At 58.7% G+C, this 42,664-nt stretch carries 45 protein-coding genes and 1 pseudogene; 19 read left to right on the top strand and 27 right to left on the bottom strand.

The genetic code is table 11. From position 1 onward, the window contains the following. Positions 1-335: 335 nt before the first annotated feature. Genes T18_RS19130 through T18_RS19160 form a run of 7 tightly spaced genes read left to right on the top strand, consistent with a single transcriptional unit; the run spans position 336 to position 6,332 of the window. On the top strand, positions 336-770 hold the full coding sequence (locus tag T18_RS19130) for an acetyl-CoA carboxylase biotin carboxyl carrier protein (protein WP_038494488.1): 435 nt from the start codon (positions 336-338) through the stop codon (positions 768-770). Continuing rightward, positions 770-2,158, top strand: a complete 1,389-nt coding sequence (gene accC / locus T18_RS19135) for an acetyl-CoA carboxylase biotin carboxylase subunit (RefSeq protein WP_046205623.1) — start codon at positions 770-772, stop codon at positions 2,156-2,158. Before T18_RS19130 ends, accC begins: the two co-directional genes overlap by 1 nt. Continuing rightward, positions 2,155-2,583, top strand: a complete 429-nt coding sequence (locus T18_RS19140; RefSeq protein ID WP_038494491.1) for a hypothetical protein — start codon at positions 2,155-2,157, stop codon at positions 2,581-2,583. Before accC ends, T18_RS19140 begins: the two co-directional genes overlap by 4 nt. Continuing rightward, positions 2,580-3,287 (top strand): 5-oxoprolinase subunit PxpB, encoded by a 708-nt coding sequence (gene pxpB, locus T18_RS19145; protein ID WP_038494494.1) that lies wholly within the window; start codon positions 2,580-2,582, stop codon positions 3,285-3,287. Before T18_RS19140 ends, pxpB begins: the two co-directional genes overlap by 4 nt. Next, positions 3,284-4,279 carry a biotin-dependent carboxyltransferase family protein gene (locus T18_RS19150; protein WP_038494497.1) on the top strand — a complete coding sequence of 332 codons (996 nt, stop codon included), beginning with the start codon at positions 3,284-3,286 and terminating at the stop codon, positions 4,277-4,279. The genes pxpB and T18_RS19150 overlap by 4 nt, the downstream gene beginning before the upstream one ends. Before the next feature lie 30 nt (positions 4,280-4,309). Further along, positions 4,310-5,077: a 5-oxoprolinase subunit PxpA gene (locus T18_RS19155; protein WP_038494500.1), complete on the top strand. Its 768-nt coding sequence runs from the start codon at positions 4,310-4,312 to the stop codon at positions 5,075-5,077. 49 nt (positions 5,078-5,126) lie between these two features. Then, positions 5,127-6,332 carry a pyridoxal phosphate-dependent aminotransferase gene (locus tag T18_RS19160; protein WP_075807790.1) on the top strand — a complete coding sequence of 402 codons (1,206 nt, stop codon included), beginning with the start codon at positions 5,127-5,129 and terminating at the stop codon, positions 6,330-6,332. 45 nt (positions 6,333-6,377) lie between these two features. On the opposite strand, the gene nac is transcribed toward T18_RS19160, so the two are convergent. Further along, complete coding sequence (gene nac, locus T18_RS19165; RefSeq protein WP_003518016.1) at positions 6,378-7,283, bottom strand: nitrogen assimilation transcriptional regulator NAC; 906 nt, start codon at positions 7,281-7,283, stop codon at positions 6,378-6,380. Between the two features lie 210 nt (positions 7,284-7,493). On the opposite strand from nac, the gene T18_RS19170 reads away from it, so the two are divergent. From T18_RS19170 to T18_RS19195, 6 genes are all read left to right on the top strand, one after another. Then, the gene (locus T18_RS19170) at positions 7,494-8,273 is read left to right on the top strand and encodes an SDR family oxidoreductase (RefSeq protein WP_038495850.1); all 780 of its coding nucleotides are present in this window, start codon (positions 7,494-7,496) and stop codon (positions 8,271-8,273) included. Continuing rightward, positions 8,270-8,977 (top strand): amino acid ABC transporter permease, encoded by a 708-nt coding sequence (locus tag T18_RS19175; protein WP_003518018.1) that lies wholly within the window; start codon positions 8,270-8,272, stop codon positions 8,975-8,977. The genes T18_RS19170 and T18_RS19175 overlap by 4 nt, the downstream gene beginning before the upstream one ends. Then, positions 8,974-9,732, top strand: coding sequence for an amino acid ABC transporter permease (locus T18_RS19180; RefSeq protein ID WP_038494505.1), 759 nt, complete (start codon positions 8,974-8,976; stop codon positions 9,730-9,732). Before T18_RS19175 ends, T18_RS19180 begins: the two co-directional genes overlap by 4 nt. Beyond that, positions 9,729-10,490, top strand: coding sequence for an amino acid ABC transporter ATP-binding protein (locus tag T18_RS19185; RefSeq protein WP_003518020.1), 762 nt, complete (start codon positions 9,729-9,731; stop codon positions 10,488-10,490). Before T18_RS19180 ends, T18_RS19185 begins: the two co-directional genes overlap by 4 nt. A gap of 30 nt (positions 10,491-10,520) precedes the next feature. Further along, positions 10,521-11,357, top strand: a complete 837-nt coding sequence (locus tag T18_RS19190) for an ABC transporter substrate-binding protein (RefSeq protein ID WP_038494508.1) — start codon at positions 10,521-10,523, stop codon at positions 11,355-11,357. A 101-nt stretch (positions 11,358-11,458) separates the two neighbouring features. After that, entirely contained in the window at positions 11,459-12,133 is a 675-nt protein-coding gene (locus T18_RS19195; RefSeq protein ID WP_003518022.1) for a 4-carboxy-4-hydroxy-2-oxoadipate aldolase/oxaloacetate decarboxylase, read from the top strand. 211 nt (positions 12,134-12,344) lie between these two features. On the opposite strand, the gene speB is transcribed toward T18_RS19195, so the two are convergent. Genes speB through T18_RS19220 form a run of 5 tightly spaced genes read right to left on the bottom strand, consistent with a single transcriptional unit; the run spans position 12,345 to position 16,261 of the window. Further along, positions 12,345-13,298, bottom strand: a complete 954-nt coding sequence (gene speB, locus T18_RS19200) for an agmatinase (RefSeq protein WP_013761977.1) — start codon at positions 13,296-13,298, stop codon at positions 12,345-12,347. A 19-nt stretch (positions 13,299-13,317) separates the two neighbouring features. Then, a complete protein-coding gene (locus T18_RS19205) occupies positions 13,318-14,100 on the bottom strand; it encodes an amino acid ABC transporter ATP-binding protein (protein ID WP_003518027.1) in 783 nt (260 codons plus the stop codon). 1 nt (position 14,101) lies between these two features. Then, positions 14,102-14,752, bottom strand: coding sequence for an amino acid ABC transporter permease (locus tag T18_RS19210; protein WP_038494511.1), 651 nt, complete (start codon positions 14,750-14,752; stop codon positions 14,102-14,104). Beyond that, positions 14,749-15,399, bottom strand: a complete 651-nt coding sequence (locus tag T18_RS19215) for an amino acid ABC transporter permease (protein ID WP_003518032.1) — start codon at positions 15,397-15,399, stop codon at positions 14,749-14,751. Before T18_RS19215 ends, T18_RS19210 begins: the two co-directional genes overlap by 4 nt. A gap of 19 nt (positions 15,400-15,418) precedes the next feature. After that, positions 15,419-16,261 carry a transporter substrate-binding domain-containing protein gene (locus T18_RS19220; RefSeq protein ID WP_003518033.1) on the bottom strand — a complete coding sequence of 281 codons (843 nt, stop codon included), beginning with the start codon at positions 16,259-16,261 and terminating at the stop codon, positions 15,419-15,421. A gap of 112 nt (positions 16,262-16,373) precedes the next feature. Between T18_RS19220 and T18_RS19225 the strand changes: the two genes are divergently transcribed. The 3 genes from T18_RS19225 to arsK all read left to right on the top strand — a co-directional run bounded on the left by T18_RS19225 (position 16,374) and on the right by arsK (position 19,007). Next, the gene (locus tag T18_RS19225; RefSeq protein WP_003518035.1) at positions 16,374-17,297 is read left to right on the top strand and encodes a LysR family transcriptional regulator; all 924 of its coding nucleotides are present in this window, start codon (positions 16,374-16,376) and stop codon (positions 17,295-17,297) included. A 140-nt stretch (positions 17,298-17,437) separates the two neighbouring features. Continuing rightward, positions 17,438-17,809 carry an ArsR/SmtB family transcription factor gene (locus T18_RS19230; RefSeq protein WP_025595275.1) on the top strand — a complete coding sequence of 124 codons (372 nt, stop codon included), beginning with the start codon at positions 17,438-17,440 and terminating at the stop codon, positions 17,807-17,809. Next, positions 17,787-19,007, top strand: a complete 1,221-nt coding sequence (arsK, locus tag T18_RS19235; protein WP_112296637.1) for an arsenite efflux MFS transporter ArsK — start codon at positions 17,787-17,789, stop codon at positions 19,005-19,007. Before T18_RS19230 ends, arsK begins: the two co-directional genes overlap by 23 nt. A 4-nt stretch (positions 19,008-19,011) precedes the next feature. On the opposite strand, the gene arsH is transcribed toward arsK, so the two are convergent. The 14 genes from arsH to T18_RS19305 all read right to left on the bottom strand — a co-directional run bounded on the left by arsH (position 19,012) and on the right by T18_RS19305 (position 32,738). Next, positions 19,012-19,740: an arsenical resistance protein ArsH gene (gene arsH, locus T18_RS19240; RefSeq protein WP_025595273.1), complete on the bottom strand. Its 729-nt coding sequence runs from the start codon at positions 19,738-19,740 to the stop codon at positions 19,012-19,014. After that, the gene (arsC, locus tag T18_RS19245) at positions 19,715-20,140 is read right to left on the bottom strand and encodes an arsenate reductase (glutaredoxin) (RefSeq protein ID WP_075807784.1); all 426 of its coding nucleotides are present in this window, start codon (positions 20,138-20,140) and stop codon (positions 19,715-19,717) included. The genes arsH and arsC overlap by 26 nt, the downstream gene beginning before the upstream one ends. A 2-nt stretch (positions 20,141-20,142) precedes the next feature. After that, a complete protein-coding gene (arsB, locus tag T18_RS19250) occupies positions 20,143-21,201 on the bottom strand; it encodes an ACR3 family arsenite efflux transporter (protein ID WP_038494522.1) in 1,059 nt (352 codons plus the stop codon). Continuing rightward, positions 21,201-21,557, bottom strand: coding sequence for an ArsR/SmtB family transcription factor (locus tag T18_RS19255; RefSeq protein WP_038494525.1), 357 nt, complete (start codon positions 21,555-21,557; stop codon positions 21,201-21,203). Before T18_RS19255 ends, arsB begins: the two co-directional genes overlap by 1 nt. A gap of 261 nt (positions 21,558-21,818) precedes the next feature. Beyond that, positions 21,819-22,538: a ribonuclease activity regulator RraA gene (locus T18_RS19260; protein WP_038494528.1), complete on the bottom strand. Its 720-nt coding sequence runs from the start codon at positions 22,536-22,538 to the stop codon at positions 21,819-21,821. Positions 22,539-22,572: 34 nt separating this feature from the next. Next, positions 22,573-23,370: an NAD-dependent epimerase/dehydratase family protein gene (locus T18_RS19265; RefSeq protein WP_003518043.1), complete on the bottom strand. Its 798-nt coding sequence runs from the start codon at positions 23,368-23,370 to the stop codon at positions 22,573-22,575. A gap of 16 nt (positions 23,371-23,386) precedes the next feature. Then, entirely contained in the window at positions 23,387-25,111 is a 1,725-nt protein-coding gene (gene araD, locus T18_RS19270; protein WP_003518044.1) for an L-arabinonate dehydratase, read from the bottom strand. Positions 25,112-25,150: 39 nt separating this feature from the next. After that, on the bottom strand, positions 25,151-26,230 hold the full coding sequence (locus T18_RS19275) for an ABC transporter ATP-binding protein (RefSeq protein ID WP_038494532.1): 1,080 nt from the start codon (positions 26,228-26,230) through the stop codon (positions 25,151-25,153). 23 nt (positions 26,231-26,253) lie between these two features. Beyond that, positions 26,254-27,297 carry a carbohydrate ABC transporter permease gene (locus T18_RS19280; protein WP_003518047.1) on the bottom strand — a complete coding sequence of 348 codons (1,044 nt, stop codon included), beginning with the start codon at positions 27,295-27,297 and terminating at the stop codon, positions 26,254-26,256. Beyond that, positions 27,290-28,258, bottom strand: a complete 969-nt coding sequence (locus T18_RS19285; protein WP_038494535.1) for a carbohydrate ABC transporter permease — start codon at positions 28,256-28,258, stop codon at positions 27,290-27,292. Before T18_RS19285 ends, T18_RS19280 begins: the two co-directional genes overlap by 8 nt. Before the next feature lie 57 nt (positions 28,259-28,315). Beyond that, positions 28,316-29,584, bottom strand: a complete 1,269-nt coding sequence (locus T18_RS19290) for an ABC transporter substrate-binding protein (RefSeq protein ID WP_038494538.1) — start codon at positions 29,582-29,584, stop codon at positions 28,316-28,318. 22 nt (positions 29,585-29,606) lie between these two features. Next, positions 29,607-30,680: a Gfo/Idh/MocA family protein gene (locus T18_RS19295; RefSeq protein ID WP_038494541.1), complete on the bottom strand. Its 1,074-nt coding sequence runs from the start codon at positions 30,678-30,680 to the stop codon at positions 29,607-29,609. Further along, the gene (locus T18_RS19300) at positions 30,677-31,693 is read right to left on the bottom strand and encodes a Gfo/Idh/MocA family protein (protein ID WP_003518052.1); all 1,017 of its coding nucleotides are present in this window, start codon (positions 31,691-31,693) and stop codon (positions 30,677-30,679) included. The genes T18_RS19295 and T18_RS19300 overlap by 4 nt, the downstream gene beginning before the upstream one ends. Further along, positions 31,686-32,738, bottom strand: a complete 1,053-nt coding sequence (locus tag T18_RS19305; protein WP_038494544.1) for a Gfo/Idh/MocA family protein — start codon at positions 32,736-32,738, stop codon at positions 31,686-31,688. The genes T18_RS19300 and T18_RS19305 overlap by 8 nt, the downstream gene beginning before the upstream one ends. Positions 32,739-32,844: 106 nt before the next feature. On the opposite strand from T18_RS19305, the gene T18_RS19310 reads away from it, so the two are divergent. Next, positions 32,845-33,558: a GntR family transcriptional regulator gene (locus T18_RS19310; protein WP_038494548.1), complete on the top strand. Its 714-nt coding sequence runs from the start codon at positions 32,845-32,847 to the stop codon at positions 33,556-33,558. 35 nt (positions 33,559-33,593) lie between these two features. Next, complete coding sequence (locus T18_RS19315) at positions 33,594-34,517, top strand: SMP-30/gluconolactonase/LRE family protein (RefSeq protein ID WP_038494550.1); 924 nt, start codon at positions 33,594-33,596, stop codon at positions 34,515-34,517. Positions 34,518-34,666: 149 nt separating this feature from the next. On the opposite strand, the gene T18_RS19320 is transcribed toward T18_RS19315, so the two are convergent. From T18_RS19320 to T18_RS19340, 5 genes and pseudogenes are all read right to left on the bottom strand, one after another. Further along, positions 34,667-35,263 (bottom strand): NUDIX domain-containing protein, encoded by a 597-nt coding sequence (locus tag T18_RS19320; protein ID WP_038494553.1) that lies wholly within the window; start codon positions 35,261-35,263, stop codon positions 34,667-34,669. Between the two features lie 27 nt (positions 35,264-35,290). Next, complete coding sequence (locus T18_RS19325) at positions 35,291-36,136, bottom strand: PhzF family phenazine biosynthesis protein (protein WP_038494556.1); 846 nt, start codon at positions 36,134-36,136, stop codon at positions 35,291-35,293. 43 nt (positions 36,137-36,179) lie between these two features. Then, complete coding sequence (locus T18_RS19330; protein WP_038494558.1) at positions 36,180-36,962, bottom strand: pyrroline-5-carboxylate reductase; 783 nt, start codon at positions 36,960-36,962, stop codon at positions 36,180-36,182. A 145-nt stretch (positions 36,963-37,107) separates the two neighbouring features. Continuing rightward, positions 37,108-37,591, bottom strand: a pseudogene (locus T18_RS27200) (FAD-dependent oxidoreductase); the annotation flags it as partial. A 1-nt stretch (position 37,592) separates the two neighbouring features. After that, positions 37,593-38,450 (bottom strand): LysR family transcriptional regulator, encoded by an 858-nt coding sequence (locus tag T18_RS19340; protein WP_003518061.1) that lies wholly within the window; start codon positions 38,448-38,450, stop codon positions 37,593-37,595. A gap of 142 nt (positions 38,451-38,592) precedes the next feature. Here T18_RS19340 and T18_RS19345 point away from each other — a divergent pair, with 142 nt between their 5' ends. Next, a complete protein-coding gene (locus T18_RS19345) occupies positions 38,593-40,113 on the top strand; it encodes an MFS transporter (RefSeq protein ID WP_038494561.1) in 1,521 nt (506 codons plus the stop codon). A gap of 25 nt (positions 40,114-40,138) precedes the next feature. Here T18_RS19345 and T18_RS19350 read toward each other — a convergent pair whose 3' ends face one another. Together T18_RS19350 and T18_RS19355 are read right to left on the bottom strand one after the other, a co-directional pair. Next, complete coding sequence (locus T18_RS19350) at positions 40,139-41,320, bottom strand: acyl-CoA dehydrogenase family protein (RefSeq protein WP_003518063.1); 1,182 nt, start codon at positions 41,318-41,320, stop codon at positions 40,139-40,141. Positions 41,321-41,432: 112 nt separating this feature from the next. Continuing rightward, positions 41,433-42,536 (bottom strand): LLM class flavin-dependent oxidoreductase, encoded by a 1,104-nt coding sequence (locus T18_RS19355; RefSeq protein WP_003518064.1) that lies wholly within the window; start codon positions 42,534-42,536, stop codon positions 41,433-41,435. Positions 42,537-42,664: the final 128 nt, after the last annotated feature.

Genomic DNA, 42,664 nt, shown 5'->3' on the forward strand with positions numbered 1-42,664 from the left:
GGTTCAAATCCTGCCCCCGCAACCAATATCTTCAAGACTATCAACAACAAAGCCCTCCCATCCCGGAGGGCACCTTGCGTTTAGGGCCTTGGATACCGCAAATGAATTGCTGGCGGTATAGCCACGTGGGGCTCTGGTAGCGTGCAGCGGTCGATCCATTACGCACACTCGAGCTTCGCGAACTCAACGGGCTCACGGCCCCTATTCATTGAACACCTCCATCAAAAGTTCTTCTGACCCCATCAAACAGCCTATCGTGCTAGGTCTAAGGCAGCCGAAAGTGACCCCGATCGTGCGGGATTACCGGGTGGCTTTGGACAATGCCGAGTACGCTTATGGACCTGCCGAAGATAAAGACGCTGATTGATTTTGTCGGACGAACGAACGTCACCGAACTCATGGTGACAGAGAAAAGCGTAACTGTGCGGATATTCAAAACCGCACCTCGAACAGTGACTGGCAGCAATGTCCCGGTCAAAGCAGGGGATGACGCGCTGATCGATCGGTCGGAGTCGATCCTTCCCGCCACCACATCGGCCACCTCCATTCATGCCCCGATTTTTGGCGTTTTGCATCGCGCTTCCGCGCCTGGACAACCTTCATTTGTCGAGGCTGGAGATGTGGTCGAGGAGGGGCAGGCCCTCTTCATCATCGAAGCCATGAAAGTCTTCAATAAAATTGTTGCGCCACGCGCTGGCCGGATCACCTATCTGACGGAGGTTGATGGTGGCGAGGTTGAGGCCAATGATTTGCTGGCGGAGATCGCGTAGTGACGGAAGGTCTCAACACCACATCGGATTTGCCGGGTTTCGACACGGTCCTGATTGCCAACCGGGGTGAAATTGCTGCACGCATTCAGCGCGCCTGCCGCGAATTGGGCTTGAAGACCGTAGCCATCTGCTCTGAGGCGGACAGGCAGGCTCCATATGGCCAAACGGCTGACACCTTCCTTTGTGTTGGACCGGCGAATGCTGCCAAGAGCTATCTCAATCAGAATGCCATCTTAATCGCTGCCCGTCTGACGGGTGCGGGTGCGATCCATCCCGGTTATGGATTTCTGTCCGAAAATGCCGCCTTTTCTCAGGCTGCCGAAGATGCCGGTCTCGTATTCATCGGTCCGGACGCAAGGTCGATCTCCACGATGGGCGACAAGATCGCTGCCAAACGGGCAATGATTGCGGCCGGTGTGCCATGTGTACCGGGACCGGATACAGCGCTTCCCGAGGATGCCGCAACGGTTGAGCGTATCGCGAATGAGATCGGCTATCCAATCATCATCAAGGCTGCGGGCGGTGGTGGCGGGCGTGGCATGCGGGTGGTGCAGGAATCTGCCTTGCTTCACGAAGCCATTACCTTGACAAGGGAGGAGGCGAGGCAGGCTTTTGGCTCTGCTGTCCTCTACATGGAGAAGTTTCTCCAGCATCCCCGTCATATCGAGATACAGGTCTTGTGCGACACGCACGGCAATGCCGTCTGGCTTGGTCACCGCGACTGTTCGATGCAACGTCGTCATCAAAAAGTGGTCGAAGAAGCGCCAGCGCCTGGAATTTCGGTCGATGTGATCCAGCCGGTTGGTATGGCTTGCGTCGAGGCTTGCCGACAGATCGGCTATCGCGGGGTGGGAACTTTCGAATTCCTGTTTGAAGACGGCAAGTTCTATTTCATCGAGATGAATACGCGCTTGCAGGTCGAACATCCCGTCACGGAAATGACGAGCGGCATCGACATCGTTCAGGCCCAGATCAAGGCGGCGCAGGGTAAGCCTCTGGACTTGCGGCAGGCAGATGTTGTCTGCGACGGACATTCTTTCGAATGTCGTATCAATGCCGAAGATCCCGATAAGTTTCTCCCCTCGGCGGGTGTCGTGACCGATCTTGTGCTGCCGGAAGGAGAGGGGATTCGCGTCGATACCCATATCCATGTCGGCTACCGGGTGTCACCCTATTATGATTCCTTGATCGCCAAGTTGATCGTACATGCGCCGACCCGTGCTGAAGCCATGGTTAGGATGCGCCAAGCGCTTGCGGGTACACGGGTGGAGGGTATTTCGACCAATCTTCCGCTCCTGCGCGCCCTGTTTGGGGACGAGGCTTTTGCGCAGGGCGAAACAGACATTCACTATCTTGAACACTGGCTAAAAGAACGGAGCGCGGCATGAGCAGGCCCGACTTTAGCGACCCCGTCTTACTCACAGCTTTGACCGATATGCTGACGGATGCAGGCGTGGACGGCGTGGAAATCACGACGCCTGAGGGTCAGGTACGCATTATTGTTTCTGCCTCGGCAAGATCTGCAATTTCCGTCGCTGGCGCTGTTTGCTCACCAAAGGCCGCTGTTTCGAAAGTGGTGGTAAAAGCGCCGATTGCCGGTCTCTTCTGCTCTTCTAAGCCTGCTCTGCCTGCAAAAACGCAAAATCTTCCGCGTTTGGTTGCTGCAGATGACGTGATTGGATTTATCCGGATCGACCACATTCTCATCCCTGTTGTCGCGGGCCGTAACGGTTCGCTCGTCAATCAGCTTGCCGTGCAGGATGCTCTGGTTGGTTTTGGTGATCCGCTGTTCGAAATCGAGCTTCAATCATGATTGCGACATCGAACACTCTCGCAACTCGTCACGAAATCCAGCCCGTCATAAAAGGCCAGGCGCGCGTTTCGTTCATAGGCTCCCGGTCATTCTTGCTCGAAGCATCCGGCGAATTTGATCTGCCAGCACAACGCTGGATCTGGGCGCTTTCGCAAACGGTAAAAGTCTGGGCAGGTGTTGCGGAAGTCATTCCCGGCATGACGAACCTTCTGGCGATTTTTAAGGAAACGCCTGAAGATCCAGAGTTCGTCGTGTCCCAGTTGCTCGATGCCTGGGATAAAGCCGCCAGTCTGGATATTGTCGGGAAGACAGTTGAAATACCGGTACATTATGGGGGCGAATACGCTGCCGACCTTCCAGCCATCTGTGATTTTTCAGGGCTGAGCGACCGCGAAGTCGTGCGGATTCACCATGAGGCGACCTACCGCGTCTTCGCGGTTGGGAGCGCGCCGGGCTTTGGCTATCTGCATGGTCTCGATGCGCGCATCTATATGCCCCGAAAAACCGTGCCATCGATCAAGATGGAAAAGGGTTGCGTGACGATCGGTGGAATGCAGACGGGTGTGGCGATGTTGACCGGACCGAATGGGTGGAATTCCATCGGTTACGCCGATTTGCAGATGTTCGATCCCGCCTCTTCTGCGCCAGCTCTTTTGGCACCCGGAGATACGGTTCGTTTCATACCTACAGGGATCGAGCTATGATCGAGATTATCGAAACCGGCCCCTTCAACACCGTGCAAGACCTCGGTCGCCCCGGTTACCGTGACATCGGGGTTTCTGCTGGCGGTGCCATGGATCCTCTGTCGCTCAAGATCGGCAATATTCTGACTGGTAATGCCGCAGATGCTGCTGTCATCGAGGTCCAGACTTTTCCATTCAAATTGCGTTTTACGAAAACAGCAACATTTGCCGTTACCGGGACGGATGGGCGCCCGTTGCTTGACGGGAAAGAGCTGCTTTCCTGGTGCGCTCATATCGGCAAGGAAGGTCAGATACTGGAACTGAGGCAGCCGCCGAAACTCGCCCGCGCCTATGTCGCGGTTACGGGCGGGGTGGACGTTCCGGTTTTGATGGGATCTCGAAGCACGGCACTGCGCGGCAGTTTCGGCGGTCACGATGGGCGACCGCTTGCAAAAGGTGACAGGCTGGAAATAGGGGCTTCCGCCGATCTGTTACCACTGCCATCAAACGGGCTTGGTGTAGTTGAGCCTTCCGTGGCTTTAAGCGATATTTTCCCGCCTGTAGTAGACGGCGTTTTGCCGATACGTGCTATTCCGGCCGGTGAACAAAAGCTGTTTGGCAATGATGGCGAGGAATTCTGGAGCCAGATCTGGCGCATATCCTCCCGCAGCGACCGGACCGGTTACCGGCTGTCGGGTGATCCTATAAAACCGACCGAAACCATCGAAATGCGTTCCCACGGTGTGATGCCGGGCGTTGTACAGGTGCCGCCAGGTGGCGAGCCGATCATCCAGATGAGCGATGCAAATACGGCGGGCGGTTATCCAAAGATTGCCGGCGTGATCGACGCCGACCTGTGGCGGTTAGGACAGGCACGCCCGGGTGGGAAGATCAAATTCGTGAAGTCCAATCACGAGGAAGCGCGTGTGGCCGAGCGGGCAGTTGCGAAATACGTCGATGATGTTCGCCAGACCTCACAAATGGTCAAGCGAGCGCTGAATGCGATGGGTTGACGGACAACCAGGGAGCAAAGGGAGGAAACGATGAAGATCGATCTGAACTCCGACATGGGCGAAGGCTTCGGTCCTTATCGGCTCTGTGACGACGAAGCGATGATGAAGATCGTATCGTCGGCTAATATTGCCTGTGGTTTTCATGGCGGCGAGCCAGATACCATGGCGCGAATGGTTCGCCTTGCGAAAGAAAATGGCGTCGGCATCGGCGCACATCCGGGATTGCCTGATAGGGCAGGCTTCGGCCGACGCGAAATGCCCTTTCAGCCGGATGAGTTGAGACAGCAGATGCTCTATCAGCTCGGGGCCTTGATCGCGATTGCCAAAGGCGAAGGCGTCGAAGTCGGGCACTTCAGTTTTCATGCGGCCATGGGCAATATGGTCAATCGCGACCCGGCGCTTGCCGATATGATGATGAATGCCATTTCTGCCGTTGATCCGAAGCTTGTGGTGTTCGTAACGCCGGACAGCGAAATCGAGAGAGCGGCAAAACGCGCTGGATTGAAGACCCTGGCATTGTTTTTGGCCGATCGCGCCTATGACGCCAAGGGAAGCCTTGTCGCGCGGGGTCTTCCCGGCGCGCTGGTCAAGGATGAACCATCGGTGCGCGCCCGTGTCCGCCGGTTCCTGACCAATGGCACGGTCGAAGCCATCGATGGCACGATCATCACAATGCCGGCTCGCTCCATCCTCGTCCACAGCGATACGCCCGGTTCACTGGAGCTGGCGCGTATCGTGCGTAGTGAAATCAGCGCCTCCGGCGCAACGCTCGCGCCTGCCGCAGAACTCGCGTCTTAATGGGCCTCTGGTTGGCCTGTTCTCTAAATCTTACTGAAAGACCATGCAGATGCCCTCTACATCAGACCGCCTGAAAAACGTTTCCATCTCCGCTTCCGCCGCCATGACCCAACGCGCCAGAGAGCTGGCCGCGCAGGGTGTCAAGGTGGTCAGCCTCTCCTCAGGTGAACCGGACTTCCCGACGCCTGCTCACGCAATCGAGGCCGCGCACGAAGCAGCCCTTGGCGGGCAGACGAAATATCCACCGATGGATGGCACGCCTGCGCTGAAAGCCGCGATCGTCAGAAAGTTCAAGCGGGACAATAATCTGACCTACGATGCCAGCCAGATCATCGTTTCCGCAGGCGGCAAACAGGTAATTTTCAACGCCATGCTTGCAACCTGCAATCCGGGCGACGAGGTCGTTATTCCCACCCCGTCATGGGTCAGCTATGCGGATATCGTCAAATTCGCAGGGGGTGTTCCGGTCGCTGTGCCGTGCGTCGAACAAACCGGTTTCAAACTGCGTGCCGAAGATTTGGAAGCTGCGATTACGCCACGTACCAAGTGGCTCATTCTCAATTTTCCCAACAACCCCACCGGCGCCGCCTCCTCCCGTGCGGAGATGAAAGCAATCGCAGAGGTTATGCTGCGTCATCCCCATGTCTGGATCCTGACTGACGATATTTACGAGCATCTTGTCTATGATGGCTTCGAATTCGGCACAATTGCCGATGTGGAGCCGCGGCTTTATGACCGCGTTCTGACAATGAACGGCGTGTCGAAGGCTTACGCCATGACGGGATGGCGTCTGGGCTATTGCGCCAGCGGCTCGAAGGAACTTATCGCCGCAATAAGCAATGTAAACGGTCAGAACGGCGGCGGCATTGCCACTGTTTCGCAGGCGGCAGCGATTGCAGCGCTGGACGGTCCCCAGGATCTTCTTAAAGAACGCGCCGCTATCTATCGCGACCGTCGCGATTTTGTTCTGAGCAAACTCGGCGAGATTGACGGTTTGCGCTGCCATAAGCCGGAAGGCGCTTTTTACCTCTATCCCAATATATCTGGGCTTATCGGCAAGACCACCAAGGGCGGACGCAAAATCGAAGGCGATGTGGATTTTGTGATGGCGCTGGTGGATGAGCATCACGTGGCAACGGTACAGGGCGCCGCCTATGGTATGAGCCCATACTTCCGGATCTCCTATGCAACGAGCATGGAGATGCTGAGCGAAGGCTGCGCCCGCATTGCGCAGTTCTGCCAGGATATGCGTTGATCCTGAAAACGATCCTTTGGCTCGGCTGCCGGGCCAAAGGATACTCTAAAGTTTCAATTTTTCCGTCAGTTCCACCAGGATATCCTTGACGGCAAAAGCCGGCTCAGACAGCGAATTCTGGTCGGACATGCAGAGCGACAGTGTTTCTTCGATCCGTGGCGACAGCAGCCGGCAAATAAGTGGTTCGCTCGTTTCCGAGACGATCCGGTTGGCTATCGCTTTTGGCATGATGGTTGCGCCGAGACCACTGGCAACGGCGCGGGCAAGCGTCCTGACGATTTCCACTTCCGCGACGACCTTCAGATTGATCCGGCTGCGGGTAAATGCCGTGTCTACAGCGCGCCGGACAAAATTATACGCGGGTGGCATCAGCATGGGCATGCCATCAAGCGCGGCGATCGGCACCGGTTTTGAATCCGCTTCGATTGCGAAATCGCGATGTGCGACAAGATAAAATTCTTCGCTGAGCATGGGCTCGAATTTTACGCCCTTGATTGGTCCGACCCCATGGATCAAAGCCAGTTCCAGACGTCCATTCATGATCATCTGGCTATAGGTTTGTCCCACACTTTCCGTCAGGTGGATCAATATCCCCGGATGTCGCTTCCGCGTTTCCGCCAACAGCTCCACGGAAAGCGTTGCAGCGCTGCTGAATGGGACCAGACCGACCGAGACGCGTCCCGCAATTGAGTTACCCGCCGCCGATACGTCGACCTGCGCCTGTTCCATCTGGCGCAATATGATCTGTGCATGGCGGTAAACGGCATGTCCCGCATCCGTCATCGTCACGCCCTGCTGGCTGCGGATGAGCAATTTCTGGCCGAAATGATCTTCGAGCGCGGCTAGTTGCTGGCTGAGTGCCGGTTGCGCCAGATGCAGAATATCTGCGGCGCGCGTGATGCTGCCACTGTCTACGATGACGATGAATGATTTGAGACGTCTTATATCCATGCTTGGCGCAGCTTACAGGCTCGCACGCGTTTTGCAATCTGGGCGCCAGAGCGGAAAGCTCCTGCCTGGAACAAGAACATCCTGGAATCCCGTCTCTAATTGCCTGTTTGCGGGTCTCCATAAAACTTACTTATTACTCCAAAAATAATCGGTCTTAGGCAAGCAGGGAAAGCTTCGCTAGTGTTGATGGTAACAAAAAAGGGGATCAGAATGCCATTCTCCGATTACAAGACCGCTTTGGTCACCGGTGCTTCATCCGGTATCGGTGCCGCTGTCGTCGAGCGGTTTTGCCGCGAAAACATTGAAGTCCACGCGGTTGCCCGCAGCGCCGGCGCCCTGAATGAACTTGCCGAACGCACCGGCTGCATACCGCACGCGATCGACGTTACCGATCGCGCTGCAATTGCCGATCTTGCAGATAAGGTGCAGTTCGACATCCTCGTGAACAATGCCGGCGTCGACAGGCCGAAGAAGTTCCTTCAGGCTGATGCGGAGGATATCGACCTTTTGATCGATGTGAATCTCCGTGCCGTTCTCCACATCTGCCGGCTGATTGTTCCGGGCATGGTGGAGCGTGATCGCGGGCATGTCGTCAATATCTCGTCCATCGCCGGAAACTATAATTTCGGTGGCAACTCGACCTATCATGCCGTTAAAGCTGGTGTCGCCATGCTTTCGAACCAGTTGAGGCTGGATGCATTCGGCAGACGCGTCCGCGTAACGGAGATTTGCCCCGGCCGCGTGGCGACGGATATCTTCACTCACGTTCACGGCAACGATCCGAGCGTGCGCGAGCGCTTCATCGATGGTTTCGAGTTGCCGAAAGCGGAAGATATTGCCGACGCGATAGCCTTTGCCGTTGCCGCGCCAGTTTCCATGAATATCGGCCATATGGAAATTACCCCGACATTGCAGGTTATGGGCGGACTTCAGACGGCCAAACCGCAGACTGTGGCGCAAGCTGACGCAGCGAAGGAACAAAAGCCGTGAGCGGTTTCGACCTGTCGGCAATCCTGAGCGACCCGCAGTATATTGCAATGCTCTGGCACGGATTGCAGATGACCTTCGTCATCTTTATCGGGTCCTGGTCTCTCGCGATGACGCTTGCGCTGGTCCTGTTATGCGTGCGGTTTTCATCGTCGCGTTTTGCTGATCGCGCCGTGGCGGCCTATGTTTCCTACCACCGCAATGTGCCCACACTCGTGCAATTGATGCTGTGGTACTTCGGGATATTCACGCTCCTGCCTTCAGGTTTGACGGACTGGCTGATCGGTCACAATGCCGAAGCGATCTTTGCCGTGGTGGGTCTTGGTCTCTGTCAGGCAGCCTATTTCAGTGAGGATCTGCGTTCAGGCCTGCGCTCCGTCAGCCCGGGACAGATGGAAGCGGCCAAGGCATTGGGCCACGGTTATCTCTCCGCGATGCGCTTCATCATCATGCCGCAAGGCGTGCGCAATGCCCTGCCGCCGCTCATCAATCACAGTGTCTCCCTGTTCAAGAACAGCAGCCTCGCCCTCATTATCGGCGCTTCCGAATTGACCCATGCCATCAAGGAAATTGAAAATCTCAGCTTCCAGACCTTCGAGATCTATCTTGTCGGAACTGTTCTGTACCTCTTCTTCTCGCTGTTGATCATGGGTGCCGGTGCGTATCTTTCGATGCGCCTTGATCCGGCGTGGAGGGCACGCGGATGATCGGCGATATGATTACCATCGTTCATGACAACTGGTTGCTGCTGCTGATCGGGCAATATCCAAACGGCCCGCTTGGAGGGCTTGCGAACACGATCATCCTGTCTGCCCTTGCCATCGCACTAGCCTTTCCTGTCAGCATCCTTATGGCGATGGCGCGCCTGTCCAAGTGGCGGCTCCTGCGGTGGCCGGTAACGGGGCTGGTCTATGTCACGCGCGGCGTGCCTTTGCTCATGCTCATCCTTTGGAGTTATTTCCTCGTTCCGCTCTGGACCGGCGCAGACGTGCCGAGCTTCGTCATCATGTTGACGACGCTTGTCATCTATCAGGGCGCATTTCTCAGCGAAGTCGTAAGAGCGGGTATTGTCGCTCTTGGTGCGGGGCAGATGGATGCGGCGAGAGCGCTTGGCCACAGCTATCTCGGTGCAATGCGCTTCATCATCTTGCCGCAGGCGCTTTACAACATGATCCCCAGCATGATCTCGACATTCGTCGCCACGATCAAGGATACGACGCTCGGTTACGTCATCAACGTACCCGACCTCACCTTTGCGGCAAGTCAGGTCAATAATCAGCTTCTGACCCAACCATTCCAGGTCTTCCTCATCCTCGCGGTTGTCTACTACGCCATTTGCTGGAGCTTGACGTATCTCGCAAATGCCGTCGAGCGGCGTATCGCCAAACGCCGTGCCGGTGTGGTCGGTCGCCGGCAACACGCATTGCAGGCGCAGGCGAAAATCATAACGGAGCAGCCATGACAAACACGGCATCATCAACACAGCAGACCATTCGCATTTCCAATGTCTGCAAGAGTTATGGCGACTACGAGGTTTTGAAGAATGTCGACGCCGAAGTTGCGCGGGGCGAGGTTATCGTCATTTGCGGCCCTTCCGGCTCCGGCAAATCCACATTGATCCGTACCGTCAATCGTCTCGAAGAGATCAACAGCGGATCCATCACGCTCGATGGGCAGGATATTCACGCGGCAACCAAGACAAAGGAACTCAATCTTCTGCGCAGCAGAGTTGGTTTTGTGTTCCAGAATTTCAATCTCTTCCCGCACCTGTCCGTTGTCGAAAATGTCACGATTTCCCCGATCCGGGTGAAAGGCGTCGCACCTGATGTTGCCCGCCAGAAAGCTTTGAAGCTTCTGGATCGGGTAGGCCTATCCGACAAGGCCGGCGCCTATCCGGGGCAATTGTCCGGCGGTCAGCAGCAGCGCGTGGCAATTGCGCGTGCGCTGGCCATGGAGCCGCCCGTCATGTTGTTCGATGAACCGACAAGCGCTCTCGACCCGGAAATGGTTGGAGAGGTGCTGGCCGTCATGAAGGGGCTCGCGGCAGAGGGCATGACCATGCTTTGCGTGACCCACGAAATGGGCTTTGCCCGTGAAGTTGCCGACCGCATCTGGTTCATCGACGCCGGCGAAATTCTCGAAAAAGCGACGCCGGAAGAGTTTTTTACAGCACCACGCCATCCGCGCGCGCAGCGGTTCCTTTCCGATCTGCGCCACTGATACCAATCAATCATAAGAGGAGAACTGACCATGAACTGGAAATGCCTGACACTTACCGTTGCACTGGCTGGAACCGCTCTCGCGTCACCAGCGGCGGCTGATCAACTCGATACGATCATGGCGAACAAGGTGCTTCGTTGCGCAACCTTTGCTGATGTCGTGCCATTCGCGGCACCCGATCCGAAGACCCGTGAAATGGCCGGTTTTGACGTTGATCTTTGCAACGCGATCGCCAAGGAACTGGTCGTTAAGGCCGAAGTCAAACCGGTGTCGGTGGAAGCTCGTGTGCCGGAAGTCAAGCTTGGCCGCGTCGATATCACTGTCGCCAATCTCGCCTACACACAAAGCCGCGCCGAACAGATTCAGTTCAGCGATCCCTATTATCTCGCCAAGGAAATGCTGATCGTGCCGGTTGATGATGCCGGCAAGAAGAAGTCGGATTACGAAGGCCAGCGTGTCGCCTCCACCAAGGGCTCGACCTCTGAAATGTCTATCAAGCTCAACAAGTCCGAGCCGCTGACCTTCCAGGATACTGCCTCTGCCTATCTTGCCGTTCAGCAGGGCAAGGCGCGGGGTATGGTGGCCAACACCATGACCACCACCAAGTTCGTCAATGACTCGAAGACTAAGGGCAAACCGATGCGCATGATCGAGGAGCCGATGCTCTATCAGCCGATCGGTGTCGGCATGGCAAAGGACAATCCTGCCCTGACAGCGAAAATCAATGAAGTGCTGCGCACACTCGACGCCTCCGGCGAGATAAACAAAATCTGGGACAAGTGGCTTGGCCCGAATACCGAATACAAAATGACCCGTACGGACAAGGTCGTCCCGCTCTCCGAGCTGAAATTCGACCCGATCCCCTGATCCCGCCTGGCTTCAAGCCAAGGCAACGATTGACACATGACAATTAAACTCAATGCGAGTGGCGGGACGTTCCCGCCGCCAGCCTTACCGTGGGAGGTTTTATGATCCACATTAAAGATATAGCAGAACGGCCAAGCAAGGCAGACATCGAAGCCCTTTCGAAGTTTTCGCCGGCAACCATCCACGAGGCACAGGGTCGCAGGGGCGCACTTTCCTCCCGCATCAAGCCTGTCGACTACCGCATGAAACTGTGTGGTCCCGCCTTTACCGTCAAATGCGCGCCGCGTGACAACATCATGTTGCAGCTGGCCATTAATTACGCCAAGCCCGGCGACATCATCGTGGTTTCAGCTGGTGAGTACGAAGAGGCTGGTTCCTTTGGCGACGTGCTGGCAAATGCCTGCCTTGCAAAGGGGATCGGTGGTCTGGTGACGGATACTGGTGTGCGTGACACCTTGCAGCTTCGAGACCTTGGCTTCCCTGTGTTCTCGTTCAGCGTCTGCATCAAGGGTACCGTCAAGGAAACGATTGCCGCAGTAAACGATACGATCATCATTGGCGATGAGATCGTCAATCCCGGCGACATCATTGTTGGCGATGCGGACGGTTTGGTGGTTGTGCGTCGTGCTGACGCTCAGGAATCGGCACGTCTTTCGCAAATTCGCGAAGATGCTGAAGCGGGCTTCATTGAAGCTTACAAGCAGGGCAAATCCGTTATCGAGGTTAGCAATCTGGAGCCCGTCCTGAAGGCAAAGGGGCTTGTCGTCGATATCTGATTTTTGTGTGGTACAGCGAGGCGCGTTTGGCGTTTTTGGACTTTTAAAACCGTCGCAACCATAGCTACAATCAATGCAAACAAAAGCCCTCCCCCCGCGGAGGGCTTTTGGCTTCACGGCTGACGAGACCATCGAACTCCAGGAAGCCCCAAGGGCGGCCCTTCTTGCGCGCTGCGTGGCCAAGGATCCAGTATGGGCGGATCGCGGTTTTTTATGCGTTCCGAGCTATGAAGATACGTCCGATCGTGTTGAGCAGAATCTGCGCAGCCAGAATGGCGGTTGAGCCGGTGTGATCGTAATCAGGCGCGACCTCGACCAGATCAATGCCGACGATCTCGCCACGCTTTGCAAGACCTGCAATCAGTTCCAGTACCTCGTAATAGATGAAGCCGCCATGGCTCGGGGTCCCGGTTCCTGGCGCGATGGACGGGTCGAAGCCATCGATATCGATCGAAAGATAATAGCGCTTGCCCGCGGGGATGCGCTCCACTACGGCGTCCACGCCGAGTTTGCGGATCTGGCGCACGGAGAGAATATCCGAGCCCTGGGAGCGGGCATAGTCGTATCCTTCCTTTGCGGTGGAGGAGACGTTGCGGATACCGAGCTGGGTCATTCCGGTGACCCACGGTTTTTCCGAGGCGCGGCGCATGGGGCTGCCATGTCCGAAGCGGACGCCGTGACGCTCATCGACGAAATCCAGATGCGCGTCGATCTGCACCAGATGGATCGGCTCCTGATCGCTGAAGGCATTGATGCAGGGGATGTTGATGGAGTGGTCTCCGCCAAGCACCACAGGCAGTGCGCCGGCTTTAAGGATTTTGCGGACGCCGAACTCAATATTCGCGTGGCTGTTCACCGTATCGGTATGAACAATGTCGGCGTCGCCTATATCGACGATCTTCACGCCTTCCAGATATGTGACGTCGTCCTCGTGATCGTAGGCGCCCGCGTGGCCGAAGGAAAACAGGGTGGAGGCCTCACGGATGCTGCGCGGCCCGAAGCGGGCGCCGGGGCGCCATTGCGTCCCAAAATCGAACGGGGCACCGAGAACCGCAACATCCGCGTCGATCGCGTCCCAGTTTTCGACGTAGGGACTTTTGGCAAAGGTGGAAATACCGACGAATGGCAGGTTCAATCGTCCGCCGTCATAGCCGTGGGCAGTCATGGAGATGTCCTTTCAGATATCAAAGGGCGCGCTCGCGCCAGGTTTGCAGAAATTGGGAAAGGCGTTCGCTCTTCGGATTACTGAAAAGCGTCTGCGGCGCGCCTTCCTCAACGATCTTGCCATCATCCATGAAGACGACACGGTTGGCCGCATGCGCGGCAAAACCCATTTCGTGCGTGACGATGACCATGGTCATTCCTTCCGCCGCGAGCGTCTTCATGACGGAAAGCACTTCACCGACAAGTTCGGGATCGAGTGCGGAGGTCGGTTCGTCGAACAGCATGGCGCGGGGGTTCACCGCCAGTGCGCGGGCGATGGCGACGCGTTGCTTCTGCCCACCGGACAGGCCGTCGGGTCGGCGGTCAGCGAAAGCGGCAAGCCCGACTTTATCCAGCATGGCGCGGCCGCGCTTTATCGCTTCGGCTTGGGGAAGACCATGGACAAGCCTGAGCGCCAATGTCACGTTTTTGATGACGCTCATATGCGGCCACAGATGAAAGTGCTGAAAGACCATTCCAAGCGGGCGGCGCGTCTCTGCCAGTTCTTTCGGACCGGCGCGTTCGCGGCCAAGCGGGGTTTCACGCCAGCCGATCAGGCGGCCGAAGACATCGACATCACCCGCGTCATAGGGATCGAGAAATGCAAGCGAGCGCAGAAGCGTGCTCTTGCCCGATCCCGAAGGTCCGATGATGCACAGGACATCACCCATATGAATGTCGAGATCGATGCCTTTCAGAACGGTCTTGTCACCGAACCTTTTCTCCAGGCCGCGCGCGGAAATAACAACTGTTCGTTCGCTCATGTCAGGAGCCTTCGGTGGAAAGGCGGCGTTCGAGATAGAGGCCGAGCCGCGACAGGATTTCGACGATTGCCCAGTAGAGCAGGGCAATGGTGAGATAAGGGGTTACGACCGCGAAGGTGATCGAGCTGATCGTACCGGCGACCTTGGTCAGCTCGCTGAGCGTGATGACGGACAGAACGGCGGATTCCTTGACGAGATTAATGGCCTGGCCGACCGAAGCCGGCAGCGTCAGTGCCAGCGCCTGCGGCATCTGGATGTGGAGAAAGGTGTCGCCGGAGGTAATGCCCAGCATTCCCGCCGCTTCGATCTCGCCTCTTGGAACGGCATTGAAACCGGCGCGGAAAATCTCCGCAAAGGGGCCAGCGCCATAGAGGCCGAGACCGACGATGCCGGCGGCATAGGGGCTGAGGATCAACCCCAATTGCGGGCCGCCATAATAGAAAAGAAACAGGATCAGCGCGAGCGGCGCGCCGCGGGCAAACTCCACATAAAGCCTTACCGGCAGGAAGATGGCCATGTACCGCGACCGTAGCGCCGCAGCCAGCACGATACCGATGATGACGGCCAGTGCGATACCCGCAATGGAAACTGTCAGTGTTGTGAGCAAACCGGCCGCATAGAGAGGAATATCGTTCAGGAAGCCGGAAATCATCGCGTCGCTCCCTTTGTGAGGTGCCGTTCGACAAGGAGGCCTATTCCCGCAAGCAGCGCTCCAACAGCGACATAAAGCAGGAGAGCCGAGAGATAGGCGTCGAGTGGCCGGAAGGTGGTGGCCGCATATTGCTGGGCACGGCGCGTCAAGTCGGTGACGGCGATGACCGAAACGAGTGAGGAGTTCTTCACGAGAGCCTGTATCTCGCCGACAAGTGCCGGCAACATGGTTCTGAAGGCCTGAGGCACTTCAATGTGCAGGAATGTACGACCTGCGGAAAGGCCGAGCATGGCGGCGGCTTCCCGCTCTCCCTTTGGAATGGATTGCAGGCCTGCCCTGTATATCTCCGACTGGAAGGCGGCTGTGTTTAGCGCCAGCGCCAAAGTTGCGGCAGCAACCGGCGTCAGATCCAGCCCCAGAAGTGGCAGGACGTAGAAGACGATCAGCAGCTGGACTAGAATGGGCGTGCCTCGCCAGAAGGAGATGTAGAGACCGGATGCCAGGCGGGGCAGGCGGCCGCTGCGACCGCAGGCCGCGAGGAGAAGGGCCAGCGGCGCTCCTAGAAGAAGCGCCGAAAGGCTGACGGTCAGCGTGGTGAAGAGGCCGTCCAGAAGAACCGGCCAGATGGCAAAAGATATCTTGTCCATGACCGGTTCGACCTGCCGGTCACTCAGTCGCCGGCAGAGTGGCGGGCAGCTCCATCTGCGCGCCGAACCATTTCTTCTGGAATTCGGCCAGTTTGCCGGATGCATTGAGCTTTGCCAATTCACTGTCCATGAAGGCATTTAGCGTCGCACTGTCAGTATCGTTGCGGCCCGCCCATGAGAAATAGGTCTTCGGTCCGAAGGTCGGCAGAACGACTTCAAAAGCATCCGGCCGCTGGCGTGCAGCTTCCAGAAGGTTTGGAAGCGAGTTGACGACGGCGCGCAGGCGCCCCGCACCGAGGTCGGCATAAGCTTCTGAGAAATCCGTGTAGCTGGAGACCGTCGTGGCATCCTTGCCGGCCGCCTTCAGTTCGGCGGAAAACGTCTCAAGCGCCTTGAGCTGCGCGGAGCCCGCCTGCGAGCCGACGGGCTTACCCGCGATATCTTCCGGCTTGGAGATCTCGGCATCGCCCTTGCGTTTCAGGATTGCCATCGTCGCATCTGCAACGGGTGCTGAGAGCTTGTAGGCCTTCATGCGTTCCGGCGTCACGGTGACCGAGGTCACGACATAATCGAAGCGGCTGGCGGCAAGGCCTGGCAGGATGCCCTGCCAGGGCAGATCGAGACGCTTCAGCTCAACGCCCGGCAAGGCTTTCATGACTTCTTGCATGATGTCAGCGGAATAACCGACGATCTTGCCGTCCTCGACAAATTCGAACGGCGCAAACCGGGCCTCGGTTGCGACAGTGAAAACCTTATCGGCCTTGATCTTTTCCAGAAGATCGGCGGCATGGGCGGATGCGCCGAGGCTGACGGCGAAAGCTGCGCAGAGTGCGAGAGATTTCAGAGTGGGCAGGTTTTGCATGGTTTCGTTCCCTTATTGGTTTGTGATTGGGGAGGAGGAAACCATGGACATTATTCCAGAAAAATAGGAAACTGATGGAGTTTATATTTGTAAAATTGATGTAACGGTCCCCATGCAGCTCGCGCAATCCGACCTTCGTTCTCTCGCCGTCTTCCGCGCTGTCGTGGAGCACAAGAGTTTTCTCGGCGCGCAAATCACGCTCGGGCTGAGCCAGTCCGCTGTCAGTTTCCATATCAAGGCGCTGGAAGACAGGCTCGGTTTCAAGCTGTGTCGGCGAGGGCGATCCGGTTTTGAATTGACGGATCGCGGCGCGCTCGTGCATGAGCGTTCGAAAGTGCTGTTCCTGGCGCTGAATGCCTTCGAAAGCGATATCGGCACGCTCAAGAACCGTATTACCGGTACGTTGCGACTGGGACTTGTGGACAACACGATTACCGATCACGACCTGCCCATTCACCGCATCATCGCCCGCATCAGCGAAAAGGCGCCGGAAGCACGTATCGAGCTGGTGATCGACACGCCGGACGCCCTGTTGTCGGAAATTGCCAATGGCGGCCTGGACATCGCACTTTTACCGGAAACGCTGCCGTATCAGGGCCTGAAGCTTTCGCGCTTCAGGGAAGAGGCGCATTCACTGTATTGCGCGAAGGGACACCAGCTCTTTCATCTTCCCGATGCCGAACTTTCCGTCGAGCGCATCGAATCCTTCGATTTTGTCGTGCGGCCCTATGCCAATATGCGTGAGCTGCAATATTTTCCGCAGGCACGGGCGCGCGCTTCGGCCTCCAACATGGAGGCGCAGGCGATGTTCGTGATGTCCGGCCACTATGTTGGGTATCTGCCTGATCATTATGCGGATGATTGGGTCCAGAAAGGAATTTTCCGGCCGTTGATGGCAGCAAAGACCCGTATCCAGTCCACCTTCGTTATTGCCACGCGGTCCGCTGAAAAGCCTTCGACGGTGCTCGATTTCTTCATTCGCGAACTCGCCGGTTTCGCATCAGAGGCGTTTCACAAGAACGCGCGCAAGGCGTAGAGCATACGCCGCTCATAGCCCCGTCGCCGCGAACGCCGACGTATGTTCCAGAGGGGCAAGTGTGATCTCGGAAGAAATTGCCTTGCCGATGGCATCGCCGTTCGCTATCCATACTTCAATAATTCAAGGATTATTGAAGTATGGACCAGCATCAGGCTCTTTCGGCATTTGCTGCCCTCTCTCAGGAGACGCGCCTCGCGATCGTTCGAGCACTTGTCGTTGCCGGTCCTGACGGACTGGCCGCCGGTGCAATCGCCGAGCGCATGGGCGTCTCGGCGACGAACGTGTCGTTTCATCTCAAGGAACTGGAGCGGTCTGGCCTGGTCTCGCAACGACGAATATCGAGGTCTATCCTTTACAGCGCCAGCTACGACACTTTGGCCGAGCTTGTGAAATTCCTGGTAGAAGACTGTTGTGCCGAACATCCGGCGATTCTGGAGAATGTCGAGCGAAGCAATGGATGCGCCAGTCCGGCTGGCACTTCGTCCGATGGGGGCAATATCATTGCATAATTCGAAAGTACCTGCTGGCATCGTCTCAGCGCTTGGCCTCACGCAGATCATCGGTTACGGCACTCTCTATTACAGTTTCAGTATTCTTGCCCCCGGCATGGCGGAAGACCTCGGCCTGACATTGGCGGAGGTATTTGGCGTCTTCTCGGTGTCGCTATTCATCGGAGGTCTGTCGGCAACCTATATCGGCAGGCAGATGGATAGGATCGGAGCCGCCACGGTGATGACGGTCGGCTCAGGCCTTGCGGCCTTGATGCTGTCGCTCTGTGCCTGGTCACCGTCAGTCGCAATCTTCGCCGTTGCCATCATCCTGCTCGAGGTATCGTCCGGAATGGTGCAGTATCAGGCCGCATTCGCGACGCTCGTTGAAAGCGATCCCAGAACCGCATCCCGGAGCATCACCTACCTCACGCTGATCGGTGGGTTCTCATCGACGATCTTCTGGCCGATCTCGGCCGCGCTTTCCGAATGGATGTCATGGCGTGAAATCTATCTGGTCTTTGCAGCGCTGAATCTGTTCCTTTGCATGCCTCTACACGTCTGGATCATGCGCGTCGGCAAGACCGGACCGAATGCGGATGCGGCCGTCCCTCGCGAAGCCATAATCGGAGCAATCCCCCACGATGCGCGCCGCCGAAGCATGATCATGGTGTCGTTCGCCTTCGCGCTTCTCGGATTTACGCTTGCCGCGATCCTCGCGCACATGGTGCCGATGCTCGGTTCAATCGGGCTAGGTGGCGCGGCAGTAGTTATAGGATCTCTGTTCGGTCCAGCACAGGTCGCAAGCCGCCTGATCAACATGGTCTTCGGAAAGAACCTGTCGCCGCCAGCGCTCGCCGTCCTGTCGGCCGTGCTGATCGTGTTCGGCATCCTGATCTTGCTGGCAACGCGAGACTGGCTACCGGGGGCAGTCGCGTTCGCAATCTGCCTCGGGCTTGGGTCAGGCATCAACAGCATCGCGCAGGGCAGCCTGCCACTCTATCTGTTCGGATCGGAAGGGTATGGCGCGATCACGGGCAAGATGGCGGCAGCTCGACTGGCGCTCGGAGCCGGGGCACCCTTCGCGTTCGCGGCGTCCATGGAAAACTTTGGCCTGAGCCTGTCACTCATTGGAAACGCATGTCTCGGCGCGGTCAGCATCACGGCATTCGTTGCGGTGGCAGCATCCTGTCGGCGGCCAGCCACCGCAACAGCCTAGGTCGTCAGATCGATTTCAGGGAGACCCGCTTCTCCAACTCGACCGCTTCTTCCTTCCGCTCGCTGTAGCGGTCGGTCAAATAGGCCGAGGCATCGCGGGTCATGATGGTGAACTTAACCAGCTCCTCGCAGACATCCACCACCCGGTCGTAATAGGGAGACGGCTTCATCCGTCCGTTAGCATCGAACTCCTGATACGCCCTTGCGACCGACGACTGGTTGGGGATGGTGATCATCCGCATCCATCGCCCGAGGATACGCATCTGGTTCACAGCATTGAAGGACTGGCTGCCGCCGGAAACCTCCATGACGGCGAGCGTCTTGCCCTGTGTCGGGCGAACAGATCCGAGCGAGAGAGGAATCCAGTCGATCTGCGACTTCATGATGCCGGTCATCGCGCCGTGGCGCTCGGGACTTACCCAAACCTGCCCTTCCGACCATTGCGAGAGCTCACGCAATTCCTGCACCTTCGGGTGGCTCACGGGTGCTTCGTCGGGCAAAGGCAGGCCCTTCGGATCGAATATCCGAACTTCGCATCCAAGCCGTTCGAGCAGCCGCCCTGCTTCGAAGGCAAGCAAACGACTGTAGGATACCTCGCGTAGCGAACCGTAGAGGATCAGAATGCGGGGCTTATGTGTCGAAAAGGCCGGACGCAGAGCATCGAGATCAATCGCGTGCAGGTGCTGGCCCTCAAGTGCGGGGAATGTGTCAGGCAATGCGCTTTCCTTCATCATCGAGGACCTGTTCGCCGTCTTCTTTGGTAAACGGCCCCTTGAATGCGTCTGCCGGAAGTATATCCAGAACCACTTCCGAGGGGCGCGACAACCGCGTACCCATTGGGGTGATGACGAATGGCCGGTTGATCAGGATTGGCGTCTCGAGCATGGCATCGATCAACTGGTCATCGGTCAGTTCAGGATATCCAAGTCCAAGCACCGTATAGGGCGTGCCCTTCTCGCGGATCGCCTCGCGGACGGTCAGCCCGGCGTCGGCGATCATCTTGACGAGTCGCTCGCGGCTCGGCGGGGTTTTCAGATACTCAATCACAGTGGGTTGAATACCGGCGTGCTCAATGAGTGCGAGGGTGTTGCGCGAAGTGCCGCAATCCGGGTTGTGATAGATGGTGACGTCCATGCTCATTGCCTTTCGGTAATTGTGTTTCGGGAAACGGCTGGGGCCGCCTCGTACCAACCCTTCGAGCGGTTCACGATCCAGACGACCGAGAGCATGACTGGAACCTCGATGAGGACACCGACGACGGTTGCCAGTGCTGCGCCTGATTGAAAACCGAACAGGCTAATAGCGGCCGCAACCGCGAGTTCGAAGAAATTGCTTGCACCGATCAGTGCCGACGGACCGGCAATGCAGTGCCGTTCGCCGCTCATCCGGTTCAGAAGATAGGCGAGCCCGGAGTTCAGATAGACCTGGATAAGGATGGGGATTGCAAGCAAGCCAATAACGGCCGGTTGGGCGATGATCTGCTCGCCCTGGAAGGCGAAGAGAAGAACCAGTGTTGCAAGCAGCGCTACCAGCGAAATCGGCTGCAGCCTTGCGAGAATGCGATCGAGCATCCGTGACGTTCCGTCCGCCATGAGCCGGTGCCGGATGAACTGCGCGAGGAAGACGGGCACGACGATATAGAGGGCAACGGAGAGGACGAGCGTGTCCCATGGAACGGTGATTGCGGACAGGCCAAGCAAAAGGCCGACAATGGGAGCAAAGGCGATGACCATGATCGCATCGTTGAGTGCGACCTGCGAGAGCGTGAACAGTGGTTCGCCGCGTGTCAGGTTAGACCACACAAAGACCATGGCAGTGCAGGGCGCTGCGGCAAGAATGATCAGTCCCGCAATATAGGAGTCGATCTGGTCAGCGGGAAGATAGGGGCGGAACAGCCAGCCGATGAAGAGCCAGCCCAACAGCGCCATCGAGAACGGCTTGACGGCCCAGTTGATGAACAGCGTGACGCCGATACCCCGCCAGTAGGTGCCGACCTGCGTGAGAGAGCGGAAATCGATCTTCAGCAGCATCGGAATGATCATCAGCCAGATCAGGATTGCGACCGGGATATTCACCTTGGCAATCTCGGCCGCGCCAATGAGCTGGAAGACGCCGGGCAGCAAATGGCCGAGGGCGACACCGACGATGATGCACAGAAACACCCAGACGGTTAGGTAACGTTCAAATGTGGACATCAGGCGGACTTTCCCGCGTGTGGAGTGCAGCAGGGCGTCAACTCGGCTATCAGCGGAGCGCAAAGCTCTGCCGATCCACCACAACAATCTTTCAGGAGAAACAGCGTCATGTCGCGAAGCTGTTCTATCTGCGCGCGATACATGATGATTCTGCTGTGGCGTTGCGATGATACGAGGCCCGCGCGTGACAGAACATTCAGATGCGCGGACATGGTGTTTTGCGGCACCACCAGCGCGCGCGCGATGTCGCCCGCCGGCAAGCCTTCCGGTGCGTGCCGCACAAGCAGCCGAAAAGTTTCGAGACGGGTTGGCTGGGCAAGCGCCGCCAAAGCGAGAATAGCCTGTTCTTGTTCCATATATCCAGATTAATGGAAATATAGGCATAGTCAATGTGTTTTTGCGGGTGTTACCAAACACCACAAACTCCAGGGGATCATTTTACGAATATCGACAGAAACCCATTTCGGGCCGGTTTTTAGTGCGGGAAAATCGTCGGCCCAGTCGCTTCGGCGACTTGGTATTATTGTACATGCGAGTGCGCCTGCATGAGTGGGACGCCACCCATGCAGGCTTGCTTCAAGGCATTGCGGACGAAACCGGCAAGCGTTCTGTTCGGCTCACGCGCCCGAACGGTCTCTCTGTTCGCGCCATACGGCGAAAGCCTTCTGGTGTTCGTCCTTCGTGCAGGGATAAAGGCCGATGATGGTTGCGCCGCCCTTCACCTGTTCGACCACGAAATCCTCGTAAGCGGTCATTTCCACCGCTTCTGTCGCGATTTCGTCGGCAATTCCGGCGGGGATGACGATGACGCAATCCGCATCACCGACAATGATATCCCCGGGGAAAATCGGGGCATCGCCGCAGCCGATCGGGCCGTTAATTTCAATTGCTTCGTGTTTGGTGAGGTTGGTAGGGCTGGATGGTCGGGTGTGGTAGGCTGGAATATCCAGCTCCGCAATCGTCGCAGCATCGCGGAAACCGCCATCCGTAACGACGCCGGCAGCACCGCGCACCATCAGGCGGGTGATGAGAATATCACCAGCGGATGCGGCGCTCGGGTCTTTGCGGCTGTCCATGACCAGTACGTGGCCGGGCGGGCAGATCTCAATGGCGACGCGCTGGGGATGTGCGGGGTTGCGGAATTCCACCAGCTGGTTGCGGTCTTCGCGGGCGGGCATGTAACGCAGCGTGAATGCAGGCCCGACCATGTTCGCGCCCTTGTGGCCAAGCGGGTGGACGCCCTGAATGACCTGGTTGCGCAGGCCGCGCTTGTAGAGTGCGGTTGCGAGGGTGGCGACGGAAACCGTCATCAATTTTTCCCTGGTTTCTGTATTCATCTTATTCTCCTCGAATAGCGTGAGTGTCTGCACATCAGTTTTTGTGGATCGGTTCGTCTATGAAAACGCCGCCCTGGTATTTCGCGATTGCGGCATCCGGATCAGGGCGAGGGACATCCCGTTCGATATCGGCCCGGAAGCGTGCGGCATTATCCCGCCGCTGCCAGCCGAGAAAATCGACGTGGGAATTATCCCACCAGCTGTCGTCATTGGCAGAGACGCCCCAGATGACCGGGCAACCGAGTTTTGGCGCGTGAAATACGGCCTCTACCAGGGAGACCAGATCGTCATGGCTGAGCCAGGTGGATAACATGCGCCAGTTGGTGGGCTTCTCTTCGCAGGAGCCGATGCGGACGATGGCCGTTTCCTGTCCGAATTTGGAATGGTAGAGGCTCGCCATTGCCTCGCCGAAAATCTTCGAGACGCCGTAAAGGCCATCCGGCAAAAACGGCGTCTGCGGCGATAGCTGCTCACCCTGCGGATAATATCCGATGGTGTGGTTGCTGGAGGCAAACAGGATGCGTGGCATGCCAGCAAGCCTTGCTGCCTCGTAAAGATTATAGACGCCGCGCAGATTGGCGGCCTCGATGGGATCGTAAGCCTTTTCCACGGAGATGCCGCCGAGATGGACGATGCCGTCGCAATCCTTGACCAGCGCATGGACGGCGCCTCCGTCCTCCAGAGAGCAGCGGATGATCTCTTCATTCGCTGCCGCCGCACCCATATCAACCACATCCGAAAGGCGGATGATCTCCGCGAGATGGCCGAGCCTGCCGCGCAACATGCTGCCCAGCTTGCCGCCGGCGCCCGTAATCAGCAAACGTTTCATCATTTTGCGCGCTCCCGTCTCAGAATATGTCGGGTTCGCCAGCGGTGCGGCCGAAATCCGTCTGCAGGAAATCGAAATCGCATCCGGCATCCGCCTGGGTAACGTGTTTCGAGAAGATGTAGCCATAACCACGCTCGTAACGCGGCGGCGGCGCCTGCCATGCGGCCCGACGCTGGGCGATCTCCTCTTCGCTGACCAGCATGTCGAGACGGCGCTGGGGCAGATCGAGCCGCACGATATCGCCGGTCTTCAGCAGGGCAAGCGGCCCGCCGACGAAGCTTTCCGGCGCGACATGAAGAACGCAGGCGCCATAGGAGGTGCCGGACATGCGAGCATCGGAAATGCGCACCATATCGCGGTGACCCTTCTTGATCAGCGCCTTGGGGATGGGCAGCATGCCCCATTCGGGAAAGCCTGGGCCGCCAAGCGGGCCCGCATTACGCAGAACCAGAACGTGATCGGGCGTCACATCCAGATTTTCATCGTCGATTGCCGCCTTCATCTCAGGGTAGCTATCGAAGACCAGCGCCGGACCTTCATGGAAATGGAGTTTCGGATCGCACGCGGCGGGCTTGATCACAGCACCATCCGGGCAGAGATTGCCGCGTAGAACGGCAAGCGATCCTTCGGCGTAAACAGGGTTATCCAGCGAGCGGATGACGTCGTCATTATAGACCCGCGCGCCTTCGAGGTTTTCGCCCATGCTGCGGCCGGTGACGGTGAGCACGGAACAGTCCAGACGGCTTTCGATCTGCTTCATCAGGGCTCGCAGACCGCCCGCATAATAAAAATCCTCCATCAGGTAATCTTTGCCGGAGGGGCGGACATTGGCGATAAGCGGCGTCACGCGGCCGAGTTCGTCCAGCTCGTCCAGCGTCATCGGCACACCGGCGCGGCGCGCCATGGCAATCAGATGCACGACGGCATTGGTGGAACAACCGGTCGCCATGGCAACGATGGCCGCATTCCGAAACGCGGGCGCAGTAAGAATGCGATCCGGGGTCAGCTCCTCGGCCACCATTTCCACAATGCGACGGCCACAGCCTGCCGACATGCGCTGGTGTTCGGCGTCCACCGCCGGTATGGACGAAGCGCCGGGCAAAGTGAGACCGAGCGCATCGGTGATTGCCGTCATGGTCGATGCCGTACCCATGGTCATGCAGACGCCGGCGGAGCGGGCAATGCCGCCCTGCACGCCGCGCCATTCTTCATCGGTCACGTTACCGGCCCGGCGCTCGTCCCAGTATTTCCAGGCATCGGAGCCGGAGCCCAGCACCTTGCCGGCATAGTTGCCGCGCAGCATCGGCCCGGCCGGAAGATAGATCATCGGCACGCCGGCCGAGATCGCTCCCATGACGAGGCCGGGGGTGGTCTTGTCGCAACCACCCATCAGCACCACGCCATCCAGCGGATGCGAACGGATCATTTCCTCCGTCTCCATGGCGAGCATGTTGCGATAGAGCATGGAGGTCGGCTTGGTGAAACTCTCATCGACCGAAAGCGAGGGCATCTCGACCGGGAAGCCACCTGCCTGTAGAACGCCGCGCTTCACATCCTTCACACGTTCGGGAAAATGCGAGTGACAGGTATTCAGCTCCGACCAGGTGTTGAGAATGCCGATGACGGGCTTGCCGGCAAAATCCTCCTCCGAATAGCCAAGCTGCATCATGCGTGAGCGGTGGCCGAAACTGCGCAGATCGTCAGGCGCGAACCAGCGGGAGGAACGGAGTTTTTTGTCGGTCATGTCAAAGGTCCTGCTTTACGGGGGCGTGGCGACGGAGGCTTAGTCCTGCTTCAGCGTCAGCCCGCTTTTCGTATCGAAGAGGTGGATATGTTGGAGCGGCGCCGACATGCGGATGACTTCGCCAGCCGATGTCGATGTCTGCCCCGCAAGATGCAGGGTGACGTGGCTGCCGTCACCGAGGTTGCCATAGAGATAGGATTCCCCGCCGAGCTGCTCTGCCGTGCGCACGGACATGGTCACCGCACCGTCCGGTGTGGGCTGCACATGGTTGGGGCGAATGCCGAGCGTGACCTTCTGGCCGGGTGCGTAGGAAAAGCCGCTCTGCGGCAACGGGATCAATTCGCCGGTCGCGATTTTAAGGGACGGCTGACCTTCTGCTACTACTTCGCCGGCGAAGAAGTTCATCTTCGGCGAACCGATGAAGCCCGCTACGAAAAGGTTTGCGGGGCGATTATAAAGATCGAGGGGAACGCCGAACTGCTCGAGCTTTCCGGCGCGCAGCACGGCAATCTTGTCGGCCATCGTCATGGCCTCCACCTGATCGTGGGTCACATAGATCATGGTATTGCCAAGACGCCGATGCAGGCTGGAAATCTCGCCGCGCATATCCACGCGCAGTTCCGCATCGAGGTTCGACAGCGGCTCGTCAAACAGGAAAACCCGCGGTTCGCGCACGACAGCGCGACCGATCGCGACGCGCTGTCGCTGGCCGCCCGACAGATCCTTGGGCCGCCGCTCAAGCAGCTGGTCGATCTGCAGCATCTTGGACACCTGTGAGACCTTCTCGACGATGTCTTTTTTCGGCGTGCCGATATTTTCCAGGCCGAAGGACAGGTTTTCCCGAACCGTCATATGCGGGTAGAGCGCATAGGACTGGAACACCATGGCAAGCCCGCGATCGGCAGCCGGAACCGCGTTCACCACGTCGCCGCCGATGACGATATCGCCGCCGCTCAGCTCTTCAAGACCGGAGATCATGCGCAGCAGCGTCGATTTTCCGCAACCGGACGGGCCGACGAAAACACAGAACTCGCCGTGCTTGATATCGAGATCGATACCCTTGATGACGTCGAGGGCGCCATATGTTTTTTTGACCTGACGAAGCTCTATACTTGCCATTGTGTCATTCCCTCCCTTGAGGATCATTTTCCGCCGGTCGATGCGATGCCGGTGGCGATATATTTTTGCAGGAACATGAAGACCAGCGCGATTGGCGCCAATGTCAGCACCGTCATGGCCAGCAGATTGCTCCACTCTGTCGTCATTTCTCCCTGGAAGGAGTTGAGCGCCAGTTGCAGGGTGAAATTGTCGTTGCGCGTCAGCACGATAAGCGGCCACAGGAAGTCGTTCCAACGCCACATGATGGCGAGGATGGCGAGCACCGCGAGCGCCGGTGCAGACAGTGGCAGGATGATGCGCCAGTAGATTTTCCATTCGCTGGCCTTGTCCATGCGTGCCGCATCTAGGATTTCATCCGGGATGGTCAACATGTATTGGCGCAGCAGAAATACCCCGGTCGGTGTGGCCGCTCCTGGAATGATCACACCCCACAGGCTGTTGATCATGCCGAGCTGGCTGGTGATGAGAAAAAGCGGAACGAGCACGACGGTCTGCGGGATCATCAACGTTCCGACGACGAGTGCCAGAACCACGCCTCTGCCCTTGAAGCTGTATTTCGACAGTGCAAAGGCCGCCATGGAGTTCACGATCAGCATGATGACGGTCGACGTCACGGTGATGAAGGTCGAGTTCCAGAAATAAAGCGGAAAGTTGAAGCGCTGGAAAAGCTCGGTGTAGTTCTCCGTCGCCAGTGCAACCTTCTCGGCCGGGCGCAGCTCGTTGAACGGCATCTTCATGACTTCGCCGGGCTTTGCCGGATCCACCACCTGGGCGACGAGCCCGACGCGCCTGATCATGCCGAGCTTGCGGCCTTCCTTGTCGACAAAGGCCGGCAAAGGTGCGGCCTGACCGTCAATGACCACGGTTTCCTGCGCATAGGGAAGCAGGCGTGGCGGAAACCGCTGGAGGTCGGCTTCCGTCTTGAAGGAGGAGAGAACGAGCCAGAGAACGGGTCCGAACATCATCAGAACGGCAACGCCGAGATAGGCGTAGGACAGCCAGTCGGTCCAGTGCAATTTGCCGTTTCTGCCGCGTGTGCGGGTTAGAAATGCGCCAATCCTAGCCATCGACTTTGCTCCTGTTGGCCCGGAATTGCAGGGCAGTCAGCACCACGAGAACCACGGCAAGCAGCAGCGAAGCGGCCGCGGCCAGTCCGAAGTTGCGGGGTGTTCCGGCAAAACCAGTCTGATAGATGAATTGAATGATGAAGGTCGTTGCCGAACCCGGCCCGCCGCCGGTAAATGCGAAGACTTCATCGAAGGTCTGTACGCCCTTGATGAGGGACAATACGAGAACCACGAGCATGGTCGGGGCGAGAAGCGGCATTGTGATCCGGCGGAAAATCCGCCACGGGCTTGCCTTGTCCAGCTGTGCCGCCTCATAGGCGTCACGCGGAATGGCCTGAAGGCCGGCAAGCAGGATGAGCGTGTAGAAGCCCATATGCGCCCAGACGGACAGGAATACCGACCATCCAAAGGCAAGGTTGGCCTCCAGCAGCCAGTCCACCGAACCGATACCGAGGGAATCGAGCGCAGCGTTCAGGACGCCGAAACGCTGCAATATCCACTTCCATATCAGCGCCACGACCACCGGTGAAAGCAGCACGGGAAAGAAGAAGACGGCGCGGAAGAAACCGCGTGCCCTGATGTCACGGTTGAGCACGACCGCCGTAATCAGCGAGAAGCCCACCATGAACCCGACCTGCAGCACCACGAAGAAAATCGTGTTCCAGACGGAGCGCCAGAAAAGATCGCGCTGACAGGAATTGGGATCGAAATAGTTCTGGCACGAGAGAAGGACCGAGAAGTTTTCGCCGCCCACGGAGGGGCGTTCCGACAGCAGGATATGCTCGCTGCCGGTCACTGAATAAGCCATGTTGAGAACGATCGGCAAAAACGCGAAGACCGCAAACAACAGGAGATTGGGTGTCAGAAACACCCATGCGATGCGCCGATGCCCGAGCATTTTCTGCAAGAGGGCGAAAGGCAGCTCTATGATGCCCATGACGGGCGCAAGAAGTCTGTACATTGATGGTCCTCCTTCGATCCGGCGCGGCGCGGCAAGGCCGCGCCGGAAGGCGATGGATCACTTCGCCTGTTTCAACGCTTCCTCAAGATCGGCCTTCGCACGTGTCATGGCGTCGTCAACCGAGCTTTCGCCAACAATCGCCTGCGTGACGCGCTGGACGGAAATGTTGAACATCGCGCGGTTGTTCTTGTAGCCCTGATAGGCGTAGGCGACGGGGCTGATACCAGGGACCTGATCCAGCCACGCGTTCATGGCCTTCTGGGTCGCCGGGGTTGCGCCGGTGTAGTCGATAGGCTTTGCGCCGACGGCCTTGTGAGCCGGGACGTTGCGGGTACGGACGGTGAAATCGAGGTAATTTTCGTCCTGCGCAAGGAAGTTCAGAATATCCGCGACGATCTTGGGGTTCTTGGTCTGTTTGAAGCCCACGATACCCGTTCCGCCCGGCATGCCGGTGCATGCGGCCGGTCCGCATGGCTGCGACACGACTTCCCAGTCGAAAGCATCGCCGACCTGACTGTCGAAGCGCGCTGTCTGCCAGCTGCCGGAATAATAATAGACGAGCTGACCATTGATGAATTCCTGCGCCGCATCGCGGTAGGTGTTGCCACCCTGGCCGGCCCAAACGTCACGCGCCATGGTGCCGCCCTTGTTCCACTCGACGAATTTCTTCACGAAAGTGGTGAAGCCCTCGTCGACCAGGATCGGCTTGCCGTCGGCGTCGAAAAGTTTCGCACCGTAGGAAATAGCCGGACCGGCGATACGGTGACCGGAGCGGTCGATCGCCATGGGGTATGGCGAGCCGGTGGCCTTGGCCACTTCATTTGCGGCCTTCGCCCAGTCGTCAAAAGTCGCATCCTTGCCGGGAACGGCGACTTTCGCCTGATCGAACAAGGTGCGGTTGATGAAGGCGCCGGTAATGGTAAGCTGCGTCTGCATACCATAGATGCCCTTGTCGTCGGGGCCGCTACGATACCATTTCAGCACATCGCCGAAATTGTCCTGCCAGTACTTCGCATCCACGTAGGGCGTCAGGTCGAGATAATAGCGATTGAGGCCGCCAAGATCGGTGACGGTTGCGAAATCCGGGCCGCTCCCGCCGGCGAGCTGCACCGGCAGGCCTTCGAGAAGCGCCTTGTAGGGCACGATATCCGTAACGATCTTGACGTCAGGATGCTGTTTTTCGTAACGCGACAGGATGTCCTTCAGGACTTCGCAGCCGTTGCCGTCATAGGCGCAGGTGAAGCGAACTTCCTGTGCCTCAGCGGCACCGGCAAAAGATGCCGTCCCCAGGGCCAAGGCAAACGCCAGGCTGTATTTTCTGCTCATCTGGTTTCCTCCCTTTAGATGATTATGCCGTGGCGGACGCGCGCGGAGCCCAACCCTTGAGCCGCTCATTGTCAGCGGTCAGCGGCAGGCGAACGGCCGTGCCTTCCTGTACCGATGTGTAGATTGCGGTTACGAGTTCGATGGACTGCAAGCCGTCCGTAATCGTCACTTCCTTGCCCGCGCGACCCTCCATCGCATTGGCAATCGCCTCGACAAAACCGGTAAAGCCGTTTTCGCCATCTTCCACCGTTGCGAGGACGGCGTCGATCTGGTTCTGCGTGGTCGGCGCCCGCGCCGTAAAGTGCCATTTATCTTCCGCCGGACGATAGGGCAGCGTTCCGCTTTCGGCCGTGAAGCCTTCGAAGCAGAACCGCAGACGGGACGTGTCGTCGGCTGCACCAAGCGTGACCGAGCTGGTGGCGAGCGCGCCGCTCTTCATGCGGAAGCTGATGGCAGCGCAGTCTTCCGTCTCGATCCTGTTCACCCGGGTGTCGGCCATGGCGAAGACCTGTTCCACCGGACCTAGGACATGGCACAGAAGGTCGTGGGCATGGATGGCGTGACCGAGGATCGCGCCGCCGCATTCACCCTTCCAGGTGCCGCGCCAGGGAATGTCGTAGTAGCTCGCGCCACGGTTCCAGTGAACTTCCGAGCTTGCCACATAGGCTTTGCCAGCAAGTCCGGCGTCGATGAGGGCGCGCAGCTGCCGCAGGGCGGGACCAAAACGATACTGGAAAACCGGAAAGACGCGCCGTCCGGTCTTCTTGACAGATTCCATCAGCGCATTTGCTTCCTCCAGCGAACGCACCAGCGGCTTTTCGCAGACCACGTCCTTGCCGGCCGCGTGGGCCTTAAGCATTACGGGGAAATGCAGATGCGGCGGCAGGCAGACGTCTATGAGCGAAATGCTTTCATCGGCGAGGACTTCTTCGAGATCCGCCGTGATGCGGATGGAAGAACCTTCGCCAGCCACCGCCCGTGCCCGCTCCACATCAAGATCGCAGATCGCCTTGACGGTGAAACGTTCCGGCAGCGCCAGATAACCGCTCAGATGCTGTGCGCCAATACCGGCGCCGATAATGGCGACGCCGATCATGCTGCGGTTCCTTCAGCCTTGGCCTGCGCCTGAAGCGAGAGGTCACAAACCTTGAAGACGTGTTCCTGCGTCATGGCAGTTTCCGTGCGGTTGCGTATATCGTCGCATACACGGGCGAAGTAGGGCAGGCCGGCACCGGATGCGTCGATATATTCGCAACGGTCGCCATTGACGAGGATCAGACGGTCTGTGCCCTCGGTGTTGCCGACATCGACGTATTTGCGCAGTTCGATGTAACCTTCTGTACCGAGGATCGTCAGGCGGCCATCACCCCATGTCGGCAGTGCATCGGGTGTGTACCAGTCGACGCGGATATACCCATGGCCCTTGTCGCCGCGCAGCACGACTTCGCCGAAATCCTGCAGGCCCGGATCGCCCGGATTGGCGTAATTGGCAACGGTGGCAGATACGATCTCAACTTCGGTGGAGCCCGTAAAGAACATGAACTGGTCGATCTGGTGGCTGGCAATATCGGTGAGAATGCCGCCATAGGCCGCGCGTTCGAAGAACCATGTCGGGCGGATTTGTCGGTTCAGGCGGTGCGGACCAAGGCCAACCGTCTGGATGACGCGGCCGATGGCACCCTGTGCAACCAACTCGGCGGCTTTCGTGACGCTCGGGACTTCGAAGCGTTCGGAAAAATCGACGGTCCAGATTCTTTTGGTCTTGGCAACGGTCTGGCGCAGGCGCTCAAGCTGGTCGAAGGTGGTGCAGCCCGGCTTGTCGGACATGACGTCCTTGCCCGCTTCCATGGCAGCGATGGCAAGATCGGCACGCTTGGACGGAATGTCGGCAATGATGACGAGATCGATGGTTTGGTCAGCCAGCAAATCCTCCTTGGAGGCAGCACGCGGCACGTCCGGGAAGCGCTTTACGAAACCTTCGACCACGTCCGGCTCGCCTTGCGTCCACCAGCCCGCGAATTGCGCACCGGCATCCAGCATGTTCTGCGCCATGCCGAAAATGTGCCTGTGCTCTATGCCGAGAGCCACGAACTTGATTGGTTTACTCATCCTGCAGTTCCACTTCCTTGCCGGTTTCGGCTGAGTTGATGATCGCGTCGATCAGTCTGTGAGACAAAAGAGCTGCTTCACCGGTGACGACCGGCGGGCGCCCTGAAGAAATGGCGTCGACGAAATCGTCGAAAACGCCCTGATGCCATTCATGCGTGAAAGCCATGGGATCGGCGCCGCCACCGGTGCCGGAAGCGGCACCACCGAAGGTTTCCTGGCGGCCGTCGCGCCAGTCGACATGCAGCAGGCCGGATGCGAGCCGCAGGCTTGCCTTGTCGAAATGGAGGAGAATGGATTCAGGCGCACCGGGAAAGCTTGCGGTGCTCGCGACGAGCGAGCCGACGGCGCCGTTTTTGAAACGAAGGCCGGCCGATACGTAATCCTCGGTTTCCATCTTGTGAAAACGCGTCGTTGCCGCCATGGCCTGCACGCTGGCCACAGGGCCTGCAAGGCTCAGGGCCAGATCGATCGTGTGGATTGCCTGCGATATCAGAACGCCGCCGCCGTCACGCGCAAGCGTGCCGCGTCCCGGCTCATCATAATAGGCCTGGGTACGCCACCACGGCACCGAAATCTCGCAAAGGCCTAGTTCGCCAAGCGTGCCGGATGCGACCAGTTCGCGTGCCTTTTGCGATGCGGCGCGCATGCGGTGCTGGAAAATGATACCGAGCGTTACACCCGCATCGCGGCAGAGCGCTACCAGATCGGCCGCTTCCCGAGTGTTGCGGGCGACAGGCTTTTCGAGAAGAATGTGTTTGCCGGCTCTTGCAAGCGGACCGACGATATCGGCGCGGGCATTGGGCGGCGTTGCGATGATGGCGAAATCGACATCGCCGTCACGCGCGGCTTCCTCGATTGACGCGTATACGGCAACGTGGTGACCGGTGTGTTTTGCCGCTTCGGCAGCCAGCGCTTTCGCGCGGCCGGAGCCACCGTCGACTATCGCTTTCAGGCGGATTTTTTCAGGGCTTGCCGTACAGGCAAGCACATGCGTCTTCGCTACCATTCCGGCACCAACGATGACGCAGGTCTTGATATTTTGCATTCGGGAGCCTCCTTCCCATGGCCATTCAATTGCATACCGGTATGCCGGTTGTCAACACACCAGTGTTCCGGTATACCGGTTATAGAGAAAGACATTTGGAGAGCGTATGCCAAAGATCCCGATGACAGGCGGCACGGTGCCGATGATGGAACGACTGGATTTCAACCGACCGGTTGTGGACCAGATCTATTCGGCGCTGAAATCTGCCATCCTTTCGCGGGAGCTGTTTCCGGGCCAGGCCGTGTCGGAAAACGAGATTGGCCAGTCCTTCAACTCCAGCCGCACCCCGGTGCGCGAGGCGTTGAGCCGGCTGCGAGATGACGGTTTGATCGTCACCCTGCCGAGCCGCGGGACCTATGTCTCCAGACTGTCGGACAAAAATATCCGCAGCGCGCAGTTCATTCGTGAGGCGCTGGAGGTTGCCGCTGCCCGCAGGCTCTGCCAGACCGGCATTCCGGCCGAAGCGGACCAGGAAATCCTGCATGCGCTGGAAGGCCAGCGTGTGGCGATGGAGCTTGGCGACAAAAAGGCCTTCCGTATCCATGACGACCAGTTCCACAGCGCCCTTGCCGCCGCAACCGGCCTCGAAAGGCTGGAGACCCTGTTGATCCGGGAAAAGGCTGGGCTAGACCGCCTGCGAGCGCTGGCGATTACCGACGAAGCACACATGGCCAGACTGCTGACGGAGCATGAGGCCGTCTACAATGCAATAAAGGCGCGTGAGGAGGAGAGCGCGGTGGATTATCTGCGCCAGCATCTCCGCCGCGTCCTCGGCATTCTGTCGCAGATCTTCGAAGCACATCATGAATATTTCGAATAACGCCACGCTGCGCAATTCAACGGTTCAGACAGAAAATGACAACAGCAAATTTCGACAACGCGCCTGCGATCGATCAGGCCGGACTACTGTGCGACGAAATCAGCATTCTCGCGGAAAGCCCGGTGTGGGACGAAAGACGCCAGGTCCTGTTCTGGTGCGACATTCTTGGCAAGAAGCTACGTTCAGCTGGGCTGGGCGGCGTCCAGTATCGTGAATGGACGTTCCCGGAAACCGTCTCCAGTCTCGGGCTCTGTCAGAGCGGTGATCTGATTGTCGCTTGCGGGATGGACATACTCATCCTCAATCCGGAAAGCGGCGCGCGGCGCACCCTTCATTCCATTTCCGCACCTCAAGGCATCGCCTGCCGGCTGAATGACGGACGTGTGGGTCCGGATGGAGCTTTCTGGGTTGGCACCATGCACAATGTCCCGCTTTCGCAGATGCAGCCCCACGGAGAGCTCTGGCGTATTACGAATAACGGGGCCGAACGTATTCAGACCGGACTGACATGTCCCAACGGCCTCGCTTTTTCGCAGGACGGTTCCGTCATGTGGCAAAGCGATTCCGTGCAGAAATGGATACGCAGGCGGAATTTCGACAAAACCAACGGTGTATTTGATGAAGGCGTGCTCGTCGCACAAATGCAGGAAGAGACCGGAAGGCCCGATGGTGGCTGCCTTGACATAAGCGGCCAATATTGGAGCGCGGGTGTCTCTGCCGGCGTTTTGAACATTTTCTCGGAAGACGGCAGTCAACAGATCGGGACAATACGGATGCCTGTTCCGCATCCAACGATGCCTTGCTTTGGCGGGCCGGATTTCGGCTCGCTTTTCGTCACATCGCACCGCCATAACATGACGGAAGACAGGCTGAGCGAGGTACCTCTTTCCGGTGGCGTTTGGGTCATTCCGTCCGGCATCAAGGGCTTCCCCGCATTCCGTTTTGAGGATGGCAGGTGAAGCCCAAATCGTAAGTCTTTGATCTTTGCCGCCCCTCCAACGCAAGTGATGGGTTTCGGCCAGTCTACGGCAGGCAAATTCGTCCTGTTCATCCTGTAGTCTGGCCGGTAATCAGCATCGGGTCCGCATTGGTAATATTGCGGTCGGGATCAGCGTGTTCCGTGCTTTTCCTGCAAAAGCCGGATGGTGAGGTGCTGCAGCAGAATGATGGTCTTGGCGTCGCGAATATCGCCGCGGCCGATCATCTGCATAGCCTCTGGCAGAGCGATTTCCAGCACGTCTATGTCTTCTCCCTCGTCCGCCGAGCCGCCGCCTGCGCCCACTTTATGGTTCTCGGCATATTCGCCGTAGAAAAAGGCGAGGTATTCGGTGACCGATCCGGGGCTCATATAGATATCGAACAGATGGGTGAGTTCGGAAACCTCATAACCGGTCTCCTCCATCAGTTCCGCACGCATGCGCGCTGCCGGTTCAGCGCCTTCCAGCAGCCCCGCCGGTGTCTCGATCAGCGACTCGAGGCCGCCGTTCAAGAGAACCGGCAAACGGAACTGGCGGGTGAGCAAAACATGGTCGTTTGCGGGGTTGTACAACAGGCATGTCGCTCCGTTGCCGCGATCATACGCCTCACGGGTCTGCCGTTGCCAGCTTCCGTCCCTTAGCTGAAGTTCATACTCATATTTGGTCAGCCGTCCCCAATCATCCGCCAATACGCGTTGCGAAATCGGGCGGTAAACACTGCTATTCATCAAGTCACCTCGTCATTATCTGTCTTTTCAAAGGCCGTGCAGCCGGCCTTCGACTTGCGTGCGTGTCTCGCCGCCGACCCATATCTGGCCGGTATCATCGCGGGTCAGGTAAATGCGGCCTTGACGGCCAAGACGTGTGCCCTGGGCGGCGACATAGTCTTCCGCGACCACGCCTGTCGCAAACAGCCATTGCGCCAGCGAGGCGTTGAGGCTTCCGGTGACAGGATCCTCGGCGATGGCGCCCAGATGATCGCTGAAGAAGGCGCGAACCTCGAAGGCGGCTTCGCCGCCATTTGCGTGCGGACCAACGACGCCAACGTCAATGCGGCCGGGCCAGCTGCGGACCGGCTCAAGGGCAAGCACCTTCTCAGCCGATGCCAGCCTGATCCCCAACCAGCCGGGGCCATTGTCGATCCATGCGGCATCAACGATGTCGCGTGTCTCTATTCCCAGCAGCTGCCGGGCCTCTTCCAGCTCTGCGGGTGTCGGCGCGCCGGAACGGATAAGGGGCGGAGCGGCAAAGGAAAGTCGACCGTGCGCGTGCCGGATCGTGACCAGACCGGCACCGCACTCCTGAACGATGCCCGTTTCGCTTTTGGGCAGGCCGTTTTCGCAGAGCCAGGCATGGCAAGTGCCGAGCGTAGGGTGTCCGGCAAAAGGCATCTCCCGGTCCAGTGAGAATATCCGGACACGGTAATCAGCCTGAGGGTGGGTGGGCGGCAGCAGAAACGTGGTTTCGGACAGATTGAACCACCGCGTCAATCGCTGCATGTCATCCGTGGTCAAGGTGTCTGCACCCGTGACGACCGCCAGCGGATTGCCAGAAAGCGGGCCGGAGCCGAATACATCGATCATATGGATAGCAAAGGTCATGGCATCGTTCTTTCAGTTCGGATCAATTGTCGGCGCGGACTGTCTATTGCGTAATCCGTTCCAGCACGCGGCTCAATGCCCGCTTCAATGCGCTCGAACCGCCATTGCCGTCAAAGTCCTGAAGAACCTGCTCGTTCAAGCCACCCTTGGTGGCGAATTCGCGGCTGAGATCGGTGAAGTCCGTGTCCCTGCCGGCAAGCAGCGCCACTTCGGAGAGGCCGGCGAAGAGGGGTGCAAGATAGGCGCGGCCCTTTTCTTCCGGCAGGCCGTTTTCGGCCAACCACGCCGTCGTCTGTTGCAGAATGCCGAAATAGGTTGCCATCAGGGCGCTTGCGGCGGCGAGAAGGTCGTATTCCGCCTTTGTTTCACATTCCACCGCATTGCCGAGCACGTTGAAGATCGCGGCGGTATCCGCATCGGAGGGGTAAACGGCCGTGACGCCTTTGCGGCGGGCGACAAAGGGCAGCGGGATCGCCTGGGTCAAACGCACATCCGCGCCGATCCAGTCAAGAAGTGCCTGTCGACCGGTTGCGGCAACGACGCTTATGACCTTCTGCCCCTCGCGAAACCGCAGCGGCCGGATGACCTCTTCGGCAATCTGCGGGCGGATGGCCAGCACGACGGTATCGCAGCCGTCAACAATCGCCTGATTGTCGCTTGAGACAATCACCTGCGGGAAATCTGCGGCAAGCCTGGCCGAGATATCCGCGCTGCGCTGGGACGCCATGACATGCGGCACGGCGGCAGGCGTGCTGAGCAGCCCCCGCACCATCGCATCGGTGATAGCGCCGGTTCCGATAAAGCCGATTTTCTGGGGAACGGACATGATGACTCCATTGCATTGATAGGAAGGAACGATACATCGGTCCGGCTCATGCAGGAAGGCGATGAAACAATCTCGAGATTGCCGGGGGCTGGCATATCTGCCGAAGAAATGGCTTGGCAACCGGATCGGCCACTTCACATACCCGTCAAATCTCTCCGAACCAACGGGCTGCAGCCCTTGCGAATTCCTCCTTGTCCGGAACAGACTCCGTGGCCCAGGCGACGATACCATCGGGGCGCACCAGGACTGTGCTCAAGCCCAACTGGTCGATGGCATTGCCGGCGACATAGGAGATCCGGCCGTTCCAGCGGCCTGCCAGCGCTTCAAGCGATGCGTCCGCGCTAAAATTCAAAAGCAGTCCTTTGCCCTCTCTCAGAAGTTCGCCGGTCCTCCTCCCGTCCGCCAGTGCGAAGTCCGGAACGCTGCAGCCCACCAGCGGATGGTTGCCGCCTAGCTCGTAGCGGAGGGAAATGCCCCATACGCGCTCGGCGAAATATGTAGCCATCGCGGGTCTCGATGAGATCGCGGATGATGGCTTCCAGCGCCCGTGTGCTCCGGCTTGGGCGCATCAGTGCGACCTGGGCGCGCGACCAGTCAAGGACCTGTGCACCCACTGGGTGTCGCTCACAGTCACGGTCGATGTTCCCGGAAAGCGGCGGCCAGTGTGCGCAGCGCCTCACGGGATCTGCTGTCGGTAAGGGTCGAGAACATCACGATCTCGGTGGAAGGCAGCGGCGGGAGGCTGAAACGCTGGCTGACCTCGATTGTACCGGGTGGCGCCAGGCGGCAGGAGAATGCCGAAATGGCGAGACCTGCCGAAACGGCCGCGGTCACCATCGATGAGGTGCCGCCAAGAAAGACTTCCGTCCACGCGATGGCGGCGGAATCAAGAGCACGGGCGGCGATGTCACGTACACCGCAGGCGGGCGAAAGCGCGGCCAGTCGCAGCGGCTCGCCCTGACGATGTTCGAATTGCGGGGCTGCGAACCAGCCGAAATGCTCTGGCCCGAGCACTTCGCCATCACGCCTGTCATCCTCGCGCCGGATGATTGCAGCATCGATCTCGCCGCGGTCGAAGGCATCCAGCAACGTGCGGGAATTGTCCATCCGCACTTCTATCGTCAGTCCCGGATCGTGCGCGTTGAGCCGCGCCAGCAGCGTTGGCACTTCCGGCCCTGCAACATGGGCGGCTATGCCAAGGCCAAAGCGTCGGCGCGTGGAAAAAAGCCCTGCCATGGCGCGATCATGCGCGGCAAGGAATTCGCGGGCTGGTGTTAGAAACACTGCGCCTTGCGCGGAAAGGCGCACCGAGCGCGGCGTCCGTTCAAGAAGCCGCTGGCCGAGCCGGTCTTCCAGCCGCTTGAGCTTGACGCTGATGGCTCCCTGCGTGGTTCCGAGCGTTTCGGCAGCGCGGGTGAAGCTCTGCAGATCGGCGATGGTGACGAAAGCCTGAACGGCATCCACATCCAGAGTGGTCACTTTAATCATCCAAATTTGTTGTCTCTGAAATATCCAAGCATCCAATTCAGTTATGGTCAAGCTTTCACTAATTTGCCTTGGACTCTGCAAAACACGGATCGAAGCGTGCATGTCTTCTGATGCTTCAGTCCAAACCACGAAAGGCTGAAGAATGACCCTTGCCGTTACCGCCCCAACCCGGAGTAGAAGTGCCATTGCGCTCGCCGCCGTCTGTCTCTCCGCTCTGATGTTCGGGCTGGAAATCTCCAGCGTGCCGGCGATCCTGCCGACGCTCGAGCAGGTGCTGCACGCGGATTTCCGGCAGCTGCAGTGGATCATGAACGCCTATACGATCGGCGTGACGATGGTGCTGATGGCAACCGGCGCGTTGGCCGACCGCTTCGGTCGCAAACGCGTCTTCATCGCGACCATCGTCGCTTTCGCCATTTCCTCCCTCGCCTGCGGCATGACTGAAAGCGTGGCGGTGCTGATCGGCGCACGCTTCCTTCAGGGACTAAGCGGTGGAGCGATGCTGGTATGCCAGATCGCCATTCTGTCACATCAGTTCCGCACGGCCCGCGAGCGTGGAATGGCTTTCGGCTGGTGGGGTATTGTCTCCGGCGTCGGGCTGGGTTTCGGGCCGATCATCGGCGGAGCCATCGTTGCGCTGTGGAGCTGGGAGTGGGTATTCCTCGTTCACGTGGCCCTCGGCATCCTGACACTGTTCCTTGCCGCAAGCGGTGTGGAAGAATCGCGTGATCCGGATGCGGCCCGTCTTGATCTTGCCGGTATCGCCACACTCTCGGTTGCCGTGTTCTGCCTTGCGTTTTTCATCACCCAAGGACCGGAACTCGGCTTTGCCAGTTCAAAGGCACTTCTGATCCTTGGTCTATCAGTCGCGAGTTTCATCGCCTTCGTGATCGTCGAAAAGCTCACGCCAAGGCCGATGTTCGATTTCTCCGTATTTCGCATCCGGCCATTTTCCGGCGCGATTATCGGCTCGGCGGCGATGAACATCAGCTTCTGGCCGTTCATGATCTATCTGCCGATCTGGTTTCAGGCGGGCCTTGGTTATGACAGCGTCACCGCCGGTCTCGGTCTGCTTGCCTATACGCTGCCAGCGCTGGTCGTACCGCCGTTGGCCGAGCGTCTGTCGCTGCGTTATCAACCCCGTCTTGTCGTCCCGGCCGGTCTGTTCACCATCGGTCTCGGTTTCATGCTGATGAAACTTGGCAGCAGTGTCGCAGATGCGAGCTGGCTCACCATGCTGCCCGGCTGCATCCTGTCCGGTGTCGGGCTTGGCCTCACCAACACGCCGGTCACCAATACGACAACCGGTGCCGTTCCCGCTGCCCGTTCCGGCATGGCCTCCGGCATCGACATGAGCGCGCGAATGATCTCGCTTGCCATCAACATCCCGATCATGGGCTTCATTCTGGTTGAGGGCGTCTGGTCGTCGCTTAGGGCCAACCTGCCGTCCGGCGCGGATTTGCCCGCCCTGCGTTCGCTCGCGGAGAAGATCGCGGCGGGAACCGCGGGATCGTCGGTGGAGCGTGTTTCGGATGCACTCGTCCATCAGGCACTCGCAGACGGTTTCGGTCTGGTCATGCTTTATGCCGGCATCAGTGTCTGGTTGCTCGCCGCTCTGAGCTTTGTGATCTTCGGCCCGGCGCGAAAGCTTGCCCACGGTTAGTGGTGCCCTGGCGCTGGGACGATAGTCAGGCGGATTTCAGGATTTGCAGTCCTGCCGAAGGTTGGGCGGCCGCAGTCTCCTCGCGGCTCCAGCGGCCAAAGGCGGAGCGGCCCAAAATCGCAATCGACGTATCCTCCTGCGGCGCATGGACGAGCACCGTCTGGATGTCGCGGAAATGTCGTTCGAGGCCCAGTTCGCTACCAAGACCTGGATTGCCGATGCCGCGCACTGCGATCTCGACGGCATCACGCAGCTGCCGGCCGGCAAGCAGCCTTGCCCTGATGAATCCTTCCGCATCGCCATTGTTGTTTTCGAGCGTGCCGAAAATGATCTGGCGGGCGCCTGAGACCAGAAGATCGATTTCGCCTGAAAGCGTTATGAAACGTTCCGTGCGGGCGATGGGATGGCCGAGATTGGCCGGCACACGCTCATGCGCGAAGCGGATGAACTTGGCCTGAGCGGCTTCTGCCACGCCGAGGTAAAGCGCTGTCAAAGCCAGCGTGAGTGCCGCATGCGCCCGGTTGTCCTGCTGGGCGACCGATGGATCGACGAGGTCGATGACGTTTTCCGCCGGGATTTCGACATTGGCATATTCGACATCGTGCGATCCCGTAGCGCGCATGCCGAGGCTCTGCCAGTTCTCGATGACCTTGATGCCCGGCAACCCGTTCGGCACCACGAATGTTCCCACCCGCGCCGGCGTTTCGTCAGTATGCGCCCAGACAAGGAAATGCGTGAGACCATATGCGCCCGTCACGAAGCGTTTTCGGCCCGTGATAGACCAGCCATTGTTTGTCCGGCGGGCGAGCGTCGCGGGCAGGCCACCGCGCGCCGGCGACCCCAGCTCCGGCTCGACACGCGCGGCATTGAGCAGCAACGGCCGTTGTTTGGCGTCCGTCAGAAGCCGCCGGTAGAGATCTTCGGGCCAGTGGTTTTTCGCGGCCTGGGCGAGATGGGTAAAGATCGTCATGGCGCTGATCAGCGCCACAGAAGGATCGCCCCGGCCAAGTGCCGCGAGAATGTGGGCGGTATCGGCAAGCGTCGCTCCCTGGCCGCCATAACGTGTCGCAACCGTGCTTTCGAGGAGGCCGCTTTCGTGAACGGCACGGATACCCGTCCAGGGAAACTGGCCAGTCTGGTCCGCATCCGGTGCGGCCTGTTCAAGGATGCGAGCGGTTGCGTCTAGGACAGTTGGGTCATGAGACATGCGTGGTCGAGGCTCTCTGGCTGTGGGGAATACCATTTCCCCATCAGGGGCGATTGGCTCCGTCTGCACTTCAAAAAAATGCCCGGTCAGGCGACCGGGCCGGATCGCGGCATCATGCAGCGGTCTTTTTCTTCGCATCTTCCCGTTCGCGAATGCCTTCGCGGACAAGCGGCAGGATGTAGCGGCCATAATCCACCGCGTCGTTGTAATTGTCGTAGCCGCGGATCGAGATCAGGTCAGCGCCAAGATCGATGTAGTCGAGGATGGAATCCGCAATGGTGCGTGGCGAACCGACCAGCGCAGTGGTGGCGCCGCTGGCATTGGTGGCGGTGACCGTCGGATACCAGAGGGCGCGATCATGCACATCGCCGCGTGCGGCGATTTCCAGAAGCCGTTGCGAACCGACATTGGCCGGGCGCGGCGCGTTGAGCGGTGCGCGTGTTACACCTTTCTGGCGGTTCTCGTTCAACCGATCCAGAGTTCTGTGAGCCTTTTCCCAGGCAAGCTCATCCGTCTCGGCGACGATTGGCCGGAATGTGACCCAGATCCGGGGGCGATCCGTGCGGCCCGCCTTTGCGGCTTCCGCATAGACCCGCTCGATCTGCTGCTTGGTTTCGGCAAGCGGCTCTCCCCACAGGCCGAAGATATCGCAGAGCGAACCACCGATGCGATAGGCGGCGTCCGAGGAGCCACCGAGCGAAATCGGAATAAGCCCGTTTGTGGGCCGCACCGCGCTGCGGAATTGCTTGAACTGGTAATATTTTCCGTCGAAGTCGAAGGGCTCTTTCGAGGTCCAGGCCAGGCGCAGGATGCGGATATATTCCTCCTGGCGCTCATAGCGTTCTTCCTTGTTGAGGAAGTCGCCTTCACGCGCCTGTTCTTCATCGCTGCCGCCGGCAATGAAGTGCACCACGACACGTCCACCACTCAACTGATCGAGCGTCGCGAGCGACTTGGCCGCAACTGTGGGATAAACCGTGTTCGGCCGCAGGGCGACGATGATCTTGATGTTTTTCGTGTGCGCGAGCACCGTGGCGCCCAGCGTGAAAGGATCGAAAGACGATGAGGAGTAAGGGATCAGCGTATAGTTGAAACCGTAATCATCAAGGGCGCGGGCATAGCGCTCCAGAAAAACAGGATCCACAGGTGCGTCTGGAACGGGGTTTAGATCGTTCGATGCATTGGGAAAGCTTACGCTGATAAATTCCGCGGACATGGGCGCTCCTTCAGGTTCAATGCAAGCATGTTAGGGCGCGGCGCATGAGCGAGGAAGACAGGTCTTTCTTTTTCTATCGAATATGTAGAAAATATTCCCTGCGACGGCCTTCGATATAGGACCAGCAA

Source organism: Rhizobium sp. TBD182 (assembly GCF_001950375.1).
Classification (GTDB): Bacteria; Pseudomonadota; Alphaproteobacteria; order Rhizobiales; family Rhizobiaceae; genus Agrobacterium; species Agrobacterium tumefaciens.

Excerpts from the sequence above, each read along its gene's own strand:
- T18_RS19130 (WP_038494488.1), top strand. The coding sequence starts at position 336 with ATGGACCTGCCGAAGATAAAGACGCTGATTGATTTTGTCGGACGAACG.
- T18_RS19140 (WP_038494491.1), top strand. The coding sequence starts at position 2,155 with ATGAGCAGGCCCGACTTTAGCGACCCCGTCTTACTCACAGCTTTGACC.
- pxpB (WP_038494494.1), top strand. The coding sequence starts at position 2,580 with ATGATTGCGACATCGAACACTCTCGCAACTCGTCACGAAATCCAGCCC.
- T18_RS19150 (WP_038494497.1), top strand. The coding sequence starts at position 3,284 with ATGATCGAGATTATCGAAACCGGCCCCTTCAACACCGTGCAAGACCTC.
- T18_RS19155 (WP_038494500.1), top strand. The coding sequence starts at position 4,310 with ATGAAGATCGATCTGAACTCCGACATGGGCGAAGGCTTCGGTCCTTAT.
- T18_RS19160 (WP_075807790.1), top strand. The coding sequence starts at position 5,127 with ATGCCCTCTACATCAGACCGCCTGAAAAACGTTTCCATCTCCGCTTCC.
- nac (WP_003518016.1), bottom strand. The coding sequence starts at position 7,283 with ATGGATATAAGACGTCTCAAATCATTCATCGTCATCGTAGACAGTGGC.
- T18_RS19170 (WP_038495850.1), top strand. The coding sequence starts at position 7,494 with ATGCCATTCTCCGATTACAAGACCGCTTTGGTCACCGGTGCTTCATCC.
- T18_RS19180 (WP_038494505.1), top strand. The coding sequence starts at position 8,974 with ATGATCGGCGATATGATTACCATCGTTCATGACAACTGGTTGCTGCTG.
- T18_RS19185 (WP_003518020.1), top strand. The coding sequence starts at position 9,729 with ATGACAAACACGGCATCATCAACACAGCAGACCATTCGCATTTCCAAT.
- T18_RS19190 (WP_038494508.1), top strand. The coding sequence starts at position 10,521 with ATGAACTGGAAATGCCTGACACTTACCGTTGCACTGGCTGGAACCGCT.
- T18_RS19195 (WP_003518022.1), top strand. The coding sequence starts at position 11,459 with ATGATCCACATTAAAGATATAGCAGAACGGCCAAGCAAGGCAGACATC.
- speB (WP_013761977.1), bottom strand. The coding sequence starts at position 13,298 with ATGACTGCCCACGGCTATGACGGCGGACGATTGAACCTGCCATTCGTC.
- T18_RS19205 (WP_003518027.1), bottom strand. The coding sequence starts at position 14,100 with ATGAGCGAACGAACAGTTGTTATTTCCGCGCGCGGCCTGGAGAAAAGG.
- T18_RS19210 (WP_038494511.1), bottom strand. The coding sequence starts at position 14,752 with ATGATTTCCGGCTTCCTGAACGATATTCCTCTCTATGCGGCCGGTTTG.
- T18_RS19215 (WP_003518032.1), bottom strand. The coding sequence starts at position 15,399 with ATGGACAAGATATCTTTTGCCATCTGGCCGGTTCTTCTGGACGGCCTC.
- T18_RS19220 (WP_003518033.1), bottom strand. The coding sequence starts at position 16,261 with ATGCAAAACCTGCCCACTCTGAAATCTCTCGCACTCTGCGCAGCTTTC.
- T18_RS19225 (WP_003518035.1), top strand. The coding sequence starts at position 16,374 with ATGCAGCTCGCGCAATCCGACCTTCGTTCTCTCGCCGTCTTCCGCGCT.
- T18_RS19230 (WP_025595275.1), top strand. The coding sequence starts at position 17,438 with ATGGACCAGCATCAGGCTCTTTCGGCATTTGCTGCCCTCTCTCAGGAG.
- arsK (WP_112296637.1), top strand. The coding sequence starts at position 17,787 with ATGGGGGCAATATCATTGCATAATTCGAAAGTACCTGCTGGCATCGTC.
- arsH (WP_025595273.1), bottom strand. The coding sequence starts at position 19,740 with ATGATGAAGGAAAGCGCATTGCCTGACACATTCCCCGCACTTGAGGGC.
- arsC (WP_075807784.1), bottom strand. The coding sequence starts at position 20,140 with ATGGACGTCACCATCTATCACAACCCGGATTGCGGCACTTCGCGCAAC.
- arsB (WP_038494522.1), bottom strand. The coding sequence starts at position 21,201 with ATGTCCACATTTGAACGTTACCTAACCGTCTGGGTGTTTCTGTGCATC.
- T18_RS19255 (WP_038494525.1), bottom strand. The coding sequence starts at position 21,557 with ATGGAACAAGAACAGGCTATTCTCGCTTTGGCGGCGCTTGCCCAGCCA.
- T18_RS19260 (WP_038494528.1), bottom strand. The coding sequence starts at position 22,538 with ATGAATACAGAAACCAGGGAAAAATTGATGACGGTTTCCGTCGCCACC.
- T18_RS19265 (WP_003518043.1), bottom strand. The coding sequence starts at position 23,370 with ATGATGAAACGTTTGCTGATTACGGGCGCCGGCGGCAAGCTGGGCAGC.
- araD (WP_003518044.1), bottom strand. The coding sequence starts at position 25,111 with ATGACCGACAAAAAACTCCGTTCCTCCCGCTGGTTCGCGCCTGACGAT.
- T18_RS19275 (WP_038494532.1), bottom strand. The coding sequence starts at position 26,230 with ATGGCAAGTATAGAGCTTCGTCAGGTCAAAAAAACATATGGCGCCCTC.
- T18_RS19280 (WP_003518047.1), bottom strand. The coding sequence starts at position 27,297 with ATGGCTAGGATTGGCGCATTTCTAACCCGCACACGCGGCAGAAACGGC.
- T18_RS19285 (WP_038494535.1), bottom strand. The coding sequence starts at position 28,258 with ATGTACAGACTTCTTGCGCCCGTCATGGGCATCATAGAGCTGCCTTTC.
- T18_RS19290 (WP_038494538.1), bottom strand. The coding sequence starts at position 29,584 with ATGAGCAGAAAATACAGCCTGGCGTTTGCCTTGGCCCTGGGGACGGCA.
- T18_RS19295 (WP_038494541.1), bottom strand. The coding sequence starts at position 30,680 with ATGATCGGCGTCGCCATTATCGGCGCCGGTATTGGCGCACAGCATCTG.
- T18_RS19300 (WP_003518052.1), bottom strand. The coding sequence starts at position 31,693 with ATGAGTAAACCAATCAAGTTCGTGGCTCTCGGCATAGAGCACAGGCAC.
- T18_RS19305 (WP_038494544.1), bottom strand. The coding sequence starts at position 32,738 with ATGCAAAATATCAAGACCTGCGTCATCGTTGGTGCCGGAATGGTAGCG.
- T18_RS19310 (WP_038494548.1), top strand. The coding sequence starts at position 32,845 with ATGCCAAAGATCCCGATGACAGGCGGCACGGTGCCGATGATGGAACGA.
- T18_RS19315 (WP_038494550.1), top strand. The coding sequence starts at position 33,594 with ATGACAACAGCAAATTTCGACAACGCGCCTGCGATCGATCAGGCCGGA.
- T18_RS19320 (WP_038494553.1), bottom strand. The coding sequence starts at position 35,263 with ATGAATAGCAGTGTTTACCGCCCGATTTCGCAACGCGTATTGGCGGAT.
- T18_RS19325 (WP_038494556.1), bottom strand. The coding sequence starts at position 36,136 with ATGACCTTTGCTATCCATATGATCGATGTATTCGGCTCCGGCCCGCTT.
- T18_RS19330 (WP_038494558.1), bottom strand. The coding sequence starts at position 36,962 with ATGTCCGTTCCCCAGAAAATCGGCTTTATCGGAACCGGCGCTATCACC.
- T18_RS19340 (WP_003518061.1), bottom strand. The coding sequence starts at position 38,450 with ATGATTAAAGTGACCACTCTGGATGTGGATGCCGTTCAGGCTTTCGTC.
- T18_RS19345 (WP_038494561.1), top strand. The coding sequence starts at position 38,593 with ATGACCCTTGCCGTTACCGCCCCAACCCGGAGTAGAAGTGCCATTGCG.
- T18_RS19350 (WP_003518063.1), bottom strand. The coding sequence starts at position 41,320 with ATGTCTCATGACCCAACTGTCCTAGACGCAACCGCTCGCATCCTTGAA.
- T18_RS19355 (WP_003518064.1), bottom strand. The coding sequence starts at position 42,536 with ATGTCCGCGGAATTTATCAGCGTAAGCTTTCCCAATGCATCGAACGAT.